The sequence below is a fragment of the Luteimonas sp. Soil_N_1 genome (assembly GCF_057656255.1).
Window position 1 is genome coordinate 1,869,857 of record NZ_JBDGKS010000001.1, and the last position, 57,671, is coordinate 1,927,527.

Annotated in this window: 48 protein-coding genes (2 of these 48 running past the window's edge); 33 read left to right on the forward strand and 15 right to left on the reverse strand. The window is 68.0% G+C overall.

Going from position 1 to position 57,671, the window contains the following annotated elements:
* The 4 genes from greA to AC3A4E_RS08695 all read left to right on the forward strand — a co-directional run.
* On the forward strand, positions 1-127 hold the final stretch of the coding sequence (gene greA, locus AC3A4E_RS08680) for a transcription elongation factor GreA (protein WP_465074692.1). 338 nt of this gene lie to the left of the window's left edge; 127 of the gene's 465 nt are visible here — the last part of the coding sequence; its start codon lies off the left edge, out of view; the stop codon is at positions 125-127.
* Positions 128-131: 4 nt separating this feature from the next.
* Positions 132-1,091 (forward strand): phosphoglycerate mutase, encoded by a 960-nt coding sequence (locus tag AC3A4E_RS08685; RefSeq protein ID WP_487631088.1) that lies wholly within the window; start codon positions 132-134, stop codon positions 1,089-1,091.
* Positions 1,088-2,818 (forward strand): single-stranded-DNA-specific exonuclease RecJ, encoded by a 1,731-nt coding sequence (gene recJ, locus AC3A4E_RS08690; protein WP_487631089.1) that lies wholly within the window; start codon positions 1,088-1,090, stop codon positions 2,816-2,818. Before AC3A4E_RS08685 ends, recJ begins: the two co-directional genes overlap by 4 nt.
* A 124-nt stretch (positions 2,819-2,942) precedes the next feature.
* Complete coding sequence (locus AC3A4E_RS08695; RefSeq protein ID WP_487631090.1) at positions 2,943-4,286, forward strand: hypothetical protein; 1,344 nt, start codon at positions 2,943-2,945, stop codon at positions 4,284-4,286.
* 22 nt (positions 4,287-4,308) lie between these two features.
* On the opposite strand, the gene AC3A4E_RS08700 is transcribed toward AC3A4E_RS08695, so the two are convergent.
* Positions 4,309-6,231: a diguanylate cyclase domain-containing protein gene (locus AC3A4E_RS08700; RefSeq protein WP_487631091.1), complete on the reverse strand. Its 1,923-nt coding sequence runs from the start codon at positions 6,229-6,231 to the stop codon at positions 4,309-4,311.
* 142 nt (positions 6,232-6,373) lie between these two features.
* Here AC3A4E_RS08700 and prfB point away from each other — a divergent pair.
* The 4 genes from prfB to AC3A4E_RS08720 all read left to right on the forward strand — a co-directional run bounded on the left by prfB (position 6,374) and on the right by AC3A4E_RS08720 (position 12,481).
* Positions 6,374-7,502 (forward strand): peptide chain release factor 2 gene (gene prfB, locus AC3A4E_RS08705; protein ID WP_487631092.1). Its coding sequence is split into 2 segments (ribosomal slippage): positions 6,374-6,448 and positions 6,450-7,502, totalling 1,128 coding nucleotides; the frame shifts between segments, so codons are not numbered across the junction.
* Positions 7,503-7,594: 92 nt separating this feature from the next.
* A complete protein-coding gene (gene lysS / locus AC3A4E_RS08710) occupies positions 7,595-9,115 on the forward strand; it encodes a lysine--tRNA ligase (protein ID WP_487631093.1) in 1,521 nt (506 codons plus the stop codon).
* Positions 9,116-9,276: 161 nt separating this feature from the next.
* Positions 9,277-10,332: an HD domain-containing phosphohydrolase gene (locus AC3A4E_RS08715; protein WP_487631094.1), complete on the forward strand. Its 1,056-nt coding sequence runs from the start codon at positions 9,277-9,279 to the stop codon at positions 10,330-10,332.
* A 10-nt stretch (positions 10,333-10,342) separates the two neighbouring features.
* A complete protein-coding gene (locus AC3A4E_RS08720; RefSeq protein WP_487631095.1) occupies positions 10,343-12,481 on the forward strand; it encodes an ATP-binding protein in 2,139 nt (712 codons plus the stop codon).
* 21 nt (positions 12,482-12,502) lie between these two features.
* On the opposite strand, the gene AC3A4E_RS08725 is transcribed toward AC3A4E_RS08720, so the two are convergent.
* Positions 12,503-13,420: a crotonase/enoyl-CoA hydratase family protein gene (locus AC3A4E_RS08725; RefSeq protein WP_487631096.1), complete on the reverse strand. Its 918-nt coding sequence runs from the start codon at positions 13,418-13,420 to the stop codon at positions 12,503-12,505.
* Between the two features lie 538 nt (positions 13,421-13,958).
* Here AC3A4E_RS08725 and AC3A4E_RS08730 point away from each other — a divergent pair.
* Positions 13,959-14,429: a nuclear transport factor 2 family protein gene (locus AC3A4E_RS08730; RefSeq protein ID WP_487631097.1), complete on the forward strand. Its 471-nt coding sequence runs from the start codon at positions 13,959-13,961 to the stop codon at positions 14,427-14,429.
* A gap of 27 nt (positions 14,430-14,456) precedes the next feature.
* Here AC3A4E_RS08730 and AC3A4E_RS08735 read toward each other — a convergent pair whose 3' ends face one another.
* A complete protein-coding gene (locus tag AC3A4E_RS08735; RefSeq protein ID WP_487631098.1) occupies positions 14,457-16,538 on the reverse strand; it encodes a GGDEF/EAL domain-containing response regulator in 2,082 nt (693 codons plus the stop codon).
* 23 nt (positions 16,539-16,561) lie between these two features.
* Positions 16,562-17,605, reverse strand: a complete 1,044-nt coding sequence (epmB, locus tag AC3A4E_RS08740; RefSeq protein WP_487631099.1) for an EF-P beta-lysylation protein EpmB — start codon at positions 17,603-17,605, stop codon at positions 16,562-16,564.
* A 93-nt stretch (positions 17,606-17,698) separates the two neighbouring features.
* On the opposite strand from epmB, the gene efp reads away from it, so the two are divergent.
* The 7 genes from efp (at position 17,699) to folE2 (ending at position 23,560) form a co-directional block, all read left to right on the forward strand.
* Positions 17,699-18,265, forward strand: a complete 567-nt coding sequence (gene efp / locus AC3A4E_RS08745; protein ID WP_465074300.1) for an elongation factor P — start codon at positions 17,699-17,701, stop codon at positions 18,263-18,265.
* 2 nt (positions 18,266-18,267) lie between these two features.
* Complete coding sequence (locus AC3A4E_RS08750; protein ID WP_487631100.1) at positions 18,268-19,089, forward strand: PA3715 family protein; 822 nt, start codon at positions 18,268-18,270, stop codon at positions 19,087-19,089.
* A 2-nt stretch (positions 19,090-19,091) separates the two neighbouring features.
* Entirely contained in the window at positions 19,092-20,435 is a 1,344-nt protein-coding gene (locus tag AC3A4E_RS08755) for a TRZ/ATZ family hydrolase (RefSeq protein ID WP_487631101.1), read from the forward strand.
* Between the two features lie 10 nt (positions 20,436-20,445).
* Positions 20,446-21,156 (forward strand): bifunctional 2-polyprenyl-6-hydroxyphenol methylase/3-demethylubiquinol 3-O-methyltransferase UbiG, encoded by a 711-nt coding sequence (gene ubiG / locus AC3A4E_RS08760; RefSeq protein WP_487631102.1) that lies wholly within the window; start codon positions 20,446-20,448, stop codon positions 21,154-21,156.
* Positions 21,153-21,839 (forward strand): phosphoglycolate phosphatase, encoded by a 687-nt coding sequence (locus AC3A4E_RS08765; RefSeq protein ID WP_487631103.1) that lies wholly within the window; start codon positions 21,153-21,155, stop codon positions 21,837-21,839. Before ubiG ends, AC3A4E_RS08765 begins: the two co-directional genes overlap by 4 nt.
* Positions 21,836-22,510, forward strand: coding sequence for a phytoene/squalene synthase family protein (locus AC3A4E_RS08770; RefSeq protein WP_487631104.1), 675 nt, complete (start codon positions 21,836-21,838; stop codon positions 22,508-22,510). Before AC3A4E_RS08765 ends, AC3A4E_RS08770 begins: the two co-directional genes overlap by 4 nt.
* 138 nt (positions 22,511-22,648) lie before the next feature.
* Entirely contained in the window at positions 22,649-23,560 is a 912-nt protein-coding gene (gene folE2, locus AC3A4E_RS08775) for a GTP cyclohydrolase FolE2 (RefSeq protein ID WP_487631105.1), read from the forward strand.
* 264 nt (positions 23,561-23,824) lie between these two features.
* On the opposite strand, the gene AC3A4E_RS08780 is transcribed toward folE2, so the two are convergent.
* From AC3A4E_RS08780 to yidD, 3 genes are all read right to left on the reverse strand, one after another.
* The gene (locus tag AC3A4E_RS08780; protein ID WP_487631106.1) at positions 23,825-24,661 is read right to left on the reverse strand and encodes a M23 family metallopeptidase; all 837 of its coding nucleotides are present in this window, start codon (positions 24,659-24,661) and stop codon (positions 23,825-23,827) included.
* 76 nt (positions 24,662-24,737) lie between these two features.
* Entirely contained in the window at positions 24,738-26,090 is a 1,353-nt protein-coding gene (locus tag AC3A4E_RS08785) for a dihydroorotase (RefSeq protein ID WP_487631107.1), read from the reverse strand.
* Positions 26,087-26,323 carry a membrane protein insertion efficiency factor YidD gene (yidD, locus tag AC3A4E_RS08790; protein WP_232149548.1) on the reverse strand — a complete coding sequence of 79 codons (237 nt, stop codon included), beginning with the start codon at positions 26,321-26,323 and terminating at the stop codon, positions 26,087-26,089. Before yidD ends, AC3A4E_RS08785 begins: the two co-directional genes overlap by 4 nt.
* 112 nt (positions 26,324-26,435) lie before the next feature.
* Here yidD and dksA point away from each other — a divergent pair, with 112 nt between their 5' ends.
* Positions 26,436-27,455: an RNA polymerase-binding protein DksA gene (gene dksA / locus AC3A4E_RS08795; protein WP_487631108.1), complete on the forward strand. Its 1,020-nt coding sequence runs from the start codon at positions 26,436-26,438 to the stop codon at positions 27,453-27,455.
* A gap of 73 nt (positions 27,456-27,528) precedes the next feature.
* On the opposite strand, the gene AC3A4E_RS08800 is transcribed toward dksA, so the two are convergent.
* Together AC3A4E_RS08800 and AC3A4E_RS08805 are read right to left on the reverse strand one after the other, a co-directional pair.
* Positions 27,529-28,797: an MFS transporter gene (locus tag AC3A4E_RS08800; protein WP_487631109.1), complete on the reverse strand. Its 1,269-nt coding sequence runs from the start codon at positions 28,795-28,797 to the stop codon at positions 27,529-27,531.
* Positions 28,794-29,234 (reverse strand): SufE family protein, encoded by a 441-nt coding sequence (locus AC3A4E_RS08805; protein WP_487631110.1) that lies wholly within the window; start codon positions 29,232-29,234, stop codon positions 28,794-28,796. The genes AC3A4E_RS08800 and AC3A4E_RS08805 overlap by 4 nt, the downstream gene beginning before the upstream one ends.
* 199 nt (positions 29,235-29,433) lie before the next feature.
* Between AC3A4E_RS08805 and AC3A4E_RS08810 the strand changes: the two genes are divergently transcribed.
* A complete protein-coding gene (locus AC3A4E_RS08810) occupies positions 29,434-30,849 on the forward strand; it encodes a cryptochrome/photolyase family protein (RefSeq protein ID WP_487631111.1) in 1,416 nt (471 codons plus the stop codon).
* Between the two features lie 185 nt (positions 30,850-31,034).
* Positions 31,035-31,712: a YiaD family glycine zipper/OmpA-like lipoprotein gene (locus AC3A4E_RS08815; RefSeq protein WP_487631112.1), complete on the forward strand. Its 678-nt coding sequence runs from the start codon at positions 31,035-31,037 to the stop codon at positions 31,710-31,712.
* A 91-nt stretch (positions 31,713-31,803) separates the two neighbouring features.
* On the opposite strand, the gene AC3A4E_RS08820 is transcribed toward AC3A4E_RS08815, so the two are convergent.
* The 3 genes from AC3A4E_RS08820 to AC3A4E_RS08830 form a co-directional block, all read right to left on the reverse strand.
* Entirely contained in the window at positions 31,804-33,009 is a 1,206-nt protein-coding gene (locus tag AC3A4E_RS08820; RefSeq protein ID WP_487631113.1) for an acetyl-CoA C-acyltransferase, read from the reverse strand.
* Positions 33,010-33,096: 87 nt separating this feature from the next.
* Positions 33,097-35,469, reverse strand: coding sequence for a 3-hydroxyacyl-CoA dehydrogenase/enoyl-CoA hydratase family protein (locus AC3A4E_RS08825; protein WP_487631114.1), 2,373 nt, complete (start codon positions 35,467-35,469; stop codon positions 33,097-33,099).
* Positions 35,470-35,521: 52 nt separating this feature from the next.
* Positions 35,522-36,142, reverse strand: a complete 621-nt coding sequence (locus tag AC3A4E_RS08830; protein WP_487631115.1) for a TetR family transcriptional regulator — start codon at positions 36,140-36,142, stop codon at positions 35,522-35,524.
* A gap of 216 nt (positions 36,143-36,358) precedes the next feature.
* Between AC3A4E_RS08830 and ndk the strand changes: the two genes are divergently transcribed.
* The 11 genes from ndk to AC3A4E_RS08885 all read left to right on the forward strand — a co-directional run bounded on the left by ndk (position 36,359) and on the right by AC3A4E_RS08885 (position 47,237).
* Positions 36,359-36,784 carry a nucleoside-diphosphate kinase gene (gene ndk / locus AC3A4E_RS08835; RefSeq protein ID WP_133392641.1) on the forward strand — a complete coding sequence of 142 codons (426 nt, stop codon included), beginning with the start codon at positions 36,359-36,361 and terminating at the stop codon, positions 36,782-36,784.
* 8 nt (positions 36,785-36,792) lie between these two features.
* Positions 36,793-37,968, forward strand: coding sequence for a dual-specificity RNA methyltransferase RlmN (gene rlmN, locus AC3A4E_RS08840; protein WP_487632043.1), 1,176 nt, complete (start codon positions 36,793-36,795; stop codon positions 37,966-37,968).
* Entirely contained in the window at positions 37,955-38,767 is an 813-nt protein-coding gene (gene pilW / locus AC3A4E_RS08845) for a type IV pilus biogenesis/stability protein PilW (RefSeq protein ID WP_487631116.1), read from the forward strand. The genes rlmN and pilW overlap by 14 nt, the downstream gene beginning before the upstream one ends.
* Entirely contained in the window at positions 38,764-39,609 is an 846-nt protein-coding gene (locus AC3A4E_RS08850; protein WP_487631117.1) for a helix-turn-helix domain-containing protein, read from the forward strand. Before pilW ends, AC3A4E_RS08850 begins: the two co-directional genes overlap by 4 nt.
* Positions 39,610-39,712: 103 nt before the next feature.
* On the forward strand, positions 39,713-40,345 hold the full coding sequence (locus AC3A4E_RS08855; RefSeq protein ID WP_487631118.1) for a YfgM family protein: 633 nt from the start codon (positions 39,713-39,715) through the stop codon (positions 40,343-40,345).
* A complete protein-coding gene (bamB, locus tag AC3A4E_RS08860; protein WP_487631119.1) occupies positions 40,345-41,562 on the forward strand; it encodes an outer membrane protein assembly factor BamB in 1,218 nt (405 codons plus the stop codon). Before AC3A4E_RS08855 ends, bamB begins: the two co-directional genes overlap by 1 nt.
* 111 nt (positions 41,563-41,673) lie before the next feature.
* Entirely contained in the window at positions 41,674-43,086 is a 1,413-nt protein-coding gene (der, locus tag AC3A4E_RS08865; RefSeq protein WP_487631120.1) for a ribosome biogenesis GTPase Der, read from the forward strand.
* A gap of 28 nt (positions 43,087-43,114) precedes the next feature.
* Positions 43,115-43,711: a molybdenum cofactor guanylyltransferase gene (gene mobA / locus AC3A4E_RS08870; protein ID WP_487631121.1), complete on the forward strand. Its 597-nt coding sequence runs from the start codon at positions 43,115-43,117 to the stop codon at positions 43,709-43,711.
* On the forward strand, positions 43,689-44,945 hold the full coding sequence (locus AC3A4E_RS08875; RefSeq protein WP_487631122.1) for a molybdopterin molybdotransferase MoeA: 1,257 nt from the start codon (positions 43,689-43,691) through the stop codon (positions 44,943-44,945). Before mobA ends, AC3A4E_RS08875 begins: the two co-directional genes overlap by 23 nt.
* A 51-nt stretch (positions 44,946-44,996) precedes the next feature.
* A complete protein-coding gene (moeB, locus tag AC3A4E_RS08880) occupies positions 44,997-46,127 on the forward strand; it encodes a molybdopterin-synthase adenylyltransferase MoeB (protein WP_487631123.1) in 1,131 nt (376 codons plus the stop codon).
* 81 nt (positions 46,128-46,208) lie between these two features.
* The gene (locus AC3A4E_RS08885; RefSeq protein ID WP_487631124.1) at positions 46,209-47,237 is read left to right on the forward strand and encodes a DUF2272 domain-containing protein; all 1,029 of its coding nucleotides are present in this window, start codon (positions 46,209-46,211) and stop codon (positions 47,235-47,237) included.
* A gap of 124 nt (positions 47,238-47,361) precedes the next feature.
* On the opposite strand, the gene AC3A4E_RS08890 is transcribed toward AC3A4E_RS08885, so the two are convergent.
* The 3 genes from AC3A4E_RS08890 to AC3A4E_RS08900 all read right to left on the reverse strand — a co-directional run bounded on the left by AC3A4E_RS08890 (position 47,362) and on the right by AC3A4E_RS08900 (position 52,638).
* Complete coding sequence (locus AC3A4E_RS08890; protein WP_487631125.1) at positions 47,362-50,544, reverse strand: efflux RND transporter permease subunit; 3,183 nt, start codon at positions 50,542-50,544, stop codon at positions 47,362-47,364.
* Between the two features lie 104 nt (positions 50,545-50,648).
* A complete protein-coding gene (locus AC3A4E_RS08895) occupies positions 50,649-51,851 on the reverse strand; it encodes an efflux RND transporter periplasmic adaptor subunit (protein WP_487631126.1) in 1,203 nt (400 codons plus the stop codon).
* Positions 51,852-51,864: 13 nt separating this feature from the next.
* Positions 51,865-52,638 (reverse strand): TetR/AcrR family transcriptional regulator, encoded by a 774-nt coding sequence (locus AC3A4E_RS08900; RefSeq protein ID WP_487631127.1) that lies wholly within the window; start codon positions 52,636-52,638, stop codon positions 51,865-51,867.
* Between the two features lie 211 nt (positions 52,639-52,849).
* Here AC3A4E_RS08900 and AC3A4E_RS08905 point away from each other — a divergent pair, with 211 nt between their 5' ends.
* From AC3A4E_RS08905 to AC3A4E_RS08915, 3 genes are all read left to right on the forward strand, one after another.
* Positions 52,850-54,112, forward strand: coding sequence for an efflux RND transporter periplasmic adaptor subunit (locus tag AC3A4E_RS08905; RefSeq protein ID WP_487631128.1), 1,263 nt, complete (start codon positions 52,850-52,852; stop codon positions 54,110-54,112).
* 6 nt (positions 54,113-54,118) lie between these two features.
* Positions 54,119-57,319 (forward strand): multidrug efflux RND transporter permease subunit, encoded by a 3,201-nt coding sequence (locus AC3A4E_RS08910; protein ID WP_487631129.1) that lies wholly within the window; start codon positions 54,119-54,121, stop codon positions 57,317-57,319.
* Between the two features lie 123 nt (positions 57,320-57,442).
* A protein-coding gene (locus tag AC3A4E_RS08915; RefSeq protein WP_487631130.1) for an FAD-dependent oxidoreductase crosses the window boundary here: on the forward strand, positions 57,443-57,671 show its 5' portion. Its footprint extends 1,022 nt past the window's final position; 229 of the gene's 1,251 nt are visible here — the first part of the coding sequence; it begins with the start codon at positions 57,443-57,445; the stop codon falls past the right edge of the window.

Here is a 57,671-nt window from a genome sequence, read left to right on the forward strand (position 1 = left end):
CCTGATCGCGATTTCCTCGCCGGTCGCGCGCGCGATGATCGGCAAGCACGAGGGCGACAGTGTCAGTATCGATGCGCCCGGCGGCTCGCGCGAGTACGACATCATCAGCGTCGAGTATCTCGGCTGAGCCGATGACGTCAGCCACCTTCCTGTTGCCCGCAGCCGCACGCTTCGGTGCGCAGCGCTGGCAGCAGGATGTGTCGCGGGCGCTGGGACGCGCGGACATGGCGTCGCTGGCGTCCGGCCGGCGTGCGCAACTCGCGCGGCACATTGAACTGCCTGGCGGCACCTGGCCGCTCGCGGCCCTGTCGCGGCAGGTCGATGTCGGCGATGCGGGTGCGTCCGACAGCGCGTGGCTGCGCGCCGATCCCGCGTGGCTGCGACCCGACATCAATGGCGTACGCCTGATGGCGCATGGCGACACGCTGGGCCTGACCCGCGAAGACTGCGATGCATTGCTGCCGGCGCTGCAGCCGGTATTCGGCGATGCCGGCTTCGTGCTGGATGCGCCCGATCCGGCGCGCTGGTATCTGCGTGTGCCGCAGGCGAGTCCCTTGCCGGAGTTCCTGGATCCGTCCGAAGCGCTGGGCACCGATCTCGCCGATCACGACGACGACAGCGCTGCGGCGCGCCGCTGGCGTGCGCTCGCGACGGAAGCGCAGATCATCCTGCACAACCATCCCTGGAATGCGCGCCGTGTCGCGGCCGGCAAAACGCCGGTCAATGCGCTGTGGTTCTGGGGCGGTGGCCCGCTGCCCGATGCGCGCGTGCACACGCGCAGCGCGCATGCGCAGGTCCACACCGACGATCCCACGCTGCATGCACTCGCCGCGAGCGCGACCACGGTTGCGTCCTTGCCGCGTACGTTCCCGGAACCGCGTGACGCGGCGCTGTTCGATCTGGTCGGCGAACGTGATCTGCGCCGCCTGCAGACGGACTGGTTGCAGCCTGCAATCGCCGCGCTGGCCCGCGGCCAGTTGCGCACGCTGACGATCGACGACGAAGACGGCCATGTGCTGACGCTGCGCCGCTGGCATCGTCTGCGCGTCTGGCGTCGTCCGCGCTTCGCACCGCCGGCGGCGGCGTCTTGAGCGCGCAGGCGCCGACGATCCGCCGCCGCGAGGCTACGGTCGGCGCGGACTGGCCGTCGACCGTGCCGTCGCTGCTGCGACGCATCTATGCCGCGCGCGGCGCGCATGACCTCGACGCCGCGCAGCCGAAACTCGCCGGCCTGCTGCCGCCCGATGGGCTGTCGAACATCGACGCCGCGACAGAACTCCTCGCCGATGCCATCGCCAAAGGCGAACGCATTCTCGTCGTCGGTGACTTCGACTGCGATGGCGCCACGGCGTGTGCGGTCGCAGTGCGCGGGCTGCGCATGCTCGGCGCGCGCGACATCGTGCATGCGGTGCCCAACCGCATCACCCACGGCTACGGCCTGTCGCCGGCGCTGGTCGAGTCGCTGGCGCCACTCGCGCCGTCGCTGCTGGTGACCGTCGATCATGGCATCGCCTGCCACGCCGGCATCCGCGCGGCGAAAGCGCTGGGCTGGCGCGTGCTGGTGACCGATCACCATCTGCCGGGCACCGGACTCCCGCCGGCCGATGCGATCGTCAATCCGAACCTCCCTGGCGATACCTTCCCGAGCAAGATGCTGGCCGGCGTCGGCGTGATCTTCTACGTGCTGATGGCGCTGCGCGCGCGGCTGCGCGGGCAGGGCGATGCACGCGCCGCAGATGCGGATCTGGGCAGCCTGCTGGATCTTGTCGCGGTCGGCACCGTTGCCGATCTGGTGCCGCTGGACGCGAACAACCGCGCGCTCGTGTCCGCTGGCCTGCGCCGCCTGCGCGCGCGTCGTGGCTGCGCCGGGCTCAATGCGCTGATCGAGATCGCCGGCCGCGATGCCGCGCGCCTGACCGCGGCCGACATCGGTTTCGCGGTCGGCCCGAGAATCAATGCCGCCGGCCGGCTCGAAGATATGGCGATCGGCATTGAATGCCTGCTCAGCGACGACGGCGCGCATGCGCGCGATCTCGCCGACACGCTGCACCAGATCAATGCCGAACGCCGCGCAGTGCAGCAGTCGATGCTCGACGACGCCGAGGCCGCGGTCGCCGGGCAGCCGCCGGTCGATCCGGCCAGTGCCGGTGTGTGCCTGTTCGATGCCGAGTGGCATCCGGGCGTCGTCGGTCTGGTGGCGTCGAAGATGAAGGACGCGCTGCACCGTCCGGTGATCGCGTTCGCGCCCGCCGAGCCCGGCAGCGACCAGCTGCGCGGTTCGGCGCGTTCGATCCCCGGCCTGCATATCCGCGACGTGCTCGCCGCGGTCGACGTCGCACATCCCGGCCTCATCGAACGCTTCGGCGGTCACGCGATGGCGGCCGGACTCACCCTGCAGCGCGATCACCTGTACGCGTTCACCGAGGCCTTCCGCGCGACGGTCGAACAGATGCTCGATCCCGCCTTGCTGCGCGCCGAGATCCTCACCGACGGCGCCTTGCGCGGCGAAGAGTTCGACATCGTCCATGCCGCGCACCTGCGCGATGCCGGGCCGTGGGGGCAGGGCTTTCCCGAACCGCAGTTCGACGGCGAGTTCGCGGTCGTCGACTGGCGCGTGGTCGGCACCCGGCATCTGAAGCTGACGCTGCGCCTCGACGGGCATCCGAAACCGCTGTCGGCGATCCACTTCGGCGGCTGGCGCGACATCGCGCCAGCGGCACGCGAGCACATCGTGTTCCGGCTGGCGCCCGACGACTACCGGGGCGGTGATGCGGTGCAGCTCGTCGTCGAGCATCGGGCGCCGCTGGCGGGCGGCTGACCGGTCGCGTCCCCGGGCGGGGGTGCAGAAGCATGAATGCGGGTGCAGAATAAGCCGCCGCGCTTGCGCGCGTTGCGGTCGTCTCCCCCGATTCGGCCGCCCACTTCTGTACAGGGAGACGTTCTTGAAGACTGTCCATACGCTGGCCCTCGCGATCGCGTTGGCCATGGCACCGGCAATGACCCCCGCTGTGGCCCAGACCGGCACCGCCGCCGAATCCCTCGCGCTCGGCGCCGAGCGCCGCGGTGAGATCACCAGCCGTTCCAGCATCAATCACCAGGACGGCTCGCGCAGCCAGCTCTACCGCATCGATCTGCGCGAGGGCCAGGTGGTCAATTTCGCACTCGAAGGCGCGTTGCGCGGACGTCTGACCGCATTCAACGGGGGCGATCTGGTCGCCAGCTCGAACGCGGATTCCGAGGCGGCATCGCTGGTGGTCCGCGCCAGGCGTGCAGGCAGCTACACCATTGCCGTCAGCGGCATCGACGCCAGTGCCTACGGCCCGTTCACGCTGACCAGCAAGGCGATCGAGGCCTACAACGGCGAGACGCTGCGCGTAGGCGCGGCGATCAGCGACTGGACCGACTCGGCACGTCAGCTGCCCCTGCAGATCGACGAGAACGGTTTCTACACGATCGACATGCTGTCCGACGATTTCGATGCGGTGCTCAAGCTCGAAGGCGCGGGCGTCTCGATGAGCAACGACGATGGCGGCGACGGCAGCAATGCGCGGCTCAATGCGCGTCTGGCGCCGGGCAATTACACCCTGACTGCCGACAGCTACGGCGGCTCGCGCGCGAACGGCATGTACCAGATCCGCGTCGCGGCACGCACCTTGCCCGAGGGCGGCTTGCGTGATGGCGGCGAACTGGCCGTCGGCAGCAACGTCAACGGCCTGTTCGAAGGCAGCGCGCAGACGTATACGTTCTCCCTGCCGGCGCGGCGGGTGGTGCGCCTGGACATGCGCAGCGACGAGTTCGATCCCTTGCTGCACCTGTCCGGCAATGGCGTCGATACCACCGACGACGATGGCGGCGGTGGTCTCAATGCACGCATTTCCCTGCTGCTCGAGCCGGGCACCTACACCGTGCGCGCGGATGCGGCATCCGCGGGTGCCGGCCTGTATACGCTCGCGCTGGCGGCATCGGAAGCGCCCGACAACGTCGGCGGCGGCGCACTCACCGCCGGTCGTCCTGCGACGGCCACCCTGCTGCCGGGCATGACCGACCGCTGGACGGTGTCGGTCCGCTCTGCAGGCGAGTACGTCATCGACATGGCATCGGATGACGTCGACAGCTATCTGCGCCTGAACCGGGATGGTCAGGAGGTCGCTACCGACGACGACGGCGGTGGCGGTCTCAATGCACGGATTTCGCGTCGCCTCGAGGCAGGCGACTATGTGGTCGAAGCCTCGTCTGTGGGTCGCGACGAAGGCGGCAGCTACCGCATCTCGTTCAGTCGCCGATGAGGTGCCTGTTCCGGCGCCGCGCCTAGCGCGTCGCCGGAACGTGCGGCCCGTCGAGGGGCGGTGCGGCGCGCGACGCGCTGCTCTCCAGCGTCGTATCGCTGTGCCACTGGATAGGCGCGCGACTGCTGATCGCGTGCACCGTACCGGCATCGACCGCCGCCTGGGGGTCGTGCAGGATCCGGCCCGGGTCGGCATTTGCGGGCCCGCACCACAGGCCGGTCCAAGCGTCGCGCCCGCCGCGCTTGGAGGCGTACAGCGCGCGGTCGGCGAGATCGACGGCCGCGCGCCAGCGTTTGCCGTGTTCGACACCGGCGGCCGACGGCCAGTCCGCGAATCCGATCGACACCGTCATCGTCGCTTCCACGCCGTCGAACACGAACGGCCTTGCGGCGATGGCCAGTCGCACGCGCTCGGCAATGTCGCAGGCGCGTTGCAGGTCGAGTGATGCGCAGGCGATGAGGAACTCTTCGCCGCCCCAGCGCGCAACCAGATCGTCAGGCCGGCAGCAGGCGGTCAGCCGGGCGGCGATCTCGGTCAGGATCGCATCGCCGATGCCATGACCGTGGCGGTCGTTGCTGTGCTTGAAGTGGTCGACATCCAGCAGGAACACCACGTGCCGGCCCGCGCCCGTCGCCGGCGGCAGCGTCCGCATGGCACGGGTCGCAGCGCCGCGGTTGAGGAGCCGGGTCATGCTGTCGATCGAGCTGATCCGGTGGAGCCGCTGGTTGACCCTGCGCTGGTACCAGGCGAATGCGAGCGCGAACACCATCAGCATGGCCAGTCCGGCGAAGCCGGCGCCGCGCAACCGGCGCGCGTGCTGCTGGTTGAGCGCTTCGATCTGGCGCTGTTCGCGCAGGAGCGCGAGTTCGCTGGCGCTGTGGCGGTCCTGCAGACGGGCCTGCAGGCCTGCCAGCGTGCCGAGATTCTGGCTGCGCAGCGCGCCGACTTCGACATCGCGCAGCACCTGCTGGGTGTCCAGCGCCGCTTCGAACCGGCCGAGGGCCCGCAGCGCGGCCACTTCGGCGCGCAGCGCGTCGCGGTACTCGACGCGGAAGTCGCCACCGCGCGTCGCATCCACCGCTGCGCGCGCATGCAGATAGGCTGCTTCGCCATCGTCGCCGGCCAGCGCCAGCGCCGACATCCGCAGCAGCGTCATGGCCGCGCCGGAGGGGTCGCCGTCGCGCTGGGCGTCCGCCAGCGCCTGCAGTGCGGGAATCACGTCGACATCGCCGTCGAGCGCGATGCGTTCTGCACGTGCCCGCTGTTCGACGATCCGCTGGTCGGTGATGACCGCGTTGGCCGCGGCGAGATCGAAGCCCGCGCGCGCCGCTGTCGTCCGGCCCATGCGCATGTGGTTCAGGGCACGGTTGTAGGCCAGCACCGGCTCACGTAGACCGCGGGTATCGGCGATCGCCTGGGCACGCGCGAAGATCGCCTCGGCCGTCTCGAATGCCTCCAGCTCCTCGCTCTGGATGCTGCCCACGTTGTTGAGCAGCTTGACCTGCGCCACATCGGACTCGCCGGCCTCGGCCACCTCGAACGCACGCATGTACAACGCGAGCGCGCGGGGGACGTCACCGGCCAGTTGCAGTGCGGCACCGGCGTTGGTCAGCGCACGCAATGCGAACTCGGGCGGTCGCGGCGATTCGGCCAGCAGCGCCTCGACCCGGTCGATCGCGGTGGATGTGGTGTCCGAATCGCCGAGAAGCGCGGCCGCACGAGCCAGGCAGGTCAGCAGCTTGATTTCGTCGTCGGACTCGAGCGTCGGCTCCGCCAGCGTTGCGCGGGCGATCCGCACCGCTTCATCGGCACGGCTCTCGCGCAGTTCGAAGCAGCGCTCGACCTGCGCCTGGATGCGCGCTGCCGCCTCCGGTCCGGCGTGTGCGGTGCCGGAGAGTGTCAGTGCGGCGGCGACCAGCCACGCGCGCCCGTAGCGCATCCTCATCAAGTCGATCCCCACGCCAGTGCCCCCAATGGCAGGCGCGAGTCTACCGGCAAATCCGGCAAAGTCGCAGATGCGGGCGGCGGCCGGACGCGGGCCGCCGCGGACTTGTTAGAATCCCCGGTTTTCCGTGGTTCCCAATCCCATGCTTGAACTCAATCCCGTTCGCCAGCGCATCGTCGACCTTCGCGGTCGGCTGGATGCGCTCAGGGGGTTTCTTTGACTACGACGCCCGTCGCGAGCGTCTGGAGGAAGTCGAGCGCGAGCTCGAAGACCCGACCATCTGGAACGATCCCGAGCGCGCACAGGCGCTGGGACGTGAGCGCTCGACGCTCGACAAGACCGTCAACGGCATCCGCAACCTGACCGAAGGTCTGGAAGGCGCGAACGAGCTGCTGGAACTGGCCGAGTCCGAACAGGACGAGGACACCGCGCAGGCGGTGGTTGCCGACGTCGAGGGCTTTGCCGTCGAAGTGGACAAGCTGGAATTCCAGCGCATGTTCTCCGGCGAGCTCGATTCGGCGAACTGCTTCGTCGACATCCAGGCCGGCGCCGGCGGCACCGAGGCCCAGGACTGGGCCGAGATGATGCTGCGCATGTACCTGCGCTGGGCCGAGACGCGTGGCTGGAAGACCGAGCTGATGGAAGTGTCCGGCGGCGAAGTCGCGGGCATCAAGTCGGCGACCGTGCGCGTGGAGGGCGAGTTCGCCTACGGCTGGCTGAAGACCGAGATCGGCGTGCACCGTCTGGTGCGCAAGTCGCCGTTCGATTCCGACAACCGCCGCCATACCAGCTTCACCTCGGTGTTCGTGTCGCCGGAAGTCGACGACAACATCGAGATCGACATCAACCCGGCCGACCTGCGCACCGACGTGTACCGCTCGTCTGGCGCCGGTGGTCAGCACGTCAACAAGACCGAGTCGGCGGTGCGCATCACGCACATCCCGACCAATACCGTCGTCGCCTGCCAGACCGGCCGCAGCCAGCACCAGAACCGCGACAACGCGATGAAGATGCTGGCCGCCAAGCTCTACGAGCTGGAAGTGCAGAAGCGCAACGTCGAGCGCGACGCGCTGGAAGCCACCAAGTCCGACATCGGCTGGGGCAGCCAGATCCGCAACTACGTGCTCGATCAGAGCCGCATCAAGGATCTGCGCACGGGCGTGGAGCGCAGCGACACGCAGAAGGTGCTTGACGGCGATCTCGACGAATTCGTCGAAGCCAGCCTGAAGTCGGGCCTGGCGGCCGGTTCCAAACGGACCGACGCCGTCTGATCGATCCATCCGCCGACGCGTCGCGTCGGCACTGCGCGGCCGGCCGCTCCGGTCGCGCGTGATTCCTCTTCGCATACGAACGAAACGCACCCATGACCGACGCCCCCGCACCGCAGACGCCCGCCGACGAGAACGCCCTGATCGCCGAGCGTCGCGCCAAACTGGCCGCGCTGCGCGGGCAGGGCGTGGCGTTCCCGAACGACTTCCGTCGCCGCGACGAAACCGGCGCGTTGCAGGCCTCGCATGGCGACGCCGAACGCTGGAGCGGCGAAGCGCTGGAGGCCGAGGGCGTGCAGGTCGCCGTCGCCGGCCGTCTGATGGCCAAGCGGGTCATGGGCAAGGCCGCGTTCGCGACGGTCCAGGACGTGAGTGGCCGCATCCAGCTGTTCCTGCAGTCGGCGACGCTCGGCGAGCGCTACGACGCGTTCAAGGGCTGGGACGTCGGCGACATCGTCGCGGCCGAAGGCACGCTGATGCGCACCAGGACAGGCGAGCTGTCGGTCAAGGCTTCGTCGCTGCGCCTGCTGACCAAGTCGCTGCGCCCGCTGCCGGACAAGTGGCATGGCCTGAGCGATGTGGAACAGCGCTATCGCCAGCGCTACGTCGACCTGATCGTCTCGCCAGACGCGCGCGCGGTGTTCGTCAAGCGCTCGCGCATCGTCGGCGCGATCCGGCAGTGGCTCGATACCCGCGACTTCCTCGAAGTCGAAACGCCGATGATGCATTACATCGCCGGCGGCGCTGCGGCCAAGCCGTTCACCACGCATCACAACGCGCTGGATCTCGACCTGTTCCTGCGTGTCGCGCCGGAGCTCTACCTCAAGCGTCTGGTCGTCGGCGGCTTCGAGCGCGTGTATGAGATCAACCGCAATTTCCGCAACGAGGGCGTGTCGACCCGGCACAACCCCGAGTTCACGATGCTCGAACTCTACGAGGCCTACGTGGCCTACGAAGAGGTCATGGACCTGACCGAGACCCTGATCCGCGACGTTGCGATGCAGGCGGTCGGCACCACGGCACTGGAATGGGACGGCAACGCGATCGACGTCGGTCCGGCGTTCCGTCGCTGGAAGCTCGAAGAAGCGGTGCGCGAACTCAACCCGGAGATCAGTGTCGCCGACTGCCGTGACCGTGAAGCGCTGGCCGCGCATTGCGCGCGTCTGGGCGTGCACGTGAAGGCCGGCTACGGCTGGGGCAAGCTGCTGCTGGAGATCTTCGAGAAGACCGTCGAAACCGGTCTGATCCAGCCGACTTTCATCACCCATTACCCGGTCGAGGTCTCGCCGCTGGCGCGCGAATCCGACAGCGAGGCGGGCATCACCGACCGTTTCGAACTCTTCATCGGCGGCAAGGAAATCGCCAACGGCTTCTCCGAGCTCAACGATCCCGAAGACCAGGCCGCGCGTTTCCGCGCCCAGGTCGATGCCCGGGACGGCGGCGACGACGAGGCGATGCACTACGACGCCGACTACATCCGCGCGCTCGAAGTCGGCCTGCCGCCGACCGGTGGCCTGGGCATCGGCATCGACCGTCTGGTCATGCTGCTGACCGGGTCTTCTTCGATCCGCGACGTACTGCTGTTCCCGTACATGCGGCCCCAAGTCGACGCCTGAGGTCAGTTCCGGCCGTAATGCGGCAGCGTGGGGCGTCCTGAAGCTATGGGACTTGCGCTGGCGGCCGGGTAGGAATTTTCCGGCCGGACTGGCGTAGGACTTGCTTCGCAGGGATGCCGCCCGCGATGATGCAGGCGGGGCTGAACGCGAGGAGACAGCACATGAACATTGTCATCGTGGACGATCAAACGTCAGCGCGGACCATGCTGCGACATATCCTCGAGGATATCGGTCCGGAACTCGACGTATTCGACTTCGGCGATCCCGAGGCAGCACTGCGCTGGTGTGACGAGCATCGTCCCGACCTGTTGCTGCTCGATTACCGGATGCCGGTGGTCGACGGGCTGGAGTTCGCCCGGCGTTTCCGGCGGCCGCTGCTGCATCGCGACGTTCCGATCGTGCTGGTGACCGTGGTCGGCGACGAGCCGATCCGCCAAGCGGCGCTGGATGCGGGCGTCATCGATTTCCTGGTCAAGCCGGTGCGCCCCCGCGAACTGCGGGCGCGGTGCCGCAATCTGCTGCAGCTGCGGCAGCAGTCCGAATCGGTCAAGCAGCGTGCGCTGTCGCTGGAGCAGCGGCTGCTCAAGAGCATGCACGAGGTGGATGAGCGCGAACGCGAGACGCTGACCCGCCTTGCCCAGGCCATCGCGTACCGCGATGCCAGCACCAGCGCCAACCTGGAGCGGGTGGCGGCGGTGGCGGGCATGGTCGGCGAAGCGCTGGGCCTGTTCGAGGACGAGGTGCGCATGATCGAACTGGCCGCCCCGCTGCACGACATCGGCAAGATCGCCATACCCGACGCCATCCTGATGAAGCCCGGCCCGCTGACGGCCGAGGAGATGGCCACGATGCGCCAGCATCCGCAGATCGGCTACGACCTGCTGAGCAACAGCCAGAACCGCTTCATCCAGCTCAGCGCGCTCATCGCGCTGCGCCACCAGGAACGCTACGACGGCAGCGGCTATCCCGATGGTCTGTCGGGCGAGCAGATTCCGCTCGAGGCACGGATCGTGGCGATCGCGGACGTGTTCGATGCCTTGCTGTCGAACCGTCCCTACAAGCGCGCCTGGTCGATCGAGGAAGCGCTGGCGTACATCGCCGAGAACAGCGGACGACACTTCGACCCGCGTTGCGTCGAAGCGATGCTGGGCAACGTGCCGCGTCTGCAGGAGATCTGCGCGCGCTTCAGTGGCCGGCCCGCCGGCCCGCTGCAGTGAGGCCGTAGGAATGCACGCGCTGGTCGGGAAGCTGCGCGAGCGGCTGGCCGGGCGGCCTGACAGCGAGCATGGCCAGGCGGGCGTACGCCTGGTGATGCTCGTCGTCATCTATGCCTATCTGCAGTTGTTCGTCGACGGGCAGTCCGGCGTCTCGCGCGCACTCTGGTTCTCCGAGGCCTACCTGGCCATCGAGTTCGCGGTCGCGCTGTGCATCGTCGCCTGGCTGGTATGGCGTCCGGAGGTGTCGCACCCCCGCCGCGTGCTGGGCATGCTGGCCGACTACAGCCTGATGGGCGTGGGGCTGTTCCTGCTCGGCGACCTGCTGGCCTGGCTGTACGTGGTGATCATGTGGGTGACGATCGGCAACGGTCTGCGCTACGGGCCCCGTTACCTGTACGCCGCGATCGGCTTCGCGGTCGCCACGTTCGGGACCGCGATCGCGATCACGCCGTACTGGCAGCAGAACGTCCCCCTCGCGATCGGCCTGCTGGTCGGCCTGGTGGCCGTGCCCCTGTATCTGAGTTCACTGCTGCGTGCGCTGACCGAAGCCACGCGTGCGGCCAAGGCCGCCAGCGAGGCGAAAAGCCGGTTCCTGGCCAATATGAGCCACGAGTTCCGCACGCCTCTGAACGGCATCATCGGCATGTCCGACCTGCTGGTGACCACGCCGCTGAGCGCCGAACAGCGCGACAGCGCGCACGTGATCCAGACCTCGGCCAAGGCGCTGCAGGTGCTGGTCGACGACGTCCTCGACATCTTCAAGATCGAGGCGGGCAAGTTCCGCTCCCACCAGGCCGATTTCTCGCTGCCCGAACTGGTGCGCGGCATCCAGGTGATGCTGCTGCCCAGCGCGCAGAGCAAGGGCCTGCGGTTCGAGGCCCGGATCGCCGAGGGCGTGCCGCCGCTGTTGCGCGGCGACAGCAACCAGATCCGCCAGGTGCTGGTGAACCTGCTTTCCAACGCGATCAAGTTCACCGACCGGGGCGAGGTGACGCTGACGATCGAGACGATCGAAAGCGACGCCGCGCAGGCCACGACCCGTCTGCGGTTCTCGGTCCGGGATACCGGCATCGGCATCTCGGCCGATGCGCTCGGCGGCATCTTCGATGCCTTCGAGCAGGTCGAGACCGGCCTGGGCCGCCGGTTCGGCGGCACCGGTCTGGGCACGACCATCGCCAAGGGCTTGACCGAACAGATGGGCGGGCGCATCCACGTCGAGAGCCGGCCGGGCGAGGGCTCGCACTTCTGGATCGAGCTGCCGCTGGCCGTGGTCGACCGCGACGAAGTGGCGGTCGCCAGCAACGTGATCGCATTCGACGATCCGTTCGTCCGCCACCGTGCGCGCGTGGGTCCCATGCGCATCCTGGTCGCCGATGACCAGTCGGCGAACCTCATGGTGCTGCGTCGTCTGCTGGAGAAGGCGGGGCACCGGCCGCACGTCGTCGACGATGGCGAAGATGTACTGCTGGCGCTGGAGTCGCAGACCTTCGACGCCGTGATCACCGATCTGCATATGCCCGGCGCGAACGGGCTGGACATCATCCGCCAGACCCGCTTCATGGAAGCAGGCAGCGGGCGGCGCACGCCCTTCATCGTCCTGACGGCCGATGCGACCGCAGATGCCCGCGAAGCCTGTGTGCGCGCCGGGGCGTTCGCCTATCTCACCAAGCCGATCGTGGTCGAACGCCTGCTGGAAAAGCTGGCGGAGATCGCGCTCGGCACGACGACGGCAGCGGCACCGGTCGCCGCACCCGCGCCGCGGGACACGGACCGCAGTGTCATTTCGCAGCACATTCTCGACGAGCTGCGCGAGATGGGACTGGGCGAAGTCTTCGTCACCCGGTTCCTGGGCGAATGCGCCCGTGATGCGCGCAAGTGTCTGGCGGATCTGGAAACCGCGGCGATGGCGGGGCAGTGGGATGCGTTCCGCGATGCCTGCCACGCCCTGAAGGGCGCGGCGGGCAACATGGGCGCGGTGCGCCTTGCCGACACCGCGTCGGCAGGCATGGACATGCGCTCGGACCAGTTGCTGGGCCAGTGGCGCGGCATGCTGCAGACGCTGACCCAGCAGCTCGACCAGACACTGGTCGCGCTGCGTGAGCGCGGCGACCTGCCGCGCGCCGGTCAGCCCGGGTCGGACATTCCCTGACCCGGGCGCATGCCCTGCGCGTCAGCGCGCGTCGGCGGTCCGGTCGTCGGTCGATGCGACCTCGGGCCTGCGCAACTGCGCGCGGACCAGACGCTCCATCGTCCGCAGCTGGCGGTCGCCCAGCTGCAGGGCGGTGTCGACCCAGATCCGGGTGATGCGCATCAGTTCCTCGTGGGTGACGGGATGCGCACCATCGCGGACCTCGTGCAGCGCCAGGCGCGCCGCGGCGATGCGCCTGTTTTGCCGGATCACCTCATGCACGGCGCGTGTGCCTTCGCCCTTGTCGACCAGGACGTCGACGATGCCCATCGTGTGCAGTTCTTCGCTGCTGTACATCCGGCCGTTGAGCATCATTTCCTCGGCGACCTTCGGGCTGACCTTCTGCACCAGCAGCGAGTAGGCACCCATGCCCGGGAACAGGCCGAACAGCACTTCCGGGAAGCCCATCTGCACGCCGCGCTCGGCGACGATGGTCTGACAGGCCAGCGCCAGTTCCAGACCACCACCCAGCGCATCACCTTCCAGCAGCGCGACGGTGTGAGCGTTTCGGTGCAGACGGGTCTGGAGCAGATGGATGTTGTCCACGCATTCGCTCGCGTAGCGCAGCAGACCGTCGCGGTTGCGGTCGCGGATCAGCGATGCGAACAGCTTGAGGTCGCCACCGAGGTTGAACACGTTGCTGTCCGAACCGAGGACGATGTGCGAGACATGACCGGGCTCGGCTTCGGCCCGCTGGGAGATCCGGTTGATCGTCTGCTGGGCGAACAGGCGCAGCTCGCGCAGCAGTGCGGGCGAGAAGCACGCCCGGTACGTGGGATCGGAGAACGCCTGCTGTGCGTGCATGAAGCACCAGTGCGAGTCATTCGACGCGTCATGCTCGATACGGATGGTGGACAGAGCGGTGGTGGTGTCACCGTGCAGCAGCTCGACGTTATGCATCTGGAAATCCCCTGATACGGACTTCCCGCCGGTCGGGCGCCCGGCGGGCGTCCATGAATAGTTTTCGCCCGAAGCGTGCATGGAAGCGCGCATCGGGTGAAAGGAGCAAGGATTTCAATGGCATAACTGCTGAATGCCAAGAACGTCACGCCAATTAGTGACGCACGTCACGTTTTTGAGCGTCGGGATGACCTGAGTCTCTTGCGCTGCCGGATTGCATCGGGTTCCGATCCGGGTCTCTGCGGAACGCCGGAGGCGCAGTGACAGGCGGGAAGGGCGCCATCACCCCGGAAGTCGACGGTCGGGCAGCGTGCGCCGCTACCCGGGTTGTCGATGTTCATTCCGAGTGCCGCGTCAGCCAGACTGCCCGGGATGCCCGCCGAGCATTTGCAAACAGCCCCATCTGCGAGAGGATGCCGGCGCCGCCGAGGGTGCACAGGGTGCCGTCGCGCACTGGAGGGCGGTTGCGACGGCATGCGTGCCGGCGGTCCGCCGCTCGCCCGGCGCAGGTCAGACGCGTTCAATCCAGGAGAGCGAAATGAGAGGACCGGGCGTGACCTGGATGAGGAAGACGGGGTGGCGCATCGTGCTCGCGATGTTGCTCGTCGCAGGCTTGGTTTCGTGCGCGCGCGACAGCGCTGAAGACGCGATCCGGGCACAGGTGGCCGCGCTGCAGGCGGCCATCGAGGACCGTCGGGCGTCCGATGTCGCCGACATTCTCGATGTGGATTTCATCGGTCCCGATGGGATGGATCGCCGCGAAGCGCGGGCAATGGCGATGGCACTGATGCTGCGGCATCAACGCGTGGGCGTGGTGGCGGGTCCGCTGGAGATCCGGCTGCAGGGCGAGGACCGGGCAACGGTGCGTACGCGCGCCGCGTTGACGGGTGCGGCCGGTGGCACCTGGCTGCCTGACAGTGCGCAGGCCTGGCAGGTCGAAAGCGGTTGGCGGCTGCGTGATGGGCAGTGGCGCATCACCAGCCTGCGCTGGACTCCGATGCTGGAATGAGCGCGGCGCCGGTGCGCCGCAGGAGACTCATTCGAAATCGTGGTTCATGGCCGGCACGGCGGCGGCAAGGAAATTGCCCTGCACGTAGTCGATGTCCGCTGAGAACAGGATCGACATGCTCGCCGCGTCCTGCACGAACTCGGCGATCGTGCGGATGCCGACCTGACGGGCCCGGGCCGCGATCTCGCGGATGCGCGCCTGGTTCTCGGCATTGCCGGGCAGATCGTCGGTGAAGCTGCGGTCGAGCTTGAGCAGGTGCGGTTGCAGGTGGGTGAGCAACTGGAACGAATCGAGACCGACGCCGAACTGCTCGAGCGCGAAGCGACAGTCGTGCCGACCGATGCGCGCAGCGAATGCCTGCGTCGCCTTGAGATGGGTGAAGACCTTCGCCTCCGGCAGCTGCAGCACCAGATACTCGCCGGGTACGCCGTGTTCGGCCAGCTGCACGCCGACGAAATCGGCAAACGCATCGCCGTCGAGCGAGGCCTGGCTGACCTTGACCATCAGCGTGGTCGGCTGACCGGCGCGTAGACGCTGTCCGATTGCGGCGATCGCGCCCGCAGCGACATAGCGGTCGATCTCGCCGAGCATGCCGTTGTCCTCGGCAATCTGCAGGAACGCGCCTGGGGCGATCAGTTCACCGTCGCCGCCATCGAGTCGCAGCAGGATCTCATACACCGGAGCGGTGTCGCCCTGCAGGTTGATCACCGGCTGGTAATGCAGTGCGAAGCGGTTGTTGTCGAGCGCGTCGCGCAGGCGCGTGACCCAGGCCTGGATGCGTTCTTCCTCGACGCGGTCGACCGCGCTGGGGTCGAAGATCTCGCTGCGGTTGCCACCGCTGCCGGAGGCCGACTCGAGTGCGGTCGTCGCCCGTGCGAGCACCTGTGCGACGTTGGCGATCTTCTCGCCCACCTGGACGCCGCCGGTACTGACGGTGACCACGCTGGAGCGTTCGCCGATCTCGAACACATGGTTGGCAAAGCCGGCACGGATGCGCTCGGCGGCTGCGATCGTGGCGTGGTAATCGTGGTCGCGCAGCAGGATCGCCAGTGCGTGGCCCGCGTACCGTGCGACCGTTGCATCGTCGCCGACCAGTGACTGCAGGCGTTCTGCCACGGCGGCCAGCAGGTCATCGGCGTGGTCGAGCCCGATGTCGGCCAGCAACTGCTGGTGATGGTCCGGCTCCAGCATCAGGAAGCCGTACTGGCGTTCGTGCTGTGCGGCGTCATCGACCGCGTCCTCGATCGCGCGCAGGAAAGTCGGCCGGTTGAGCAGGCCGGTGACCTGGTCTCGGTGGCGCAGTTCCTCGAGTTCCAGCACGAGATCGGGATCGATCTCCTCGCGGCGGCGGAACACCACCTGCAGGCAGGGTTCGCCTTCGTACTGGGCGACTGCGAATTCCATTGCCGCAGGAAACGCCCGGCCTTCGGTGTCCCGTGCTTCGATCTCGTGACGCGGGGGCGGCGGCTCGCCCTTGCTCAAGGACTTGAGCAGGCTCTTGAATCCTTCGACGTGTTGCGGCGCGACCATGTCGAGCAGCGACACGCCTTCGACATCCTCGAAACTCTCGTAGCCGAACATTTCCAGGTACGCGGCATTCGCGCGGATATGCATGCCTTCATGCACATAGGCGATCGGGTCGCGTGAGGAATCGATCAGGGCATCGCAGCGACGCTCGGTCTCGCGAAGGCGGCTCTCCAGGCGGCGCAGGCCGCGGCGCGCATCGCGATCCGTCCAGGCCTCGCGGATGCTCGCGAGCAGCAGTTGCGGCTCCTGCCGCAGCACCACCGCGCGTGCGCCGGCCAGGATCGCTTCGACGTAGACCTGCGCGTCGATCGTGTCCAGCAGCGCGATGACCGGCAGGTCGCGACCGCTGTCGGCGACCCGCTGCATCACGACGTCGAACGGCAACATGGTCGCATCACGTGCGGCGAGGACCAGATCGACCGACTGGCTGCCGATCATCTGGCCCAGCGCCTCCGCCGACTCCGGGCGCAGCGGGCGCACCGCGATGCCGGCGTTGCGCAAACCGCTTGCAAGCGCTTCCGCATCCTCGACGCGGTCGTCGACGATCATCAGACGCAGGGCGGTATCGGCTCGGATCGACATGCGGGTCTCCATGACAGAGCGCGTTATGCCACGGGGGGGATGATCCGTCCATCGCCCGGCGCCACGACCGGACGCTTGGACGCGTCACCTGCGACCTCGCGCACAAGGCGCGGAACGAGATAGCCGGATTGGCGGGCCACAAGCGCCGCGTGCAGGGCGAGTGCGGTCGCGTCGTCGATCTCGAAATGCGCCGCGCCGGCCACGCGGTCGAGCTGGTGCAGGTAGTAGGGCAGCACGCCTGCAGCGAATCCGCGCTCGGCCAGCGCGGCGAGCGTGTCGACATCGTCGTTGACGCCGCGCAGCAGCACCGCCTGGTTCATCAGCACCGCGCCGGTGTCGCGCAGGGCGCCCATCGCCGCATCGACGCCCGCATCGAACTCGTTGGCGTGGTTGGCATGGACCACGATCGCGATCGGCCACGGCAACGACTCGAGCCACGCGCACAGCTCGGCGTCGACGCGCTCGGGCAGCACGATCGGCAGGCGCGTGTGGATGCGCAGGCGGCGCACGTGGGGAATCGCGCGCAGGGCATCGGTGAACTCGATGAGCTTCGGCGTGGCCAGCGACAGCGGATCGCCGCCCGACAGCAGCACCTCTTCGATGCTCGGATCGGCACGGATCGCCGCGACCGAATCGCGCCAGCCGTTCGCGGCCGCGGTTTCCTCGGCATACGGGAAATGCCGGCGGAAGCAGTAGCGGCAGTGCACCGCGCAGCTGCCCGTCGTGACCAGAAGGGCGCGACCTTCATATTTGTGGATCACGCCATGGCCAGCCTTGGCGGCGCCGTCACCGACCGCGTCCAGGCCGAAACCCGGGGCCGGGCGCATTTCGTCGTCCAGCGGCAGCACCTGGCGCAGCAGCGGGTCGTGCGGATCGCCATGGCGCATGCGCGCGACGAAGCTGCGTGGCACCCGCAACGGGAACTGCGCAGCGGCCGCGTCGGACACGCCCAGCGCGGCCTCGCGCAGGCCGAGCAGGGCGAGCAGTTCGCGGGGGTCCCGCACGGCCTCGCGCCAGGCCTGCTGCCAGCGGCGCGGCTGCATCGTGAGGGGGGCTGCGGGTATCATGTGCGATTGAATCCGTAGAGCCGTCCGCGCGAGTCGCGGCCGGGAAACCCCATATTGTAGACGCCGGTGCAACCGGCCCAGCAGGAGTGAACGATGGCCAGTTATGGCTTGAACGACGTCAAGAACGGTTTGAAGATCCTGGTCAACAACGAACCCTGCGTGATCACCGAGACGGAATACGTCAAGCCGGGCAAGGGTCAGGCGTTCACCCGCATCAAATACCGTTTCATCAAGTCGGGCCGCGTCGTCGAGCTGACGATGAAGGCGACCGACTCGCTCGAAGCGGCCGATGTCGTCGATACCGACATGCAGTATCTCTACAGCGACGGCGAGTCCTGGCACTTCATGGATCCCGAGTCCTTCGAGCAGTTCCAGGCGGACAAGGCCGGCATGGGCGGTGCCGAGAAGTGGCTCAAGGGTGAGGAGCAGTGCGTCGTCACGCTGTGGAACGGCACGCCGATCCAGGTGGTGCCGCCGAATTTCGTCGAACTGCAGATCACCGAGACCGATCCGGGCGTGCGCGGCGACACCTCCGGCGGTGGCGGCAAGCCGGCGACGCTGGAAACCGGCGCCGTGGTCCGCGTGCCGCTGTTCGTCGGCCAGGAAGAGGTCATCAAGGTCGATACCCGTTCGGGCGAGTACGTCAGCCGGGTGAAGTGATCGTGGCGCGCGTCCGGCGACGCCTGCGGTCCGGCGCCTGTGCGCTGGTGCTCGCGGCTGCGGGTGTGTCGGGCGTGGCGTCCGCGAAGGATGCCTGTCCGCTGCAGACGCTGTACGCGTTGACCCAGGCGTCACTGCTGCCGGCGGGCGACGACACGCCGCTGGTGGCCGAAGCCTGCAAGGTCTGGCCCTACGACGAGACGCTCGCACTCGCGGCGGTGGCGTACCCCTTGCCCGGATCCGACGAGGACGGGCGCGTGCTGCGTCTGGTGATCGCCGTGCTCGGTGCGCAGGAGGCCGACATCGTTGCCGTGCACGAGACCGATCTTGCCGAGGACGCGGTATTCGCGTTGATCGAAGACGGACTGACGCTCGACACCGCGCGCTACGACCTCGCCAAGGGCGTGCGCGCGTTCGGCGTGAAGGTGCGCAGTTCGGCACCGGGCCCGAGTTGTCCCGATGGCCGGGTCAACGACGAACTCACGCTGTATGTGCGCGAAGGTGACGCGCTCAGGCCGGTGTTCACGTCGTACACCGACTTCTGGGCGCGGGTGGCAGGCGAGCCCTGCAGCTGGTCGCAAGGCCAGCGTCTGGTGACAGAGGAAGCGGCATTCACCATCGGCGTGGAGCGGGGCGCGCACAACGGTTTTGCGGATCTGCGCGTGACTGCCAACGTGGCGCGCATCGAAAGCGCCTCCACCAGCGCTGACGAGAAGACCGTGCGCCGCCGGGACAGCCGGGTCGTGCGTTACGACGGCACGCGCTACGACGTGAGCACACTGGAAAACGGGTTTTTCTGGACCCAGACCCCCGAGGACGAATGAGCATGCATGACGCGACCCCGCAATCCATCGACCTGCTGATCGAAGCCGCGCACGTGGTGCCGGTCGAACCGCACGCGGTGGTGCTCGACGACCACGCGGTCGCGGTGCATCGCGGCGTGATCGTCGCGGTGTTGCCGATCGCCGAGGCGCGGCAGCGTTTCGCACCGGCCGAGACGGTCTCGCGGCCGCATTCCGCGCTGCTGCCCGGTCTGGTCAACGCGCACACCCACAACCCGATGACGCTGCTGCGCGGCATCGCCGACGATCTGCCGCTGAAGGTGTGGCTGCAGGAACACATCTGGCCGATCGAAGGTGCGGTGATGGGGCCGGAGTTCGTCGCCGACGGCGTGACCCTGGCGCTCGCCGAGATGATTCGAGGCGGCACCACCTGCGTCAACGAGAACTACTTCTTCCCCGACGTGCAGGCCGCGGTCTACAAGCGCCACGGTTTCCGTGCGCGCGTCGGCCTGCCGGTCATCGATTTCCCCACGGCTTGGGCGTCGAGCGACGACGAGTATTTCGATCGTGCCGGCGAGGTCCATGACCAGTGGCGCGACGATCCGCTGATCTCCATGTCGTTCGCCCCGCATGCGCCGTACACCGTCAATGACGCGAACTTCGAACGCATCCGCATGCTTGCCGACCAGCTGGATCTGCCGGTGCATCTGCACCTGCACGAGACCGCGCAGGAAGTGCAGCAGTCGGTCGAGCAGTACGGCCAGCGGCCGATCGCACGCCTCGATCGTCTCGGTCTGGTCAACGACCGCCTGATCGCGGTGCACATGACCCAGCTGACCGACGCCGAGATCCACCTGTGCGCCGAACGCGGCGTCAGCGTGGTGCATTGCCCCGAATCCAATCTCAAGCTGGCCTCCGGCTTCTGTCCGGCGTGCGCGCTGGAACGTGCCGGCGTGAACCTCGCCATCGGCACGGACGGCGTGGCCAGCAACAACGATCTCGACATGTTCGGCGAGACCCGCACCGCGGCGATCCTGGCCAAGGCGGTGGCGAATGACGCCGCCGGGTCCGATGCGTTCACCGCGCTGCGCGCGGCGACGCTGGGCGGCGCGAAGGCGGTCGGCTTCGGCGACCGCATCGGTTCGATCGAGCCGGGCAAGCAGGCCGACCTGATCTGCGTCGACCTGTCGCCAATCGAGACCCAGCCGCTGCATCACGTGGTCTCGCAGCTGGTCTACGCGACCGGCCGCCACCAGGTCGGCGACGTGTGGATCGCCGGCCAGCCCAAGCTGCAGTCGCGCACCCTGGTCGGTTTCGATCTCGACGCCATCACTGCGAACGCGCGTCAATGGCGCGAGCGCATCGCTACGCTGCGCAACGGCGCATGAGGACACTGCAATGACGGCAGCACGCGACAACTTCCATCAGGCCGAGCTCGACAAGTTCGGCGCGCTCGCCAGCCGCTGGTGGGACGTCGATGGCCCACAGAAAGCGCTGCATGCGCTCAATCCCGTGCGCCTGGACTACGTGCGCGAGCGCACCCGTCTCGACGACGCACGCATTCTCGACGTCGGTTGCGGCGGCGGACTGCTCAGCGAGGCGCTGGCGCAGCGCAGTGCGCGCGTGACCGCGATCGATCTGGCCGAGGATCTGGTCAAGGTCGCGAAGCTGCACGGTCTCGAAAGCGGCGTGCAGGTCGATTACCGCGTGCAGTCGGTCGAGGCGCTCGCCGCCGAACAGCCGGGCAGTTTCGATGCGGTGACCTGCATGGAAATGCTCGAACACGTGCCGGACCCGGCCGCGATCCTCAAAGCCTGCGCCACGCTGCTCAAGCCGGGCGGCTCGCTGTTCGTGTCCACGCTCAACCGCACGCCGGCCGCGTTTGCGCTGGCGATCGTCGGCGCGGAATACGTTGCGCGCCTGCTGCCGCGTGGCACGCACCAGTACGCGGCTTTCATCAAGCCGTCGGAACTCGGCGGCTGGCTGCGTGAGGCCGGTCTGGAGCTGCAGGACGTCACCGGTCTGATGTACGAGCCCTGGCGCAATGGCGCGCGACTGATTCCGCGCACCGACGTGAACTACCTGGCCTGGGCGCGGAAACCGCAGTGATCGATCCGAGTTCTCCTGTCCGGTTCCCGGCCGGCGCATTGTTCGATCTTGACGGCACGCTGCTCGACAGCGCGCCCGACATGCTCGCGACCGTCAACCGCATGCTCGCCAGCCGCGATCGTCCGCCGTTGACGCTGTCCGACATCCGCCCAGTGGTCTCGCGCGGCGCGCGGGCGATGGCATCGGTCGCGTTTCCCGAACTCGATACGGATGGCGTGACCGCGCTCGTGCCCGAGTTTCTCGCGGTCTACGCCGAAGAGCTCGGCCGCCACAGCGTGCTGTTCGACGGCGTCGAAGCGATGCTGGCCGCACTCGAAGCCGCCGGAACGCCCTGGGGCATCGTCACCAACAAGCCCGAATATCTGGCGGCGCAGGTCCTGCCGCAGCTAGGCTGGCAGGACCGCTGCGCGGTGCTGATCGGCGGCGACACGCTCGCCGAACGTAAACCGCATCCATTGCCGCTGCTGCACGCGGCGGACGCGATCGGCATCGCGCCGGCGGACTGCGTCTATGTCGGCGACGACGCGCGCGACATCGCTGCGGCGCGCGCGGCGGGCATGCCCTCGGTCGTCGCTTTGTGGGGCTACCGGCTCGACGATGACGATCCGGTCGCCTGGCAGGGCGATGTGATGCTGGACGCGGTGCAGGCATTGGTCGATCCCGCCGGCTGGCCGCAGCGATGAGTGCGGCGATGCAGTCGGGCGACGAGGATTTCGTCGGCAAGTGGCAGGCGCGGTGGCCGGAATGGCGCATCGGCATGGCTTTCGTCGCACCGGAGCAGCGTGAGCGCGCGGCGCCGTGGTTTTCGCTGCTCGACGAGTTGTGCGATGCGGCCTGGGCCGGCACCGACGCGACGCCGGGTCTGGCGAAACTCGCGTGGTGGCAGGACGAGCTGCAGGGCTGGGGCAAGGGCGCGCGCCGGCATCCGCTCGGGTCGCAGCTGCAGCGCGTCGATGCGCCGTGGCAGACGCTCGCCCTGGCGCTGCGCCTGTTGCCTGCGACCCGCGAGCATCCCGCCGATACCGCGCGCAATCTCGCCCAGTTGCAGGATCTCGCTCTGGCGATCGCCGCCTGCGAATCGCGCCTGTTCGGCGATGGCAGCCGCGACAGCGGCGACGGGCGTATCGACGCCACGCCATTACTGGCGATGCAGGCGTTCGTTCGCACCGATCAGCCGCTCGCCGCGCACCTGCTGGCCAACTGGCCTGCGCCCGGTGGTGGCACGCGTCCGCGTCGGATCGCGAACGCGATCCTCGGCGCCCGTCTGCGCGTGCTCGCGCGTGACGGCGTGAGTCGCCCGGTCCCGGGTCCGCGCGTGCTGTGGTCGAGCTGGCGCGCCGCGCGTCCGCGCTGAACATCGCCTGCGCGAACGGGCTCGGAAACGCAGCGTTGCGGGGGTCGACGCGGACGAGCCGGTAGACTGGACCCCCACGACGGGCGCCGCACACCGGCGCCCGTTGTGTCATTCCCGCCCAACGCCATGAGTCCCGTCTTGAGCACCGCATCCTCCACCGACCGCCTTCCCGATGTCGCCGGCGACCAGGCCCAGGCCGCGCGCCTGCTGGACTGGGTGGGCATGGGCAACATCGCCTTGCCGCTGCGCATCGAGGATGCCGCTGGCGGCGCGGTCACGGTGCCGGCGTCTGCCGATATCGGCGTGAACCTGATCGATCCCGACGCACGTGGCATCCATATGTCGCGCCTGTACCTGCATCTGCAGGACGCGCTGTCGAGCCAGGTGCTGGATCGCGACACGCTGGCGCGCGTGCTGCGCGACTGCATCGACTCGCAGCGCGGTCTCGCCGATCGCGTGCAGCTCACGCTGCGCTACGGCCAGCTGCTGCGTCGCCCCGCGCTGGCCAGCGCACACAGCGGCTGGAAGACCTATCCCGTCGAGATCGACGCCGTGCTCGGCCCGGACGGCCTCGCGCTCACGCTGTCGCTGTCGGTCGAGTATTCGAGCACCTGTCCGGCATCGGCAGCGCTGTCGCGCCAGCTCAACGCCGCGCGCTTTGCCGGCGATTTCACGAACGAGACCAGCGGCTACGACGCGGTTCGCGACTGGCTGGAGTCACCGCGTGGACTCGCCGCGACGCCGCACGCCCAGCGCAGCCGCGCCGACGTGCGCCTGACCCTGGGCGCGGATGTCGACACGTTTCCGATTCTCGCGATCGTCGACGCGCTGGAGCATGCGCTCGGCACGCCGGTGCAGACCGCGGTCAAGCGCGAGGACGAACAGGCCTTCGCCAGCCTCAATGCCGAGAACCTGATGTTCTGCGAGGACGCCGCCCGTCGCGTCGCTGCCGCGCTGTCGGCCGACCCGCGCGTGTCGCGCTTCGAGGCCAAGGTTTCGCACTTCGAAAGCCTGCACGCGCATGACGCGGTGGCGCGGGTGAGCGGCTAGTCAACTGTCGCCGCGTTTGAGCGTCGCCACGAGATCCGACTGGGACGCATGTCGCCCCGGGTGCTCTTGATCGCGGCGGCTCTCATCAGACGAATGCCAGTCAGGCCGGAATCCAGTGACTTTGGGTTCCGGCTTTCTTCATAAAGGCGCTGGAGACCAGCCAGCCGGCTTTCGAGGAGCGCTTCCGGCCTTCGCCGGAATGACCGTAGATGCGTGACGTGTTCTTCCACGGCCATGCCTCGCCTCGGCCAGGATTCAACGCACTTATGGCCGCTCCAGCACCAGCTGCGGATCCACCCGCACATCCAGCCAGTTCATGCCCCAGTGCAGATGCGGCCCGGTCGCACGCCCGGTCGCACCGACGGCGCCGATCATCTGACCCTGTTCGACGCGATCGCCCACCTTCGCGTCGATGCGCGACAGGTGCAGGAAGTTCGAACTCACGCCATGCCCGTGGTCGAGCAGCAGCGTGCCGCCGGTCAGATAGAGATCCGGTCCCGCGAACGTGACGATGCCCGCAGCCGGCGCTTTGACCGGCGTGCCGGTGGGCGCGGCGATGTCCATGCCCGAATGCGGTGAGCCGGGCTGCCCGTTGTACGAGCGGGCGCGGCCGAAGCGTCCGCTGATGCGGCCTTCGACCGGACGGATGAAACCGTTGCCGAAATCCACGCGATCGTCGTCGCGTACACGCGCTTCGGTGACCTGGGCCTGTTCGCGGCGGATGCGCTCTGCAATCGCCGCCGGCGGATTCACCGTGGCCGGCGGCACGCCGTTGACACGCTCGACCGGCCAGTCACGCGGCGTGATCGCGATCGACGCCGACTGGCGGCTGCCGTCGGCGCGCGTGACATCGAGCTGCACGGGGCCGGCCTCGTCACGCCCGACGCCGAGCACCACGGTGCCGTAGCCGCTGACGCGCAGCGCGCGGTCGCGGTACCGGACCTGACTGCCGGCCGGCACCTTGCCGATCACGAGGCTGCCCTGTTGCACCTGCGCCGGGAACCGCACATCACCCACGTCGTGCGCTGCCAGCGGTACTGCGCATACAAGTAGTGCAAGGATCAGAAAACACGCGAGCGGCAGACGGCGGAGCAGGGGCATGCGGTGGTCCGGGCGGGAAGGGAATGCGCCGGGCACGCTACGCACCCGGCGATGAAGACACGGTATCGCGAGGGCGTCAGCGGGAGAACGCGAGACGCTGGCCGGCCGCTTCGCCGACCAACTGTGCGCCGTCCCACGCCAGACGACCGTTGACCCAGGTCGAGGCGATACGCGAACGGAACGTCGTGCCTTCGAAGGGCGACCAGCCGCACTTCGACAGCACCTGCTCGCGCGTCACGGTGAACGGCGTGTCCTCCACCATCACCAGATCGGCGAAGTAGCCCTCGCGCAGGAAGCCGCGCTCGGCGACATCGAACAGCTGCGCCGGTGCGTGCGCGAACTTCTGCACCACGCGGGTGATGTCGAAATGACCTTCGTGCACGCACTCGAGCGCGGCGTTGAGCGCGAACTGCACCAGCGGCAGGCCGCTCGGCGCGCGCGTATAGGGATTCTCTTTTTCGCTCAGCAGATGCGGTGCGTGGTCGGTCGCCAGCACGTCGATGACGTCGTCGGCCAGCGCGCGCAGCAGCGCTTCACGGTCGGATGCATCCTTGATCGCGGGGTTGCACTTGATCTTGTGACCCAGGCGCGCGTAGTCGGCGCGGTCGAAACGCAGGAAGTGGATGCAGGTCTCGGCCGTGATGCGCTTGCGCAGCTTGCCGGCGGCATCGACCAGCGGGCCGCGTTCGAACAGCGCCAGCTCGTCCGCGGTCGAGATGTGCAGCACGTGCAGACGGGTGTCGTGACGCCGCGCCAGCGACAGTGCCAGCTGCGTCGACTTCATGCAGGCTTCGCGCGAGCGGATGTCCGGGTGGCATTCGGCGGGGATGTCGTCGCCGTACTTCGCCACGTATTCGCGCTGGATCGCGTCGATCGTCGGCGTGTCCTCGCAGTGCGTGATGATCGGCACCGGGGTCTCGCGGAAGATGCCGTCGAGCGTCTCGGGATTGTCGACGAGCATGTTGCCGGTCGAGGCGCCCATGAACACCTTGACGCCCGGCGTGGTCAGCGGGTCGATGCGGCGCACGTGGTTGAGGTTGTCGTTGCTCGCGCCCATGTAGAAGCCGTAGTTCGCACGGGCACGACCGGCGGCGCGGTCGTACTTGTCCTGCAGCACGTCGGCGCTGAGCGTCGGCGGGCTGGTGTTGGGCATGTCCATGAAGCTGGTCAGGCCACCGGCGACGGCAGCGGCCGACTCGGTCGCCATGTCGGCCTTGTGCTCCATGCCCGGCTCACGGAAGTGCACCTGGTCGTCGATCATGCCGGGCAGCAGCCAGCGGCCGGCGGCGTCGACGATGGTGTCGCCATCGCGGGCGGCGAGGTCGCCGCCGATCGCGGCGATGCGGCCGTCGGCGCCGACGCGCAGGTCACCATCGAAGATGCGGCCTTCGTTGACGAGGCGTGCGTTGCGGATCAGGGTCGAGGTCATGGCTTGGGGTCCAGGTTCGGCATCGGCACGGGGTCGTTTCCGCCCGGATGCAGGGGGTGGCAGCGCGACAGACGGCGCAGTGCGAGCCAGCCGCCACGCAGCACGCCGAAGCGGGCGATGGCGACCATCGCGTACGACGAGCAGCTGGGATGGAAGCGGCAGCGCGGGCCGAGCAGAGGGCTGATGAAGCGCTTGTAGCCGCGCAGCAGGAAGATGAGCAGGCGCGCGATCACGGCATCTCGGCGGGGGCGATGAACACGGTGGTCGGGACGGTTGCTGCTGCAGGGGCATGCAGGGTATAACACGCCGCTTCCCCGCCCAAGGGAATGACAAGGATCGCAGCACGTGGCAGTCAAGAAACCCGCAAAGAAGGCCGTCAAGAAGGCCGCAAAGCCCGCCGCGAAGGCAGCCGTCGGGAAGAAGGCTGCCCCCGTCACCAAGCCACCCGCCAAGAAGGCGCCGGCCCCGAAGAAGCCCGTCGCCAAGGCCGCGCCCGCCAAGCCGGCTGCGAAGAAGGCGCCAGTCAAGGCACCCGCGAAGAAGCCGGCGGCGCCCAAGGCAGCGCCGGTGAAGGCGGCTGCCAAGAGCGTGCCTGCGAAGGGCGTGCCTGCGAAGAAAACGGCGAAGGCAGCCCCGGCGAAAGCCGCGGCCACCCCGCCTGTGACGAAGCCGAAGGCCGCTGCTCCTGCAGCGGTGACCAAGCCCGTCGCGAAGAAGGCAGCACCGGCCAGGTCGATCGCTGACAAGTCCGCTGCCGCCCCGAAGACGGGGGCCTCGAAGAAGGCGCCCGCTCCGGCGAAAGCCGCCGCGCCGAAGCCGGTGCCGGCATCCACTCCCACGAAGCGTCCACGTCCGGTCGGCAAAGTCGCCGTCGCGGGCGTTGCGCGCCAGCAAGAGCCGGCGCCAAGAACAAAGGTGAAGGTCGTGCAGTACAAGACCGATGCAGAAACAGGTCGTCCCATTCTTCCGCAGGGCTACAAGCCCGGCGCCGACGAGGAGTACATGAGCGCGTTGCAGCTCGAGTACTTCCGCCAGCGCCTGCAGAACTGGCGTGCGGATCTGGTCGAAGAATCCAAGCAGACGATCGAGAATCTCAAGGACGAAGTGCGTGACGTCGGCGACGAAGCCGAACGCGCCACCCGCGAAACCGAGAACTCGCTCGAACTGCGTACCCGTGACCGCTACCGCAAGCTGATCGGCAAGATCGACAGCACGCTCAAGCGCGTCGATGCGGGCGAGTACGGCTACAGCGTCGATTCGGGCGAGGAGATCGGTCTCGACCGTCTCGAAGCGCGTCTGACCGCCGAGCGCACGATCGACGAGCAGGAGCGCTGGGAACATCTGCAGAAGCAGATGGGCGACTGATCGTCGTCGTTCCGGTGTCAGAAGAAGCCCGCGCAAGCGGGCTTCTTCGTATCCGCGACCGCGCCGCGCCGGATCACTGCAGGTCGCGCAGATCCAGCCGGCGCAGCCTCGGCGCCTTGATCGCGGTCGTCGCGACCACGCCCATCGTCACGAAGCCGCCGATGACGACCGCCGGCACCAGGCCGAGCAGGCGCGCCATCGAGCCCATGTAGAACGCGCCGATCTCGTTCGACGAACCGACGAACAGGCCGTTGATCGACGACACCCGGCCGCGCATGTGGTCGGGCGTCGACAGCTGCATGATCGTCGAGCGCATCACCACCGACACGCCGTCGCACATGCCCGACAGCAGCAGGAAGAACGCCGACAGCCAGAACGCCGTCGACAGGCCGAAGCCGACCATGCACAAGCCGAAACCGGCCACGGCATACAGCAGGAAGCGGCCCGCATTGCGCTGGATCGGATTGCGCGCCAGCCAGATGCCCATCGCCACCGAGCCCAGCGCGGGCGCGCTGCGCAGGATGCCCAGGCCTTCCGGCCCGTAGGCGAGGATGTCGTGGATGAAGGCCGGCGCCAGCGAGATCGCGCCGCCGAACAGCACCGCGAACATGTCCAGCGCCAGTGCCGCGAGCAGGATCTGGTGGCCGAACACGAAGCGCGCACCTTCGGCGATGCTGGCGAACACGGGTTCGCGCTGCAGCAGTTGCGGCGGTTCGGTCACGCCCATGCGGCCGAGGAACACGATCACCACCAGCGCGAGGATCGATGCCAGCAGGAACACGCCGGGAATGCCGAGCGGCTTGATCAGCAGGCCGCCGATTGCCGGGCCGATCACCATCGCGCTCTGGAACACGATGCTGCCCAGGCTCGCACCGCGGACGAACTGGTCGCGCGGCAGCACGCGGGCGAACAGCGCGTTGTAGACCGGGCCGAGAAACGCGCGGACCATGCCGGTCAGCATGATCGGCAGGTACAGCAGCCAGATGCTGCCGGCGATCAGGCCCGAGGTCAGCAGCGCCAGCAGCAGCGGCGTGATCGCCAGACCCGCGGCAGCCGCCATGCCGAGCTTGCGCCGCGGCAGATGGTCGACCAGATAGCCCGCGAACGGGGCGACGCAGAAGTAGGGCAGTACTTCCGCCAGACCGATGAGGCCGAGCATCCACGGATTGCCGGTTTCGGCGTAGATGTGCCAGCCGGCCGTGACCGCGACGATCTGGTACGACAGGATCGTGAAGATGCGGTAGCCCAGCAGGGCGCGGAAGTTGCGATTGCGCAGCGGCGCCGCGCGACTGGAATCGGAAACGCCGGGTTCGTCAGGCTCCGGCGGTGGCGCGGTGCTCACGCCAGCGCGCGCTGCGCGCGGTCGCGGATGAAGGCGAGCAGGGCGGCCAGACCGTTGTTGCGGGTCGGCGACAGGTGCTTCGCCAGCCCGATGTCGCCGATGTAGTCGGCATCGGTGTCGACGATCTCGCGCGCGCTGCGGCCGCTGTAGACGCGTAGTGCGAGGTAGATCAGGCCGGAGACGATCGCCGAATCGCTGGCGGCGGCGAAGTCGAGACGGTCGGCATCCCCGGAGGCCACGATCCAGACCATCGACTGGCAGCCATGCAGGCGGTGCTCTTCGGTCTTCAGTGCATCGGGGAACTCGGGCAGCTTGCGGCCCAGATCGATGAGGTACTGGTAGCGCTCGGACCAGTCGCCGAAGAAGGCGAATTCTTCGGCGATCGCGCGCTGCGCGTCGGCCGGGCTGGCTTCAAGGGGGAATGGAGTCGGGGTCACGTGGGGATCGGGCTCGTTCAGGCGCGGATGCGCGCGTGCAGACCCGATATTGTGACCGATCCGCTACGTGCGGTTTCTGGCCGCGTTCCGCAGGCTTGCGCACTTCGCATCCGACGCGGTTTACAAGGCTGCGGTTTCTCACGATTCTCACGCGTATTCAGAGAATGTCCGAACCCGTTCGGCACGAGGGAACAGCGCTATGGCACATGCAATCGTCTGGTTCCGGAATGATCTGCGACTGGACGACAACCCGGCGCTGCGGGCCGCGCTGGATGCCGGCTTCGCACCGGTATGCGTGTACATCCACGCGCCCGACGAGGAGGGCGACTGGGCACCCGGCGCCGCCTCGGACGCCTGGCGACACCGCTCGCTCGCGGCGCTGGACGCGGACCTGCGCACGCGTGGCACGCGCCTGCGTCTGTTCCACGGCCCCAGCCAGGCCACGCTCGAGACGCTGGTGGAGACCTGTGAGGCCGAAGCCGTGTTCTGGAACCGGCGCTACGACCCGGCCATCGAATCGCGCGACACGGAGATCAAGCGTGCGCTGCGCGAGTCGGGCGTGCGCGCCGAGAGCCACAACGGCGTGCTGATGCTCGAGCCCTGGTCGCTGCAGACCGGGCAGGGCGGGCCGTACAAGGTGTTCACGCCATTCTGGCGCAATGCCTTGACCGACCTGCATCTGCCCGACACCTGGGACGCACCGCGCACCTTGCCCGCCGTGGACAACGGGCCATCGGGTGTTGCGCTCGATGATCTGCAGCTAGCGCCCACGCTGGACTGGGACACCGGATTCTGGGAGCTCTGGGAACCGGGCGAGGCCGGTGCGCGAGAGGCGCTCGAGGTCTTCATCGACGGCGCACTGCGCGGATACCGCGCGGGTCGCGATCGTCCCGACCAGGCCGGCACCTCGCGCCTGTCCCCGCATCTGCATTTCGGCGAGATCGCCCCATGGCGCGTGGTCGCCGCGCTCGAGGCCGAGCGCAACGCGTCCACCGCGCCCGACATCGATGCCTACGTGCGCGAGCTGGGCTGGCGCGAGTTCGCCCATCACCTGCTGCATCACTTCCCCAGAACCCCCGAACAGAACTTCAACCCGCGTTTCGAACGTTTTCCGTGGGCGCGTGCCGATCCGGCCATGCTCGACGCCTGGCGCCACGGGCGCACCGGTGTGCCGATCGTCGACGCCGGCCTGCGCGAGCTCTGGCATGTCGGCTGGATGCACAACCGCGTGCGCATGATCGTCGGCAGCTGGCTGTGCAAGCACATGCGCATCCACTGGCAGGAAGGCGCGCGCTGGTTCTGGGACACGCTGGTCGACGCGGACCTCGCCAACAACACGCTCGGCTGGCAGTGGATCGGCGGCACCGGCGCCGACGCCGCGCCTTACTTCCGCGTGTTCAATCCGGTCACCCAGGCGCAGAAGTTCGACCCCGACGGCAGCTACATCGCCCGCTGGGTGCCCGAGCTGGCTGGATTGCCGGTGCCGCTCCGCTTCAGCCCCTGGACCGATCCGGACGCGCTGAAGGCGGCTGCGCCGACATACCCGAGCGCGCCGATCGTCGATCTGGCCGCCGGCCGCGAGGCCGCGCTTGCCGCGTACCAGTCATCGCGTTGAGTCGGCGAACGCGCGCAGCATCCGGCATCACGCGATCGGGCCGCTCCACTGCGCGGTATGGGCTGAACAGACGCCGTCCGGCCGCATGTCCGTCACTCGACATGCATCCTGAACGCGCTAGCGTCTGATCCCGGATTCAACACCTCTGGGCTTCGCCGCCCGCCCCGATACAGGAGATCGATCTGATGCGCTCACTCAACACCGCAGGCCTCACCACTGCGCTGGCCGGCGCACTGCTGCTGACCAGTTGCGCCACCTACACCGGTCAGACCAATGCTCCGGATGACCCGAACCGGACCCGCAACAACGCCCTGATCGGCGCGGGCATCGGCGCGGTTGCCGGCCTGCTGAGCGGTGGCGATGCAACCGAGCGTCGTCAGCGCGCGATGGTCGGCGCTGGCGTCGGCGGCCTCGCCGGCGGCGCGGTCGGCGTCTACCAGGATCGCCAGGAAGCCGAACTGCGTCGCCAGACCCAGGGCACCGGTATCCAGGTCGACCGCGATGGTGATGTCATCAAGCTCAACCTGCCTGACGGTGTGACCTTCGACTTCGGCAAGGCCGACCTCAAGTCGCAGTTCTACCCGGCGCTCAACAACGTCGCGCGCACGCTCGCCGAGTACGACCAGACGATCGTCGAGATCTCCGGTCACACCGACAGCGTCGGCTCCGACGCGGTGAACCAGCGTCTGTCCCAGCAGCGCGCCGACTCGGTGGGCAACTACCTGATGGGTCAGGGCCTGCTGCGCCAGCGCTTCGAGATCGTCGGCTTCGGCAAGACGCGTCCGATCGCTGACAACAGCACGGATCAGGGCCGCGCCCTGAACCGCCGCGTCGAGATCCGCGTGATTCCGCTGCAGTCGTAAGCAGCGGCGAGCTCCACGAAAAAGCCCCGGCAGTGCCGGGGCTTTTTTGTGATGCGGATGGCGGCCCGGTGACCGGGCCACCCGATCGGCGTCAGAGCGCTTCGATCACACCTGCCGCGCCCATGCCGGTGCCGATGCACATTGTCACCAGGCCGTAGCGCTTCTTGCGACGGCGCATGCCGTGGACGATGGTCGCGGTGCGGATCGCACCGGTCGCGCCCAGCGGGTGGCCCAGCGCGATCGCGCCGCCCAGCGGATTGACCTTGGACGGATCGAGCTTGCTGTCGCGGATCACCGCCAGCGCCTGCGCGGCGAAGGCTTCGTTGAGTTCGATCCAGTCGATGTCGTCGAGCGTGAGGCCGGCCTGCGCCAGCGCCTTCGGAATCGCCGCGATCGGACCGATGCCCATGACTTCCGGGCGCACGCCGGCGACGGCGAAGCTGACGAAGCGCGCCAGCGGCTTCAGACCGTAGTCCTGCACCGCGCGGCCAGAGGCGAGCAGGATGCCGGCGGCACCGTCGCTCATCTGCGAACTGTTGCCGGCCGTCACCGAGCCGCCGAACTGGCCGTTGCGGAACACCGGACGCAGCCTGGTCAGGCCTTCGATAGACGAGTCCTGACGCGGGCCTTCATCGGTGTCGACCAGCAGCTTGCGCAGACGCACGGCGTTGCCGGCGAGGTCGGGCTGGTGGGAGACGATCTCGTAGGGGCTGATCTCGTCCTTGAACTCGCCGGCCTGGATCGCGGCGATCGCCTTCTGGTGCGAGGCGAGGGCGAACGCGTCCTGGTCCTCGCGCGAGACCTTCCATTCCTCGGCGACCTTCTCGGCGGTGATGCCCATGCCGTAGGCGATCGCGACATGATCGTCCTTGAACACGCTCGGGGAGAGCGCGACCTTGTTGCCCATCATCGGCACCATCGACATCGACTCGGTGCCACCGGCCAGCATCAGGTCGGCGTTGCCGAGGCGGATCTCGTTCGCGGCCAGCGCGACAGCCTGCAGGCCCGACGAGCAGAAGCGGTTGATGGTCTGCGCGGCGACGGTATCGGGCAGGCCGGCCAGCAGCACGCCGATGCGCGCCACGTTCATGCCTTGCTCGCCTTCCGGCATCGCACAGCCGATCACGGCGTCGTCGATGCGGTTGACGTCGATGCCCGGCGCCTGCGCGACGACGGCTTTGAGCACGTGCGCGAGCATGTCGTCGGGACGGGTGTTGCGGAACACGCCCTTCGGCGCCTTTCCCACCGGGGTGCGGGTGGCGGCGACGATGTAGGCGTCCTGGATCTGCTTGCTCATGGCGTTGTCTCGTAAGTAGGTAAGAGAGTGAGGGCGTCAGTGGCGCTCACTGACGTCTTGCGCGCGCTGCGCGCCTGACCTGTCTCACTAGTTCCTCAGCGGCTTGCCGGTCTTGAGCATGTGGCCGATGCGCGCCTGGGTCTTTTCCTGCTGGGCGAGCTCGACGAAGTGCTTGCGCTCCAGACGGATCAGCCAGTCCTCGTCGACGACCGCGTTGCGGTCCACGTCGCCGCCGCACAGCACGGTGGCGATGCGCTCGGCGATCTCGTAGTCGTACTCGCTGACGAAACGGCCTTCGAGCATGTTGACCAGCAGCATCTTGAACGTGGCGATGCCGACATCGCCGGCGACGCGGATCGCACGCGCGGGCAGCGGCGGGCGATAGCCGGCTTCGGCCAGTGCCGATGCCTGCTGGCGTGCGACGTGCAGCAGTTCGAACGCGTTGAAGGTCACGATGTCGTCGGCGCGTAGCAGGCCGAGTTCCTTGGCGTTGACCGCCGAGTTCGACACCTTGGCCATCGCGATGGTCTCGAAGGTCTTCTTCAGCTCGGCGAACACGTCGCCGTTCGGACCCGCGGCCTCGGACGCACGCACCGCGAGTTCCTTCAGTCCGCCACCAGCCGGCAGCAGGCCGACCCCGGCCTCGACCAGACCGATGTAGCTTTCGAGATGCGCGACGGTACGCGCGCTGTGCATCTGGAACTCGCAGCCACCGCCCAGTGCCAGACCGCGTACGGCCGCGACCACAGGCACCAGCGAGTACTTGATGCGCTGGCTGGTCTTCTGGAAGTTCTCGACCATCGCCTCGAACGCGTCGACCTTGCCGGCCTGCAGCAGGCCCAGCGCGCCGGCGAGATCGGCACCGGCCGAGAACGGCTCCTTCGGCTGCCAGATCACCAAGCCCTTGAACTTCTGCTCGGCGATGCCGATCGCTTCCTGGATGCCGTCGAGCACGTGGTCGGAGACCGTGTGCATCTTGGTCTTGAAGCTGATCACGCCGATGTCGTCGCCGTCCGTCCACAGACGGACGCCGTCGTTTTCGTACACCGTCTCGCCCTGCTCGAAACGCTCACCCAGCAGCGGATCGGGGAAGCGCTGGCGGCGATACACCGGCAGCGCCGAGCGCGGCAGCTTGGCGTTCTTGGACGGGCTGTAGCTGCCTTCGGGGGCGTGCACGCCCTCGCGGCCGTCGAACACCCAGTCGGGCAGCGGTGCGCTGCTCATGGTCTTGCCGGCGACGATGTCCTCGGCAATCCAGTCGGCGACCTGCTTCCAGCCGGCGGCCTGCCACAGTTCGAACGGGCCCTGCTGCCAGCCGTAGCCCCAGCGGATCGCCAGATCCACGTCACGCGCAGTCTCGGCGATGTCTTCCAGATGCACGGCGCTGTAGTGGAACAGGTCGCGCAGGATCGCCCAGACGAACTGGGCCTGCGGGTGGTCGCTGGCGCGCAGCTGGGCCATGCGCTCAGCCGGATCCTTGCTCTTGAGGATCGCGACAACCTCGTCGGCGGCCTTGCGGTCCGAGGCGCGGTAGTCCTGCTTCTCCAGATCGAGAACCAGGATGTCCTTGCCGGCCTTGCGGAAGATGCCGGCGCCGGTCTTCTGGCCCAGCGCGCCTTTCTCGATCAGCGCGGTCAGCCACTTGGGCGACGCGAAGTAGTGGTGCCACGGATCTTCGGGCAGCGTGTCGGCCATCGTCTTGATGACGTGCGACATCGTGTCCAGACCCACGACGTCCGAGGTGCGGTAGGTCGCCGACTTCGGGCGGCCGAGGAGGGGGCCGGTCAGGGCATCCACCTCGTCGAAGCCGAGCTTCGATTCCTGGGTGTGGTGGATTGTCGACAGGATGGAGAACACGCCGATCCGGTTGCCGATGAAGTTCGGGGTGTCCTTGGCATAGACCACGCCCTTGCCGAGCTGGGTCACCAGGAACGCTTCGAGCCCCTCGAGCACCGACTGGTCGGTGGTCTTCGCCGGAATCAGTTCGGCCAGATGCATGTAGCGCGGCGGGTTGAAGAAATGCACGCCGCAGAAACGATGACGCAGCTCTTCGGGAAGAACGTCCGCCAAAGCATTGATTCCAAGGCCCGACGTGTTGCTGGCCAGCACCGCGTGCGCCGGCACGTGCGGGGCGATCTTTCGGTAGAGGTCCTGCTTCCAGTCCATCTTCTCGGCGATCGCTTCGATGATCAGGTCGCAGGTTTCGAGTTCGGCCAGGCCGGTTTCGTAGTTCGCCGGGACGATGGCCTCGGCCAGGGACTTGCTGCTCAGCGGGGCCGGGCTCAGCTTGGCGAGGTTGGCGAGCGCCTTGCGCACCACGCCGTCCTTGTCGCCCTCCTTGGCCGGCAGGTCGAACAGGACCGTGTCGATCCCGGCGTTGGTCAGGTGCGCGGCGATCTGCGCGCCCATGACACCCGCACCCAGAACCGCGGCGCGACGTACAAGCAGTTTCTCAGACATTTGCTCCATCCCTTTGTTTCAAAAAGAAACCCGGCTTGGGCCGGGCTGGTGGTCAGGCGCGGAACCCGGCTGCGGCGAAGCGAATCAGCTCGCCGGCGATCCGGGTGCGGTGCGCATGTTCGGTGGTGCCCGGCGGACGCTTGATCAGGCCGAAATCGGCCATCGCATAGGTCAACGCGCCGGCGAGGAAATCGAGGCGACCGTAGAGCTCGGCCTTGCCGAGATCCGGCAGGCAGACGGCGAGGGCGCCTGCGAACTCGCGCGGCACATGCCCGTACTGCTCGGAGAGGAACTTCCGGAGGGCATCGTTCTTCTCCACATAGGCCCGGGCGATGACCCGGACGAAGGCGCCACTGCCGGCGCGACCGCTGGCCATGTCCAGCGCGGGCTCGACGAAGGCGGCGATGATCGGCTCGATCTCGCCGGGCTGTTCAGTCAGTGCATGCTTCAGCTGGGCGAGGCGCTGCGCGCTCATCTGGTCCATCCGGCGGCGGAACACCTCGTTGACGAGGTTCTCCTTGCTGCCGAAGTGGTAATTGACCGCCGCAATGTTGACATCCGCCCGGCTGGTCACCTGCCGCAGCGACGTGCCCGCGAACCCGTGGGTCGCGAACAGTTCTTCGGCGGCGCCGAGGATCTTGTCCTTGGTGGAGAACTGGGCGGTACTGGCCATGACGACGGATGCTCGATCAAACGCTTGTTTGGATTCTGCGGGCCAAGCGCCTGACGCGTCAATGACCGACAACCGGCCCGGGGCCGACGCAGTTGCAGCGGATACGTTAGAATTGCCTCAGCCATGTTGGCTAAACCCGCGTTTCGGCGCGGGTTTTTCCATGTAGACTCGGCCGTTCCGGAGTGGACGGCCCCATTCCAGACCGGAGAACACCAGATGGCGCTCGAGCGCACTCTTTCCATCGTCAAGCCCGATGCCGTTGCCAAGAACGTCATCGGCGAGATCTATTCCCGCTTCGAAAAGGCCGGCCTGAAGATCGTGGCTGCCAAGTACAAGCAGCTGACCCGTGAAGAAGCCGAAGGCTTCTACGCCGTGCACAAGGAGCGTCCGTTCTTCGGCGCGCTGGTCGAGTTCATGACCTCCGGCCCGGTGATGATCCAGGCCCTGGAAGGCGAGAACGCCGTGGCCGCGCACCGCGACCTGCTGGGCGCCACCAATCCGAAGGACGCTGCGCCGGGCACGATCCGCGCCGACTTCGCCGACTCCATCGACGCCAACGCCGCCCACGGTTCGGATTCGGTCGAGAACGCGCAGACCGAGATCGCGTACTTCTTCAAGAACGACGAAGTCGTTTCCCGCTGAGTAATGCCATCGTGACCGAGGTCGCCATCGACGCCACCGTCGCCAAGCAGAACCTGCTCGACCTCGACCGCGAGGGTATGGAGCGCTTTTTCGCCGAGACTCTCGGCGAAAAGCGCTTCCGTGCCCACCAGATCATGAAGTGGATCCACCACCGGTACGTCACCGACTTCAACGACATGACCGATCTGGGCAAGGCGCTGCGCGCCAAGCTCGAGGCGCATGCCGAGGTCCGCGTGCCGCAGATCCAGTTCGAGAAGCCCTCCACCGACGGCACCCACAAGTGGCTGCTGGCGATGGACGGCAAGAACGCGATCGAGACCGTCTACATCCCCGACAAGTCCCGCGGCACGCTGTGCGTGTCCTCGCAGGTCGGCTGCGCGCTCAATTGCCAGTTCTGTTCCACCGCGACCCAGGGCTTCAACCGCAACCTGTCGACCGCCGAGATCATCGGCCAGGTCTGGGTGGCGGCCAGGCATCTGGGCAACGTGCCGCACAAGCAGCGCCGCCTGACCAATGTCGTGATGATGGGCATGGGCGAGCCGCTGATGAATTTCGACAATGTCGTCCGCGCGATGAGCATCATGCGCGACGACCTGGGCTACGGCCTGGCGAACAAGCGCGTCACGCTGTCGACCGCCGGCATGGTGCCGATGATCGACAAGCTGGGCGAAGTCAGCGACGTGTCGCTGGCGGTGTCGCTGCACGCGGCCAACGACGCACTGCGCACCGAACTGGTGCCGCTGAACAAGAAGTACCCGATCGCCGAGCTGATGGAAGCCTGCGCGCGCTACGCGCAGCGCAAGCGTGGCGAGTCGATCACCTTCGAATATACGCTGATGAAGGACGTCAACGACCAGCCGCAGCACGCACGCGAGCTGGCCCGTCTGATGCGCGATTTCGACAATCGCCTGCAGATGAAGGACGCGGCGAAGGTCAATCTGATTCCGTTCAACCCGTTCCCGGGCACCCGCTACGAGCGCCCGGACGACGCGACGATCCGCCGGTTCCAGAAGCTGCTCAACGAATCTGGCCGCATCGCACCGGTACGCCGCACGCGCGGCGACGACATCGACGCGGCTTGCGGCCAGCTCAAGGGCCAGGTCGCCGATCGCACGCGTCGCCAGGCCGAACATCTCAAGCGTCTCGAAGCGCAGGGCGGTCCAGGTGTCGATGCGGCTGCCTGAGGCTGCCGTTTTCGTAATCCTCGTGCTGGCGATGGCCGGCTGTTCCCGCCTGACGTTCATCAAGCCCAGCGTCAAGAGCGATTTCCGTCCGGACCGGCCGTCCTACAACGTGCAGGGCACGCCCGAATCACGTCGCAACGAGGCCGCGCGCCAACAGCTGTCGCTCGCCGGGCGTGAGCTGGAGGCGGGCAATCTCGACGCCGCGGCGAGCGCTGCGCGTACCGCGCTCCGCTCGGACGCGGTGATGGCCGATGCCCACACGGTGCTCGCGGTGGTCGAGGACCGGCGTGGTCGCAGTGCCGAGGCGGGCGCACACTACCGGGCGGCGGTCGAACGGGCGCCGGACCGCGGTGGCTATCTCAACAATTACGGGACCTGGCTGTGCCGCAACGGTCGCAGCGTGGAATCCCTGCGCTACTTCGACGATGCGGTGCGCGACCCGGCCTACGGCGATCCCTCCGGTGCGCTGGCCAACGCAGGTGCGTGCGCCATTGCCGCCGGTGAAACCGGCCGCGTGGAACGCGACCTGCGCGCCGCGCTGGAGCTCGATCCTGTGAACGTGGTCGCACTCGATGCGATGGCGGGTTACCTCGCCGGCGAAGGTCGTCCCTTCGATGCGCGTGCTTTTTCGCAAAGACGGCTTGCCGCCGGCCCTGCAACTGCGGCAGCATTGCAACTTGCGGTGCGCATCGAGACTGCACTCGGGGATTCGCGTGCAGCCGACAGATACCAGCAACGTCTCCGGACGGAGTTTCCGTCCGCGTCGAACATCCAGCCAAGGGGCACCAGTTCGCCATGAGTTCTTCGAGTCAGACCACAGCAGCGACGGCGCCTGGGGTCGGAGAACGGCTGCGTGAAGCCCGACTGGCGGCTGGCCTGACGATTTCGGAGGCTTCGTCGCGGCTGCGCATGCAGATCCGGATCGTCGAAGCGCTGGAAAACGAGAACTGGGAACGGCTCGGCGCGCCGGTGTTCGTGCGCGGCCAGTTGCGCAGCTACCTGCGTCTGCTGCAGCTGCCTGAATCGCTGGCCGACACGGTGCCGGACGCCGTCTCGGGTCACACCCCCGAACTCACGCCGCGCACCTTTACCCCGCCGATGCAGCGCATGCTCGACAAGGCCATGGGGCGCGCGGTGTATGTGGTCATCACGGCACTGATCGCCGTCCCGGTCTGGGTGGCGACCCGCTCGCACGTCGACAACACGCGTCCGGTAGAGACCGCTTCGCTCGGTCTCGACGGTGGCCTCTCCGGCGACCAGGTGTCGGCGCGTCCTGCCAGGCCGACGCCGGTGACCGCGTCGCTGGGTGCGCTGCCCAAGCGGGCGCCGGTCATCGAGTTGCCCGAGGACGCGCAGCCCCGGGATGCCGCCGGTGCCGATGGACTGCAGCTGCGGTTCAACGGCGACAGCTGGATCGAGGTGGTCGCACCCGACGGCAGCCAGATCGAACAGGCGCTCGTGCGCTCCGGTGAGGAACGTCGTTTCGACGTCGGCGCCGTGGCGCGCGTCAAGCTCGGCAATGCCGACGCTGTCGAGGTCCTCCACGGTGGGGACGTTCAGGATCTGTCCCGGTTCCAGCGGGCCAACGTGGCACGCTTTGCGGTATCCTCCGACGGCGCGCTGGCGCCGGTTTCCGAGTAGGTCTGGACCGGCCGCTCCAGGTTCCGGACCGCTGTTCCGCGCGGTCCCGAGATCCTCACTTTCATCCGTTTGACCCGCCTTCGCCGGCGGGCGCAGAGATCATATGGCCATCGACGAGTTGCTGGACGAACGCGAACAGGGGGAGCGGGTCAAGACCTGGCTTCGCGACAACGGTCTGGGACTGGTGGGGGGACTGGTGGCAGGCGCCCTGCTGATCGGCGGCTACCAGTACTGGCAGAAGCGCAGCCATGCCGATTCCGTGGCCCAGCACTCGGCCTATCAGGCGGCGATGCTCGACATCCGCGCCGGTGAGTTCGACAAGGCCTCGCAGGATCTGGCTGCTCTGCCCGACACCGCGTACAGCGAACTGGCGGCGCTGCAGCTTGCCAAGGCCCAGATGGACAAGGGCGACCGCGACTCCGCCATTGCGACGCTCGAAGCGGTCCAGGGTGCCGAGCCCGGCGTGGCCGCCGTGGTCCATCAGCGTCTTGCGCGTCTGTTGACCGATGCCGGTCGCGGCGAGGATGCGGTCAAGCTGCTGTCCGCTGCCGAGGATCCGGTTTCCCTGGAAGCCCGCGGCGATGCCCATTTCGCGCTCCAGCAGTCGGACGAGGCCCGCGAGGACTACGCCCGCGCGCTGCGCCAACTCGACAGTGCCGCGCCGCAGCGCGGACTGGTTGAACTCAAGCTTTCCGAAGTCGGCGGTACGCCGGACGAACCCGAGGTTGAATCCTGATGACCCAGACCGCGCGCGTCGCGTCCCCCCACGCTTCGACCCGTGTCGTACGGATCGCGGCGATCGCGCTCTGCGTGATGACCGTCACCGGCTGCAGCACCGTGCGCGGCTGGTTCGGCAGCAGCGACAAGGCCGATGCGAAAGCGCTGTCCGAGCCCGCGCCGCTGACCGACATCACGACCTCGCTGAACGTGTCCCGCATGTGGTCGGCCAATGCCGGCAAGGGCGAGGGCCGTCTCGGCGTGCGCCAGTCGCCGGCCGTGGCTGACGGCCGCGTCTATGTCGCCGCGATCAAGGGCGGCGTGCGCGCGTTCGATCTGCAGACCGGTGCCCAGGTTTGGCGCTACGAGTCGGACCTGCGCCTGAGCGGTGGCCCCGGCGTCGGTGATGGCCTGGTCGTGACCGGCAGCCTCGATGGCGAAGTGGTCGCGCTCGACGCGGCGACCGGTGCCGAGCGCTGGACCGCGAAGGTGCCCAACGAAGTCATCGCTGCGCCTGCGATCGGGCAGGGCGTGGTGCTGGTCCGCTCCAACGACGGCCGCGTGAGTGCATTCGACGTGGCCAGTGGCGAACGCCGCTGGTTCTGGGTGCGCGAGATGCCGTCGCTGACCGTGCGCGGCAACGACGCGCCGGTGCTCGGCCCCGGCTTCGTGTTCGTCGGCAATGACGACGGCACCATCGCCGCACTGTCGCTGTCCGACGGCCGCACCCTGTGGGAGCAGGCGGTCGCCCAGCCCGACGGTCGTACCGAGCTCGAGCGCATGTCCGATGTCGACGGCACCCCGGTGCTCGAAGACGCCGTGCTGTTCGCCAGCAGCTACCGCCACCGCACGATGGCGCTGGAAGGCCCGAGCGGACGTCCGCTGTGGGTCAGCGAGCACGGCGGCGCCAACCGTCCGGGCCTGTCGCCGCAGCGCGTGGTCGTGACCGACTCCAACGGCACGGTGTGGGCGCTCGACAAGTACAGCGGCACCGCCGCGTGGCAGCAGCCGGCGCTCGCGCGTCGCAACCTGACCGGCGCGGCGATCCAGGGCGACTACGCCGTGGTCGGCGACTTCGCCGGTTACCTGCACTGGATGCGTCTCGAAGACGGCGAGTTCGTCGCCCGCGAGCGCGCCGGCCGCGATCCGATCCGCGGCGCGCTGGTCGTCTCCGACGGCGTGCTGGTGGTCCAGAACGTCGACGGCAACGTCAGCGCCTGGCGCTTGGCGCAGTAATCCAGCCGCAAGTGCGACAATGACGGCCCCGGGCAGCCTACCTGCCCGGGGCCGTGTGCTTCCGGGCCTGCCCGCGCTGCACGCAAGACCCATTCGAACGGAATCCGCCCCATGCTTCCCCTCGTCGCCCTCGTGGGCCGCCCCAATGTCGGCAAGTCGACGCTGTTCAACGCGCTGACCCGCACCCGCGACGCGCTCGTCCATGACGAGCCGGGCGTCACCCGTGACCGCCATTACGGCGTGTGCCGGCTCAATCCGGATGTGCCGTTCGCGCTGGTCGACACCGGCGGTATCGCCGGCGAGAACATCCATCTCGAGAGCGAGGGCCTGGCCGGTCCGACCGCGAAGCAGTCGCGCGCCGCCGCTGCCGAAGCCGATCTCGTGCTGTTCGTCGTCGATGGCCGCGAAGGCGCCTCGGCGCTCGACGACGAGATCCTGCGCTGGCTGCGCAAGATCGACAAACCCACGTTCCTGGTCATCAACAAGACCGACGGTCTCGACGCGCGCGCCGCGGAAGCCGATTTCTCGCGGTATGGCTTCGGCGACGTGCATGCGATCTCGTCCTCGCACCGTCATGGCATCGACGAGCTGGTCGACGAGGTGCTGGAGAAGCTGCCCGAAGTCGGGCAGTCCGAGCAGCTCGACAGTGATCCCGACCGCGTCCGCGTGACCTTCGTCGGCCGCCCGAATGTGGGCAAGTCGACGCTGGTCAACCGCATCCTCGGCGAGGAGCGGATGATCGCCTCCGAAGTCGCCGGCACCACGCGCGATTCGATCGAGGTCGATCTCGAACGCGACGGTCGCAGGTACCGGCTGGTCGACACCGCCGGCATCCGCCGCAAGTCGAAGGTGGACGAGGCGGTCGAGACGTTCTCCATCATCAAGACACTGCAGGCGATCGAGCATTCGCAGGTGTCGGTGGTGATGATCGACGCCAGCGAAGGCGTGACCGACCAGGATGCCAGCGTGCTGGGCGCGGTCCTCGATTCGGGCCGCGCGCTCGTCGTCGCGGTCAACAAGTGGGATGGCCTCACCGACTACCAGCGCGAGCAGACCGAAGCACTGCTGTCGCGCAAGCTGGCGTTCGTGCCGTGGGCCGAGGCGGTGCGCATCAGCGCCAAGCACGGTTCGGGCCTGCGCGAACTGTTCCGCGCGATCCACCGCGCGCACAGTTCGGCGAACCACAAATTCACCACGGCCGAGGTGACCAAGGCGATCGAGATCGCTTACGAGACCAATCCGCCGCCGGTCGTGCGCGGACATGCGCCGAAGATGCGCTTCGCCCATCCGGGCGGCGAGAATCCGCCGACGATCATCGTCCACGGCAACCGCCTGCGCACGCTGCCGGACAGCTACAAGCGCTATCTGGAGAACTTCTTCCGCAAGCGCTTCAAGCTGGTCGGTACGCCGGTCCGTTTCGTGTTCCGCGAAGGCGACAACCCCTTCAAGGACAAGAAGAACGTGCTCAACGACCGTCAGCTGGCCAAGAAGAAGCGGCTGATCCGGCACGTCAAGCGCAAGTGAGTCCGGCAGGCGCCGCCTGCCGTCGATGATGTCGTCCCCGCCGCTCGCGCCCGTGTTTTCCGATGTCACCATCGGCATCCTCGCCGGTGGTCGCGGCACGCGGCTGGCGGGGCGGGACAAGGCCTGGCTGACGCGCGACGGTGTGCCGCAGGTGCTGCGCTGGCAGCGCCGGCTGGCCGCACAGGGCGGCGCGTTCCTGGTCAGCGCCAACCGTGATCTGCCGCGGTATGACCTGCAGGGTCTGACAGCCGTTCCCGACCGTGTGCCGGATGCAGGACCGCTCTCGGGTCTGGATGCACTGGCGGCCGCGACGACGACGCCGTGGTTGCTGACGCTGCCGGTCGACCTGATCGAGATCAACGACTGTCTGTTGCGCACGCTGGTGCACCACGCCGGTACCTGCGGCGCGTTCGCGCGCGATGCCGACGGCGTGCAGCCGCTGGTCGCGCTGTGGCCGGTGGCGGCATTGCGCGATGCAGCGGTCGCTGCGCTGGAATCGGGCGATTACGCGGTGCGCGTCCTGCAGCAGGGACTCGGCATGCAGTGCGTGCGTTTCGACGGTGTACGCTTCGGCAACCTCAATACTCCACAGGATCTCGACGATGCCGGCATCGCCCGTGAGTGACGTGCAGGAGCCCGGCTTTCCGTTCCGGATTCCATTCACCGAGGCGCTCGCGATCGTCGATGCGGTCGCGGCCGAGCGTCGGCTGCAGCCCCAGACGGTGTCCCTGTCGCGGGCGCTGGGTCATGTCCTGGCGCGCGACGTCGTTGCCACGCTCGCGCAGCCCGCGTTCGACAACTCGGCGATGGACGGCTTCGCATTGCGCTACGCCGATCTCGCGACCGATGGCGCACCGACGCTGCTGCGCCTGGCGGGTGAGCAGTTCGCCGGGCCCGATGCCGCGCTGACGGTGAAGGCGGGCAGCTGCGTGCGGATCACCACCGGCGCACCGCTTCCTGCCGGAGCCGACACGGTGGTGATGAAGGAGAACACCGCGCTCGATGGCGACACCGTCATCGTGCAGGTGGCACCGAGGCAGGGTCAGCATGTGCGCCGCGCGGGCGAGGATTCCGCCGCAGGTGATCTGCTGCTGCGTGCCGGGACGGTGCTCACGCCTGCGCGGATCGGACTGGCCGCATCCCAGGGGCTCGCGCAGCTGGACGTGGTGCGTCGGCCCACGGTGGCGGTGTTCGCGACCGGCGACGAACTCGTCGAGCCGGGCATGTCGCTCGCGCCCGGACAGATCTACAACTCCAACCGCGACCAGCTGATGGGTCTGCTGCGCGCCGAGGGCCTGGAGCCGGTCGCGTTTCCGACCCTGCCCGACGATGCCGCGCAGGTGACCTCCGCGCTGCGTCACGCCGGCGAGGCGTTCGATGTCGTGCTCACCTGTGGTGGCGTATCGGCGGGCGAAAAGGATCTGTTGCCCGAGCTGCTGCAGCGTCGCGGCCGGGTGCGGATGTGGAAGGTGATGATGAAGCCCGGCATGCCGCTGCTGCTGGCCGAAGGCGACACGCTCGGTCCGGCATTGTTCCTGTGCCTGCCGGGTAATCCGGTATCGGTGCTCGCGACCTGGCTCGCGCTGGGGCGCCGTCTCGTCGATGGTCTGCAGGGCAGGGCGCCGCGGGCCTTGCGACGCGCGCGACTGGCATCGGACTGGACCAAGCGTCACGAGCGCCTCGAACTGTTGCGCGGCCGCTGGTGGATCGACGACGAAGGCATCTCGTGGGTCGAGCCGAATCCGGCGGATGGCTCGCATCGCATGCAGGCCGCTGCGGATTCGGACGCACTGATCGTGCTCGATGCGGGGCCGCGCGACTATGCGCGCGGCACGCCCGTCGACGTGCTGCCGTACTGACCGCACGCAGCGTTTCCGGCGTGCGTGCCACGTCCGCGCGATAATCCCGCCATGGCCATCCAGCAACTCACGCCGGCGCAGGCCCGGCAACGCCAGCAGCAGGGCGTGCGCCTGATCGACGTGCGCGATGCGCACGAGCGTGTGACCGGCATGGCCGAAGGCGCGGACGGTGTCGATCGTGCGGCACTCGAAGCCGCGCCGCAGGTCCACGTGCCCGATCGCGCTGCGCCGCTGCTGCTGATCTGCCAGAGCGGGCGCCGGTCCATGCAGGCGGCGGAAACGCTGGCTGCGCTCGGCTATACCGATCTCGCCTCGGTCACCGGCGGTACCAGCGCCTGGCAGTCCGAGGGACTGGCCGTCGTTCTCCCGGACGGCGACGTCGACCTCGATTTCCACGACCGCTATTCGCGGCACCTGAAGCTGCCGGAGATCGGCCTCGCAGGCCAGCAGCGGCTCGCCGAAGCGACGGTGCTGGTGATCGGCGCCGGTGGTCTCGGCTCGCCGGCCGCGTACTACCTCGCGGCAGCGGGTGTGGGCACGTTGCGCATCGCCGACGACGATGTCGTCGACCGCAGCAATCTGCAGCGGCAGATCCTGCATGCCGAGGACCGCATCGGCCAGCCGAAGGTGCAGTCCGCGGCGACGACGCTCGGTGCGCTCAATCCCCGCACGCGCATCGAAGCGATCGCCGAGCGGGTCACCAGCGACAACGTCGATCGGCTGTTCGACGGTGTCGATCTGGTACTCGACGGCGCCGACAATTTTCCGGTGCGCTATCTGCTCAACGACGCCTGCGTGCTGCACGGCGTGCCGCTGGTCTACGGCGCGGTGCATCGCTTCGACGGGCAGGTCAGCGTGTTCGATGCCGGCCGACATCGTGGCGAATGCCCCTGCTATCGCTGCCTGTTTCCGGAACCGCCGCCGGCCGAAGCGGCACCGAACTGTTCGGAAGTCGGCGTGCTCGGCGTGCTGCCGGGCGTCGTCGGTCTGCTGCAGGCGACCGAAGCGTTGAAGCTGCTGCTCGGCATCGGCGCGCCATTGGCCGGGCGCCTGTTGCAGTTCGACGCGCTGCGCATGCAGTTCCGCGAGACGCGGCTGTCGCCCGATCCCGATTGTCCGGTCTGCGCGCCCGGCCGCGCATTTCCCGGCTACATCGACTACGCGGCGTTCTGCGCGGGCTGAGCCGGCAGGCGGACCGGTTCTTCACGCGCGGCTGGGGCACGATGGCGCCGACCGCGTGTCCTGCGCGGACTGGATGCCCCCATGCGATCGACGCGCCATCTGTTGCTGTTCGCCTGCCTGCTGCTGTCCGCGCCGTTGACGGCGCTGGCAGCCGATCCCTGTCCTCTGCTGCGTGCACAGGTCGAATCGCCGGATCCGGCGACCCGGCTCGCCGCCGCCGCGTGCGAAGAACATCTGCTGTGGCACCGGCCTTTCATCGACATCGACGGCCGATATGCCGGCTCGACGGTGCGCGAGGCCGAGACGGCGCTGTTGACCAACGGCGAGCAGGCCTGGCGGCGGGTGGCCGGCTACTGGCGTGGCGCCGCACTGCTGCCACGCCTGCAGCATCGTCCCGGCGCCGGCGACTGCCTGTACGCACCGCTGGTCACCCAGCCGTCCGCCGCGTGCCGCAGCTTCCTGGTCGACGTGCCGTGGTCGGCGGCCTTCGTGTCCTGGGTGTCGCGCCGCGGCGCATTGCCGGGGTTCAACGGCTCGCCGAGCCATGTGGACTATGTGCGCGACGCGTACCGGAATCCCGAGAGCAACGCGTACCGGGTGGCCAATCCGGTGTCCACGCGCCCGGCGCGCGGCGACATGCTGTGCTACGTGCGTGCGTCCAACCGCGTGTTCGGATTCGCCGGGCTGGCCACCTTGCTCAGCAGCGAGGACGGCGGCCTCGGCATGCACTGCGACATCGTCGTCGGGCTGGAGGGAGCTGCCTATCTGGTAGGCGGCAACGTGCTGGACGGGGTGACCATGCGTCTGCTGCCGCTGACCGCCGGCGGCCAGTTCGCGAACCTGCCGCAACGCACGCTCGACGATCCGGCGTGCACGCCCGATGCGCCGCAGGCATGCAACGCCAACCGGCAGGACTGGGCGGTACTGCTGCAATTGCGGCCTGCAGCAGAACTGGCCGCTCTGGCACCGGCGCCGATGCTCGAGACCGCGTCGCCGCAGATGCCCGGTGACGCCGGCGTCCTGCCACAGGGGCCCGCACGACCCCAGCCGGCGGCCTGCTGCGTGGAGTGCAGTGCCGGAGACGGCCTGCCGCGTTGCCCCGGCAGTTGATGCGCTGCTGACTGCCAGCGGCAGGGCGGGCCTGTCGCAGTGACGGCCCGGTGGCCGGGCGTTCCGGTCAGGTGATGCGGCATGACCGGGCGGCGTTGCGCCCGGTCATGCGGCCACGTCGGACTCAGTGTCCCTGTGGCGTCGGCGACAGGTCGTCGGCGTCGCGGCCGTCTTCCGTGCGGCGTGCCTCGACGGCCTCGCGGTCATGGCTGTGGTCGCGGGCCAGCAGCAGATAGAACGCCGGCAGCACGAACAGCGTGAACGCGGTGCCGATCGACATGCCGGCGGCGATCACCAGACCCATCGAGAAGCGGGCGGCCGCACCGGGGCCGCTGGCGATCAGCAGCGGCACCATCGCGAACACCAGCGCGGCGGTCGTCATCAGCACCGGGCGCAGACGGATCGCAGCGGCGCGTTCGATGGCCTCGGCCTTCGACACGCCTTCGTTGACCTGCAGCTTGTTCGCGAACTCCACGATCAGGATGCCGTGCTTGGAGATCACGCCGACCAGCGTCACCAGGCCCACCTGCGTGTAGATGTTGATCGACATGCCGGGGAAGGCCTCGATGCCGGCGAACTGCAGCACGCCTGACAGCAGCGCCAGCGCGTTGAGCACCAGCAGCGCGCCACTGATCGCCATCGGCACCGTGGCCAGCATGATCACCGCATCGCGGAAGCTCTCGAACTGCGCGGCCAGCACCAGGAAGATGATCACCAGCGCGAAGGCGAGGGTGATCAGCATCGTCGTGCCTTCCTGCTTGAACTGCCGCGACTCGCCGGCGTAATCGACGCTGTAGCCCTGCGGCAGCACGTCGGCAGCGATCTCGTCGAGCACGCGCAGCGCCTCGCCCTTGGTCACACCGGGACGCGGCGCGAAGGTGATGCCCACGGCGTTGAGCTGCTGGAAGCGCTTGAGCGACTGCGGTTGCGCGCTCTCCTTGAACGAGATCACCGTCGACAGCGGAATCAGATCGCCGTCGCGGGTGCGGGTGTAGTAGTTGCCCAGCTGTTCGGCGTTGAGCCGGTCGCTGCGCTGCACCTGCGGGATCACGCGATACGAGCGGTTCTCCATCGCGAAGCGGTTGACGTAACCGCCCGCCAGCAACGCGCTCATGTCGGCCGCGAGGGTGCGCATGTCGATGCCGAGCAGCGCCGCCTTGTCGCGGTCGATCTGCACCTCCACGCGCGGCTTGTCGATCTTCAGATCCTTGTCGAGGAAGATGAAGCGACTGCTCGCCTGTGCACGCGCGACGACTTCGTCGGCGATCTCCGACAGCTGTTCCAGCGAACCGATACCGCCGATCAGGAACTCGCCGCCGCCATCGCCGCCGGCCGACGGCAAAGACGGCGGTACCAGCGCGAAGATGTTCAGGCCGGTGATCTCGGCGAGCCTGGGCTGCAGGTCCTGCTGCAGGATCTGGTTGGTGGAGCGGTCGCGCTGGCTCCACGGCTTCATGACGAAGCCGCCCATCGCACTGTTGCTGCCACCCATGCCGCCGAAGCCGCCGTTGAACAGGAAGAAGTCGTTGATCTCCGGAATCTGCTCGACGACCGCGGTCATCTCTTCGGTGTAGCCCTCGACGTAGTCGAGCGTACTGGCCGCATCGGCGCTGCCGATCGCGAACACGAAGCCTTCGTCTTCCGGCGGGGCCGGTTCCTTGGGCGCGCCGATGTAGAGGAACACGCACGACACCAGCACGATGCCGCCGAAGGTCAGGATCACCGCGCGCGTCTGCAGCGCACCGTGCAGCTTGCGCTGGTAGCCCTGCTGCAGCGAGTCGAAGCGGCGGTCGAGCCACTTCTCCAGCCGGCTCTTGCTCTGCTCGCCGTGGGGCTTGAGGATCTTGGCGCACATCATCGGCGTGAGCGTCAGCGCGATGATGCCCGACAGGAACACCGCGCCCGCGAGGGTGAACGCGAACTCGGTGAACAGCACGCCGGTCAGACCGCCCTGGAAGCCGATCGGCAGGTACACCGCGATCAGCGTCGTGGTCATCGCGACCACTGGCCACGCCAGTTCGCGCGCACCGCGGATCGACGCATCAAAGGGCGTCATGCCTTCTTCGATGTGGCGGTGGATGTTCTCCAGCACGATGATCGCGTCGTCGACCACGATGCCGATCGCCAGCACCATCGCCAGCAGCGTCAGCAGGTTGATCGTGAAGCCCATCAGCAGCATCAGGAACAGCGCACCGACCAGCGACAGCGGCACCGTGACCGCCGGAATCAGCACGCTGCGGAACGAGCCGAGGAACAGGTAGATCACCACGATCACGATGATCACCGCCTCGATGATCGTGCGGATGACCTCGTTGATGCCGTCCTGGATCGACTCGGTGCTGTCGTAGGGGATCGTCGCCTCGATGCCTTCGGGCAGCTGCGGCACGATCTCCGCGTCCCAGGCCTTGCGCACCTCCGCGATCACGTCGAGCGCGTTCGCATCGGGCGAGACGTAGATGCCCATGAAGGTTGCGGCTGCGCCATTGATGCGCACCGAGGAGTTGTAGTTCTCCGAACCCAGCACCACGTCGGAGATGTCGCCCAGACGCACGATCGCGCCATCGGCCTCGCGTACGACGAGCGCGCGGAATTCCTCGGGCGTGCGCAGGTCGGTGCGCGCGGTGAGGTCGACCGAGACCATCTGGCCCTTGGTCGAGCCCAGTGCCGACAGCACGTTGTTGGACTGCAGGGCGGTATAGACGTCGCTGGCGGTGACGCCCAGCGCGGTCATGCGGTCGGGCTTGAGCCACACGCGCATCGCGAACGAACCCGGGCCCATGATCTCGGCGCGCTGCACGCCCGGGATCGTCGCGATCTTCGGCTCGACCGCGCGGGTCAGGTAATCGGTGATCTGGTTGTCGTTGAGCGCGTCACTGGCGAACGAGACGTACATCGCCGCGACCTGCTGGCCCTGCTGCAGGTCGATGACCGGATCTTCCGACTCGGCCGGCAGTTCGCTGCGCAGCTTGTTGACCTTGGCCGCGATCTGGGTGAGCGCTTCGTTCGGGTCGTAGTCCAGGCGGATGTAGGCCTGGATCACGCTGACGCCGGCCGAACTGGTCGAGGTCAGGTAGTCGATGCCCTCGGCACTCGCGACCTCGCGTTCCAGCGGCGTCGTGATGAAGCCCTGGATCAGGTCGGCGTCGGCGCCGAAGTAGGTCGTGCTGATGTTGACGACCGCGTTCTGCAACTCGGGGTACTGGCGCACGTTGAGTTCGGAAAACGCGCGCAGGCCGAACAGCAGGATGAAGAGGCTGACGACCATCGCCAGCACGGGTTTGCGGATGAAGATGTCGGTGAATTTCATCTCGGTCTCCCCCGCGCGGTGTCGCGCGGGTCAGGGAGCGGGGCGGGCGCAGGGCGCCCGGACACATCGATCAGGCAGCGGCGATCGCGATCAGCGGCGCGCGCTCACCGGTTCTCCGGCGTCGGCGCGGCATCCGCGCTCGGCTGCACGCGGTTGTTGATCGTCACCACGGCGTCGTTGCGCAGCTTGAGCAGGCCGCTGGTCGCGACGCGCTCGCCGGGCTTGAGGCCGTCGGTGACCGCGATCAGATCGCCGCGGGTCGCGCCGGTCTTGATGAAGCGCTGACGCACGATCAGGGTCGGGCCCTGCTGCGCGTCTTCGCCTTCGGCCCTGGGCGCTTCCGGATCGACCGGCTGCTCGGACACCACGTACACCGCGTTGCCGTAGGGATTGAAGGTCACCGCAGTCTGCGGAATCACCACCACGTCCTGCTCGCCGCCGACCGCCAGACCGACGCGCGCGAACGCACCCGGCCGCAGCTTGCCGTCAGCGTTGGACAGCGTGGCCTGGACCATGAAGTTGCGCGTGCCGGCATCGACCGAGGGCTCGATCGCGGTGATCGTGCCTTCGAACTGTTCACCGGGGAGCGAGTCGACGACGGCCTGCAGCGTGGCGCCGGTCTGCACCAGCGGCAGCTGCTGCTCGGGCAGGGTGAAGTCGAGGAAGATCGGGTCGAGCTGCTGCAGGCTGACGATCGGCGTACCCGGCGACAGGAACTGACCGAGGTTGACCTTGCGGATGCCCAGCACGCCATCGAACGGTGCGCGGATGGTCTTCTGCGCGATCAGGGCGCGCTGCGCTTCGACCTGGGCGAGCGACGTGGCCGCCTGGGTCGCGCGTTCCTCGACCTCCGCCTTCGATACCAGCTGCGTCTCACCGAGCTCGCGCCAGCGGTCGCGCTGCACGACCGCGAGCTTCGCCGCCGCTTCGCTGGAGCGCAGCACCGCGAGTTCGTTGTCGGTATTGAGTTCGGCCAGGACGGTGCCGGCCTTGACCGGCTGGCCGGGTTCGAACGACAGCTTGCGGACCACGCCGCCGGCTTCGGTCGTGACATCGGTGCCGTTGACCGCGACCAGCGTGCCGACCGCTTCGAGCGGCGTCGACCACGACTGCTGCGCGGCGTCGTAGGTCGTGATCGCGACCGGCGGCTGCGGCATGTTGTCGAAGAAGTCGTTCATGCCTTTGCCCATCAGGGCCTTGGCCAGAAAGACGCCGCCGAAGACGACGGCGACGATGATCAGCATCACGATCATCCGCAGGCGGGGACGCGGTTTGCGCGGGGTGGATGGGGTTTCGGTCCTGGACATGGGGCGGTTTCCGTCAGGAAAGAGGAAGGGGAGGCGGCAGGTCGGGCGCGATGCTGGACCAGTCGGTATCGAAGACATCACGGCTGACGCGGGCGATCAGCGCGTCGAGCGCGGCTTCGTCCTCGGCGTCGAAGATCGGTTGCCAGGCGTAGCCGTTGAACAGGTACTGCAGCTGGCGGATCAGCAGCCGATAGGGATCGCCGGTCACGGCGGTGTCGACCAGGCCCTGCTGCTGCACCAGCGCATGCATGCCGACGGTCATCGTCCAGGGGCCCATCATCAGGGCCCCCACAGGCAACACCGAGGCGGGCAGCTCGCCGCGTGCGCGACCCTCGGCGGCGATGCCGTCGATCAGCGTGGCCAGCGGCTCGCAGGCCTCGAGCGCACGACGCCGGCTTTCGTCCGAGGCGGCGCCCCAGACCACGTCGGTCCAGACGAACTGGGCGAGGCGGAAATGCTCGGGCTGTTCGCGGAGGATCAGCATGTCGGCAAGCGCGACAGCGAGCATGCGTTCGCGGGTCGGGCCGTTCCAGTGCGCCGCGCGCTCGAACAGTTCCACGCGGTCGAGGCTGTTGCGCGTCGCCAGCGCGACCAGGAGGTCTTCCTTGCTGGCGAAATGTTTGTACAGCGTGCCGATCGCATAGCCGCATTCCTCGGCCACGCGCGCCATCTGCAACGACAGCAGCCCGTCGCGCTGGATCTGCGCCTGCGCGGTATCGAGCAGCGTGCGTTCACGCGCTGCGACCTCGCGCTCACGACGTGCGATGGCGGGGGACAGGGGCGACATCTTGAACCTGAATGGATCGGGAGCGGCGCGGAGTATGAACTTGATTCATTCGGTGAGCAAGGTTCGCTTCCACCGGGCTCGCACCGTCCGAAACGCAGCATCGCGCCCGCGATCCCGGCAATGACTTCCGTCACAGTACGAACCGCAATCTGAATTAGCTATACTGGCCGGTATAGTAAATCCCGTCCCACCTCTCCCAGGTCTCTCCCCCATGCGCCGACTCCTCTCCATTGCCGTGCTTGCCGCGGCACTTTCCGCCTGCGGTCCACAAGAGGAGCAGGCCGCGCCGCCACCGCCCGAAGTCGGTGTGCTGACCGTCCAGCCCACGAGCATCGCGCTGGAACAGGAACTGGTGGGCCGTCTGGCACCGTTCCGCAGCGCCGACGTCCGCGCCCGCGTGCCGGGTGTGCTCGAAAGCCGGGTCTACCAGGAAGGCAGCGACGTCAGCGAAGGCGACGTGCTGTTCCGCATCGATCCCGCCCAGCTGCAGGCCGCGCTCGGCACCGCGCAGGGCGCACAGGCGCAGGCGCAGGCCAATGCGATCAACGCCAAGAGCGCCGCGGACCGCGCGCGCCAGCTGGCGCCGACCAACTTCATCTCCAAGTCGGATCTCGACAACGCGCTCGCCGCCGAGCGCAGCGCCGAGGCCGCGTTGCAGGCGGCGCGCGCGTCGACCCAGACCGCGCAGATCAACCTCGGTTACGCCACTGTGCGTGCGCCGATCTCCGGCCGCGCCGGCAAGCAGCAGGTCACCGAAGGCGCGCTGGTCGGGCAGGGTGATTCCACGCTGCTGACCACCGTCGACCAGATCGATCCGCTGTACATCAACTTCTCGATGAGCGCCGGCGAGTTCGCCCGCATCCGCGCACTGCCGCTCGACCGCGACGCCGGTGGCGGCCAGGTCGAGATCGTCCTCGGCGACGGCACGGTGCACGACCAGCTGGCGACGCTGGACTTCTCCGGCGACGTGGTCGATCCGGCCTCGGGTGCGATCCAGCTGCGCGCGACGCTGCCCAATCCCGATCGTCGTCTCCTGCCCGGCGTCTACGTGACGCTGCGCGCGAACATGGGCCAGCAGAGCGGCGTGTTCCTGGTGCCGCAGGCCGCCGTGCTGCGCGACGCCAACACCGCCTACGTGCTGGTCGCGGGCGAAGGCGACAAGGTCGTCCGCAAGTCGGTCCGCACCGATCGCGCGCAAGGTGGCCAGTGGGTCATCACTGACGGCCTGGTGGCCGGTGACCGCGTGATCGTCAGTGGCGTGCCGAAGGCGCGTCCCGATGCGGTAGTCGCGCCCAAGCCGTGGACGCCCGAGCAGGCCCAGGCGCAGGCCGCGCCCGGCGCGGCTGCAGGCGCAGCGCCCGCGGCCCAGCCCGCAGGCGAGGCCGCCGCACCCGCGACGCCCGGCGACGCAGCCGCGGCACCGGCGCAGGATGCCGCCGGTCAGGCGCCCGCTGCGAACGACACGCAGGACTGATCCGCCATGCCCAAGTTTTTCATCAACCACCCGGTCTTCGCCTGGGTCGTCTCCATTCTGATCTCGCTCGCGGGCGTGATCTCGCTGCTGAACATGGGCGTGGAGTCGTATCCGAGCGTCGCACCGCCGCAGGTCACCGTTTCGGCGACCTATCCCGGCGCCAGCGCCGACACCACTGAACGCGCGGTCACACAGGTCATCGAGCAGCAGCTCACCGGTATCGACAACCTGCTGTACTTCAGTTCGACGTCGAGTTCGTCCGGCCGCGCCAGCGTCACGTTGACCTTCGAAACCGGCACCGACGCGGACATCGCGCAGGTGCAGGTGCAGAACAAGGTCTCGCTGGCCACGCCGCGTCTGCCCAGTGAAGTGGTGCAGCAGGGCGTCGTCGTGGCCAAGGCCAACGCCGGCTTCCTGATGGTCGTGGGCCTGCGCTCGGCAGACACGACGGTCACCCGCAACCAGCTCAACGATCTGATCGGTTCGCGCGTGCTCGAACAGATCGCGCGCGTGCCCGGCGTCGGCAGCACCCAGCAGTTCGGTTCCGAGTACGCCATGAACATCTGGCTCAACCCGGACCAGCTGCAGGGCTACGGCATGTCGGCGACGCAGGTCATGGCCGCGGTGCGTGGACAGAACGTGCAGTTCGCCGCGGGTTCGGTCGGTTCCGACCCGGCGCCGGAAGGCCAGGGGTTCACCGCGACCGTATCGGCCGAAGGCCGTTTCAGCACGCCCGAACAGTTCGAGAACATCATCCTGCGTGCCGACAGCGACGGCGCGACCGTGCGTCTGAAGGACGTCGCGCGCGTGGAGATCGGCGCGTCCGGTTACGGCTTCGACACCAAGTACAACGGCCAGGCCACCGGTGCGTTCGCGATCCAGTTGCTGCCGGGCGCGAATGCGCTGACGGTGGCCGGTGCGGTCGAAGCGCGCATGGACGAATTGCAGCCGTCGTTCCCGCAGGGCATCGAGTGGTTCAAGCCCTACGACACCACCACGTTCGTGACGCTGTCGATCAAGGAGGTCATCAAGACCCTGATCGAGGCGGTGATCCTGGTGTTCCTGGTGATGCTGCTGTTCCTGCAGAACCTGCGCGCGACGATCATCCCCACGCTGGTCATTCCGATCGCGCTGCTCGGCACGTTCCTCGGCTTGAGCATGCTCGGCTACACGATCAACCAGCTGACACTGTTCGCGATGGTGCTGGCGATCGGCATCGTGGTCGATGACGCGATCGTGGTCATCGAGAACGTCGAACGCATCATGGCGGAGGAACATCTGCCGCCACGCGAAGCGACGATGAAGGCGATGGACCAGATCACCGGCGCCGTCGTCGCGATCACCGTTGTGCTGGCCGCGGTGTTCATTCCGAGCGCGCTGCAGGGCGGCGCCTCGGGCGAAATCTACAAGCAGTTCGCGATCACGATCGCGGTCGCGATGGGCTTCTCGGCGTTCCTCGCACTCGGCTTCACGCCGGCGCTTTGCGCGACGTTCCTCAAGCAGCACGCGCCGCCTGGCGAGCGCAAGGACAACGTCGTCGTCCGCACGTTCAACAAGTACTACGACAAGGTCAACGCGACCTACGTCGGCCACATCGGCAGCGCCGTGAAGCATGCGCCGCGCTGGATGGCGGTGTTCGCGGTGCTGTGCGTGGTCTGCGCGTTCCTCTACATCCGGCTGCCGTCGAGCTTCGTGCCGGACGAGGACCAGGGCTATGCGCTGGCGATCGTGCAGCTGCCGCCGGGCTCGACCCTGCAGCGCACCAACGCCGTGTTCGAAGACGTGCGTGCACGTCTGGAGCAGAACCCGTCGTACGAGGCGATGCTGCAGGTCGCGGGCTTCAGCTTCGTCGGCCAGGGCGAGAATGTCGGCATGGGCTTCATCAAGCTCAAGGACTGGGGCGAGCGCGACGTCGACATCAACGGCTTCCTCGGCGAGGCCAACGGCGCGCTGCAGGGCGTGCAGGATGCGACGATCTTCGTCGTGAACCTGCCGACCGTGCAGGGTCTGGGCCAGTTCGGCGGCTTCGACATGTATCTGCAGGACCGCACCGGCGCCGGAAACGCGGCGCTGCAGCAGGCACGCAACCAGTTGCTGGGTGCGGCCGCGCAGAAGACCGACGTGCTGCAGGGCGTGCGCCCGAACACGCTGGAAGACGCGCCACAGCTGCAGCTGCACGTCGACCGCGTGCAGGCGCAGTCGATGGGCCTGTCGGTGACCGACATCTACGGCGCGATCCAGCTGATGCTGGCGCCGGTCTACGTCAACGACTACGTGTCCGACGGCCGCATCAAGCGCGTCAATATGCAGGCCGATGCGCAGTACCGCACCGAGCCGGGTTCGATCGGCCGCTTCTACACGCCGAGCACGGCGTCGACGAATGCCGACGGTACGCCGACGATGATTCCGCTGAGCACCGTGGTGAAGCCGGAGTGGGGCGCGAGCACGCCGTCGCTGACGCGCTACAACGGTTATTCGGCGATCAACATCGTCGGTTCGCAGGCACCCGGTCGCAGTACGGGTGAGGCAATGGCCGCGATGGAGGAGATCGTCGAGAACGAACTGCCGGAAGGCTTCGGCTACGACTGGGCAGGCATGTCCTACCAGGAGATCATTGCGGGCAACACGGCGACGCTGCTGTTGCTGCTGTCGGTGGTCGTGGTGTTCCTGTGTCTGGCCGCGCTCTACGAGAGCTGGTCGATCCCGGTTGCGGTGCTGCTGGTGGTGCCGCTGGGCATCCTCGGCGCGGTGGTCTTCACGATGCTGCGTCCGGGTCTGTCGAACGACATCTTCTTCAAGATCGGCATGGTGACGGTCATCGGTCTGGCGGCGAAGAACGCCATCCTGATCGTCGAGTTCGCGGTGCAGCAGTACAAGGAAGGCAAGACGCTGCGCGACGCCACGGTGGAGGCGGCGAACCTGCGCTTCCGCCCGATCCTGATGACCTCGTTCGCTTTCATCATGGGCGTCACGCCGATGGCGCTGTCGAGCGGCGCGGGTTCCAGCGCACGTCACGCACTGGCCACCGGCGTCATCGGCGGCATGCTGTTCGCGACCTTCCTCGGTCTGCTGCTGATCCCGGTGTTCTTCATCATCGTGCGCCGCGTGCTGGGCGACAAACTCGACGAGCCGGATCCGCGTCTGGAAGCGGCACGCGAGCGTGATCGCCAGCTGGAACACGACGGCGACGAACGACCGGCGCACTGACCGCGTCGTCGTCTGATCGACAAGGGCCGCCCCGGCAACAGGGCGGCCCTTTTTTTGCAGTGCATGCGGCTGCCGGAAGTCGCGGCGTGCCGGATATGCTGGCCGCCCTGCTGCGGAGCCGTCATGACGTCATTGCGTATCGCCATCGTCGGTTACGGCACCGCTGGTCAGGCCTCAGCGGTGTTGCTGGCACGCGACGGCCATCGCATCGAGGTCTTCGAACGTGCGCCCGAGCTGGGCCCGGTCGGTGCGGGCTTCCTGCTGCAACCCACCGGCCTGCAGGTGCTGTGGCGCATGGGACTGCTCGACCAGGTGCTCGCGCATGGCGGGCGTGTCGATCGGCTGTACGGCG

Coding starts and splice junctions, on each gene's coding strand:
- AC3A4E_RS08830 (WP_487631115.1), bottom strand. CDS start 36,142: ATGGCCAGTACCGCCCAGTTCTCCACCAAGGACAAGATCCTCGGCGCC.
- AC3A4E_RS08900 (WP_487631127.1), bottom strand. CDS start 52,638: ATGTCGCCCCTGTCCCCCGCCATCGCACGTCGTGAGCGCGAGGTCGCA.
- efp (WP_465074300.1), top strand. CDS start 17,699: ATGGCCAGTTATGGCTTGAACGACGTCAAGAACGGTTTGAAGATCCTG.
- AC3A4E_RS08720 (WP_487631095.1), top strand. CDS start 10,343: ATGCACGCGCTGGTCGGGAAGCTGCGCGAGCGGCTGGCCGGGCGGCCT.
- moeB (WP_487631123.1), top strand. CDS start 44,997: ATGGCCATCCAGCAACTCACGCCGGCGCAGGCCCGGCAACGCCAGCAG.
- AC3A4E_RS08715 (WP_487631094.1), top strand. CDS start 9,277: ATGAACATTGTCATCGTGGACGATCAAACGTCAGCGCGGACCATGCTG.
- AC3A4E_RS08685 (WP_487631088.1), top strand. CDS start 132: ATGACGTCAGCCACCTTCCTGTTGCCCGCAGCCGCACGCTTCGGTGCG.
- AC3A4E_RS08825 (WP_487631114.1), bottom strand. CDS start 35,469: ATGTCTGAGAAACTGCTTGTACGTCGCGCCGCGGTTCTGGGTGCGGGT.
- AC3A4E_RS08855 (WP_487631118.1), top strand. CDS start 39,713: ATGGCCATCGACGAGTTGCTGGACGAACGCGAACAGGGGGAGCGGGTC.
- bamB (WP_487631119.1), top strand. CDS start 40,345: ATGACCCAGACCGCGCGCGTCGCGTCCCCCCACGCTTCGACCCGTGTC.
- AC3A4E_RS08910 (WP_487631129.1), top strand. CDS start 54,119: ATGCCCAAGTTTTTCATCAACCACCCGGTCTTCGCCTGGGTCGTCTCC.
- AC3A4E_RS08885 (WP_487631124.1), top strand. CDS start 46,209: ATGCGATCGACGCGCCATCTGTTGCTGTTCGCCTGCCTGCTGCTGTCC.
- lysS (WP_487631093.1), top strand. CDS start 7,595: ATGACCGACGCCCCCGCACCGCAGACGCCCGCCGACGAGAACGCCCTG.
- AC3A4E_RS08725 (WP_487631096.1), bottom strand. CDS start 13,420: ATGCATAACGTCGAGCTGCTGCACGGTGACACCACCACCGCTCTGTCC.
- AC3A4E_RS08735 (WP_487631098.1), bottom strand. CDS start 16,538: ATGTCGATCCGAGCCGATACCGCCCTGCGTCTGATGATCGTCGACGAC.
- AC3A4E_RS08850 (WP_487631117.1), top strand. CDS start 38,764: ATGAGTTCTTCGAGTCAGACCACAGCAGCGACGGCGCCTGGGGTCGGA.
- AC3A4E_RS08890 (WP_487631125.1), bottom strand. CDS start 50,544: ATGAAATTCACCGACATCTTCATCCGCAAACCCGTGCTGGCGATGGTC.
- AC3A4E_RS08785 (WP_487631107.1), bottom strand. CDS start 26,090: ATGACCTCGACCCTGATCCGCAACGCACGCCTCGTCAACGAAGGCCGC.
- pilW (WP_487631116.1), top strand. CDS start 37,955: ATGCGGCTGCCTGAGGCTGCCGTTTTCGTAATCCTCGTGCTGGCGATG.
- ubiG (WP_487631102.1), top strand. CDS start 20,446: ATGACGGCAGCACGCGACAACTTCCATCAGGCCGAGCTCGACAAGTTC.
- AC3A4E_RS08810 (WP_487631111.1), top strand. CDS start 29,434: ATGGCACATGCAATCGTCTGGTTCCGGAATGATCTGCGACTGGACGAC.
- mobA (WP_487631121.1), top strand. CDS start 43,115: ATGTCGTCCCCGCCGCTCGCGCCCGTGTTTTCCGATGTCACCATCGGC.
- AC3A4E_RS08730 (WP_487631097.1), top strand. CDS start 13,959: ATGAGAGGACCGGGCGTGACCTGGATGAGGAAGACGGGGTGGCGCATC.
- AC3A4E_RS08895 (WP_487631126.1), bottom strand. CDS start 51,851: ATGTCCAGGACCGAAACCCCATCCACCCCGCGCAAACCGCGTCCCCGC.
- der (WP_487631120.1), top strand. CDS start 41,674: ATGCTTCCCCTCGTCGCCCTCGTGGGCCGCCCCAATGTCGGCAAGTCG.
- AC3A4E_RS08700 (WP_487631091.1), bottom strand. CDS start 6,231: ATGAGGATGCGCTACGGGCGCGCGTGGCTGGTCGCCGCCGCACTGACA.
- AC3A4E_RS08875 (WP_487631122.1), top strand. CDS start 43,689: ATGCCGGCATCGCCCGTGAGTGACGTGCAGGAGCCCGGCTTTCCGTTC.
- ndk (WP_133392641.1), top strand. CDS start 36,359: ATGGCGCTCGAGCGCACTCTTTCCATCGTCAAGCCCGATGCCGTTGCC.
- AC3A4E_RS08755 (WP_487631101.1), top strand. CDS start 19,092: ATGCATGACGCGACCCCGCAATCCATCGACCTGCTGATCGAAGCCGCG.
- epmB (WP_487631099.1), bottom strand. CDS start 17,605: ATGATACCCGCAGCCCCCCTCACGATGCAGCCGCGCCGCTGGCAGCAG.
- AC3A4E_RS08905 (WP_487631128.1), top strand. CDS start 52,850: ATGCGCCGACTCCTCTCCATTGCCGTGCTTGCCGCGGCACTTTCCGCC.
- AC3A4E_RS08770 (WP_487631104.1), top strand. CDS start 21,836: ATGAGTGCGGCGATGCAGTCGGGCGACGAGGATTTCGTCGGCAAGTGG.
- AC3A4E_RS08815 (WP_487631112.1), top strand. CDS start 31,035: ATGCGCTCACTCAACACCGCAGGCCTCACCACTGCGCTGGCCGGCGCA.
- AC3A4E_RS08780 (WP_487631106.1), bottom strand. CDS start 24,661: ATGCCCCTGCTCCGCCGTCTGCCGCTCGCGTGTTTTCTGATCCTTGCA.
- AC3A4E_RS08820 (WP_487631113.1), bottom strand. CDS start 33,009: ATGAGCAAGCAGATCCAGGACGCCTACATCGTCGCCGCCACCCGCACC.